We start from the raw sequence: 57,671 nt of genomic DNA on the forward strand, positions 1-57,671 counted from the left end.
CTAATGCTCCTTCGCGATGACGGGGTTTGTTCAACCCCTTCGTCTTTGCGAGGTCACGAAGTGGCCGCGGCAATCTCCTAAACACACTTACGAGTATGGCATTCGCTACTGAATTGCTTTGCGATTACGAAGTAGGGGCTAACCACTGTGTAATTGATTGAGGTGGCTTATTGATGAGCGAGTTTTCCACAGTCGGTAATACTCCTTCGCGATGACGGGGTTTGTTCAACCCCTTCGTCTTTGCGAGGTCACGAAGTGGCCGCGGCAATCTCCTAAACACACTTACGAGTATGGCTTTCGCTACTGAATTGCTTTGCGATTACAAAGTAGGGGGTAAACACTGTGTAATTGATTGAGGTGGCTTATTGAAGAGCGAGATCGCCACAGTCGCTATCGCTCCTTCGCGAGGACAGGGTTTGTACAACCCCTTCGTCTTTGCGAGGCCACGAAGTGGCCGCGGCAATCTCCTAAATACACTTACGAGTATGGCTATTGCTACTGAATTGATTTGCGATGACGTAGGAGGAGTTAATCATTGTGTTAATTGATTGAGGTGGCTTATTGAAGAGCGAGATCGCCGATGTCGCTAATGCTCCTTCGCGAGGACAGGGTTTGTTCAACCCCTTCGTCTTTGCGAGGCCGCGAAGTGGCCGCGGCAATCTCTGTTAGGAGTCTGTGCTAGGGCAAGAGGCAGGAAGAATAAGGCGACCTAATAGCTAGTAAAAGCAATTACTCAGATAACAGTGTCAGCCAGTAGCTTGTGGCTAATCGTCAAAAAAACTGATTGATATATAGACACCTCATAAAAGCAGTTATAAGCTGTCTACAAACAAAATGACAAGGATTTACATATGACCTTTAAAACAAGCTCTCTAACAGGGGTTGCGCTGTGTGTTGCTTTGGCGCTTACGGGCTGTGACTCTTCTGATAAAAACGAAGAGGTAACCGGAAGCGCTACCGTAGAGCAGTCACAAGCTCAAAGTTCTAGCCAAACTAGCACGGATGTTGCTGAGGCGACTCAAACTGAAAGTACGCAAGAGGAGAGCGTGAAAAACGATGCCGTCATAGAGCCACCTTTAGTCTTCAATATTTATAACAAAGAAGACACAGCGGGAACCTTAACCGTGGAGCAGGAAGGCCAAACCGTTAAATCTAACCTTGAACTAGGCTGGAATAATAGACGCGTTAACATCAACGAAACAGTGGTCGTTGGCGAAGATGGTTATATTATCAGTCAAAATATTGAAGGTATCTCTGCTTTTGGTGCGCCGATTGAAGAATCTTTCAGCTTAAAAGATGGTAATGCTCAGTGGAAAAGTCTTAATGAGCAAGGTAGTGGACAAGTTAAAGAGAGTAAATTTTATATTCCTAGTGACGGCACAGGCGTATCATCAAACTTCCTCGTAAAAGCTTTACTCAATGACGAAGATAATAAAATCGAATTGCTACCAAGCGGTACTGCGTCGTTAATCGAGCTAGACACTGTCACGCTAACAAAAGGCGAAGAGCAAAAAACGGTGCGCTTAATAGGGGTCGTTGGACTTGGTTTAACGCCTGATTTTGCTTGGTACGATGAAGATAATAATTTCTTTGCCTCCGATGATGGTGGATGGTTTGGGGTGATTGCGAAAGGCTGGGGGCGAAAGAACCTTGAAAAGCTTCAGGCAAGACAAAAAGAAGCAGATAATCAATACCTTAGAGACTTATCCCAGAAACTAACTCATGTTTCAGAAAAGCCGATTCTAGTTACCAACGCTAATTATGTTGATGTGGAAAGTGGCAACTTAGTCGAGAATAAAACGATTGTCGTGGTTGATGGCAAGATCGATAAAATTGTTGAGTCTGATGCGATAAAACCAAGTGATGAACACACCGTCATTGACGCAACCGGCAAAACATTAATTCCAGGCTTATGGGATATGCATGGTCACTTGAGTAAAGGCGATGGCTTGTTAAACATTCCTGCGGGCGTTACCAACGTTCGCGATATGGGCAATACTCATGACAATATTGTTGCAGTAGAGCAGTTAGCCGAAAGCGCCGAAATAATTGGTGGTGATGTATATCGGGCTGGTTTTATGGATCGCGAAAGCCCTTACGCCATGAAGATGGGAAAAACAGTTTCCTCGCTAGAAGAAGCGAAAAAAGCAGTCGATTGGTACGCTGAGCGCGGTTACATTCAGATCAAAACTTACAGCTCTATGGAGCCAGAGTGGGTTAAGCCACTGGCCGTGCATGTGCACAGTAAAGGTATGCGCTTGAGTGGTCATATTCCAGCCTTTATGACTGCGGAAGAAGCGGTTGATGCGGGCTTTGATGAGATTCAGCACATCAACATGCTGTTTTTAAACTTCTTAGGTAAAGGTGTCGATACACGTAAGCGTCTGCGCTTTTCGATGGTGGGTGAAAAAGCTCATGAGCTAGATCTTAACAGCAAAGAAGTGAATGATTTTTTAGCCAAGCTTAAGGAGAAGGGGGTTGAAGTCGACCCAACGGTGTCGACATTTAACAGTCTCTTTAGAAAAGGCGGTGTTATCGATCCTGAGATTGAAGCGGTATATGAACATCTTCCTGCCAATGTAGCACGTCAGTTTACAAAACCTGTGATGGATATTAGCGCCGAGCAGCGCCCAGCTTACGATGCGTCGATGAAGGCGATGTCAGCAATGGTGAAGAAGCTACACGATAGTGGTGTGACAGTGGTTCCTGGAACTGATGCTATAGCAGGATTCACTTTGCATCGTGAGCTAGAACTCTATGCAGATGCAGGCATCTCTAACGCTGATGTCCTAAAGCTCGCAACCCTTGGCTCCGCTGAAGTGGTCGGAAACGCTGAGAATGTGGGCTCAATCAAAGAAGGCAAACAAGCAGACTTGGTGTTTGTCGATGGCAACCCTTTAGAAGATGTCAGCAATCTGCGTAATATTTCATTAGTTATTAAGGTGCAACGAATTTATAAGCCTGATGATATATATCAAGCGATAGGCATTAAGCCGTTTGTTGATTCGATTGATTTCGAGCTTAAATAATTAGATTAACCTTCTGTTTAAACACCGGCACTCGCCGGTGTTTTTTTATGTAAGAATCATGACGATTTAATGAAAGCTATTTACATGACTAGAATTCTTATATATGATTATCCGTATATTCATATGTAACCATGCTGTGCATATCAAATTATGATTAAACCAACTGAGTTATTTAAATGCCTATCTGACGAAACGCGCCTAAAGACGCTACTGCTCATACGTCATGAAAAAGAACTGTGCGTTTGTGAGCTGACCGAGGCGCTTCAAGAGTCTCAGCCTAAAGTTTCACGTCACTTAGCGCAGCTAAAGAGTATGGGCATAGTCGCTACTAGAAGACAACATCAGTGGATTTATTATCGACTTAATCAAGAACTGTCCGATTGGGCATTGTCGGTATTAGATGTGACTGTGAATGCTCAGACAAACATGATTCAACCTTATTTAGACAACTTGACGGCGATGGAGAATCGTCCAAGTTGCTGTGATTAAACAATTTTCGTGAGGAAAAAGAGATGCCAATAAAAGTAGGTATTAATGGCTTTGGTCGTATGGGACGATTAACCCTGCGCGCGCTTTGGGGCACACCAAACATTGACGTTTGCCTTATCAATGATCCGGCGGGTGATGCTAAAACCTTTGCACATTTGCTGAATTTTGACTCGGTACATGGTCGCTGGGAATATGAAGCGGAAGAATCTAATGATGATATTGTTATCGGTGACTCTAAGATTGAATTTAACCAAAACCGATCGTTACAAGAAACAAACTGGTCAGGTTGTGATTTAGTCATCGAGGCTTCGGGTAAATTTAAATCCCAAGAATCATTACAAGAGTATTTAAACCAAGGTGTTAAACGTGTCGTGGTCACGGCGCCAGTCAAAGAAGAGGGCGTGCTGAATGTCGTCATGGGCGTTAATGATGACTTATACGACAAGTCAAAATCCCCGATTGTTACAGCAGCTTCTTGTACCACTAACTGCTTAGCGCCAGCGGTAAAGGTAATTCATGAAAACCTTGGGATTAAACATGGCAGCATGACTACCATTCATGACATCACCAATACACAGACGATTCTCGATGCAGCGCATAAAGATTTACGCCGTGCGCGAGCCTGTGGCATGAGTTTGATTCCTACGACAACTGGCTCAGCGACCGCTATTACGCATATTTTCCCTGAATTAAAAGGTCGGCTTAATGGGCACGCGATAAGGGTTCCTTTGGCTAACGCATCGATTACAGACTGTGTGTTTGAGGTCGAAAAAGAAACGAGCGCCGAAGAAGTCAACGCCTTGTTTAAAAAAGCATCCGAGGGTGAACTCAAGGATATTTTAGGCTATGAAGAGCGCCCGCTTGTATCGATCGACTATAAAACTGATCCGCGTTCGACCATTGTTGATGCGCTGTCGACTATGGTGGTCAATGGCACTCAGGTAAAGCTTTACTTGTGGTATGACAACGAGTGGGGCTACGCAAATCGTACTGCCGAGTTAGTTAAACTGGTTATAGAGAAGGGCGTGGATTAACCGATGAGCTCCTTAACAGGAATGCTAAAAAACCTATCGCCACAAGTTCGACAGTACATGGTGATTACTGGTAACTACTGGGCTTTCACTTTAACTGATGGGGCTTTGCGAATGCTGGTGGTGCTGTATTTCCACCAACTGGGTTACAGTCCTCTTCAAATCGCCATGTTGTTTTTGTTGTACGAATTTTTCGGTGTGGTGACGAATTTAATTGGCGGTTGGTTAGGCGCGAGAATTGGTTTGAATAAAACCATGAACATCGGCTTAGGGCTACAAATTTTAGCCTTAGGGCTTTTGTTAGTTCCAACCGCCATGCTCACGGTTCCTTGGGTGATGATGGCGCAAGCGATTTCTGGGGTTGCCAAAGATCTTAATAAGATGAGCGCTAAAAGCGCCATAAAAACCTTGGTTGCCAAAGATCAAACTAACCAGTTATACCGCTGGGTGGCACTTTTAACTGGCTCCAAAAACACCTTAAAAGGCGTGGGCTTTTTCCTAGGTGGTTTATTACTGGCGCTAGTGGGATTTAAAGGCGCTATTCTGGCGATGGCTCTAATGTTACTGGCGGTTTGGGGCTTTAGTTTGATTAAGCTAAAGCAAGACTTAGGGCGCAGCAAATCAAAACCAAAGTTTTCACACGTCTTCTCAAAAAGTTCGGCTATAAATTACTTATCAGCGGCACGATTATTTCTGTTCGGCGCTCGTGACGTTTGGTTTGTGGTTGCTTTACCGGTGTATTTATCGAGTCAGTTCGGTTGGTCGCATACCTATGTTGGCGCTTTTCTGGCACTTTGGATAATCGGATATGGTGTTATTCAAACCTTGGCACCGAAAATTACAGCCCGAAAATCATCTGCGCCACCAACGGGAAACACGGCTTTCGCTTGGGCGTTAATTCTTGCAGTCACGCCATTAATTATTGCAGGTGCCCTGTACTTCGACTTTTCGCCCCAGTTAGCATTGGTCAGTGGGCTGTTAATCTTCGGCATCATCTTTGCTATTAATTCATCGCTTCACAGCTTTCTCATCGTTCAGATGGCGCGCGAAGACGGCGTGTCGCTCGATGTAGGCTTTTACTATATGGCGAACGCCATGGGAAGATTGCTAGGAACTGTATTATCCGGCTGGGTTTACCAAGCGTACGGCTTAGTCTTATGCCTAATTGTCTCGGCGGTTTTTATTGTTGTGGCTGCTTTGTTGTCGCTACTGATTCCAAAACAATCATCAAGCGAGCTTTCTAGCTCTTAAGCTGATAAAAGGTTTGCACCATCAAAAAAGCCCTCAAGTCGAGGGCTTTTGAATAGTATATTTGAATTGGGTATTTGAAGAGATTATAAAGCTTACTTTTCGAGATATTGAAGCTTACCTTTTTTGCCATCCCACTCAGCGGCATCAGGGAATGGATCTTTTTGTTCAGTGATATTAGGCCACTCTTCAGAGAGTTCAGCGTTTAGTTCGATGAAGTTTTCCATGCCAGCGGGAACATCATCTTCTTCATAAATCGCTTCGGCAGGACACTCGGGTTCGCATAATGCGCAATCAATACACTCGTCAGGGTTAATTACCAAAAAGTTTGGCCCTTCATAAAAGCAGTCCACAGGACAAACTTCCACGCAGTCGGTGTATTTACATTTAATGCAGTTTTCGGTAACTACGAACGCCATGAGTCTCTCCTAAATTGCGATTCTTGCTGATAACTTGATATCAGAATATCAGTAGCAGCGTTATTTTAGCGATTCTTTTAACTTATACAATAGCTCCAACGCTTCGCGAGGCGATAAATCGTCGGGAGTTATCGATTCTAACAGTTCTAATGCTTCGTTAGAGGCTGGTTCAGGCTCTTCTACATCCAGTAAATCAAGCTGTGGCATAACATCATTGTTTTTTGAACTTGAGGTTTCATGAGTACCGTTTTGCTCAAAATAACTCAGCAGGGCTTTTGCATTATGGATAACCGCTTTAGGTAATCCCGCAAGCTGTGCCACCTGAATACCGTAGCTTTGGCTGGCTGGGCCTTCAGCGACTTGGTGTGAGAACACCAGCTTGGTAGCGCCAGTTTGTTTAGATTCGAACTCGCTTGCACCAAAATGTACATTAGCGCAGTCGGTCCACTCTTGAATCTGTTGTGTCAGCTCAAAGTAGTGAGTCGCGAACAATGTCAGCGAATTAAGCTTTTCATGAATATAGCGCATGGTAGCCGAGGCGAGGGCAAGGCCATCAAAGGTACTAGTGCCTCGTCCAATTTCGTCGAGCAAGACTAAACTGTTGGCGGTAGCGTTATTCAGAATATTAGCCGTTTCCGACATTTCCACCATAAAGGTCGAGCGGCCGCTAGCAAGATCATCCGAAGCCCCGATTCGTGTAAAAATCCGATCGATAGGCCCTAGCTCAGCTGAGTCCGCCGGTACAAAAGCCCCAGTATAAGCGAGTAAGGTAATTAACGCGGCTTGGCGCATATAGGTCGATTTACCGCCCATGTTCGGGCCTGTAATAATTAACGAGCGACGCTGTGGTGATAATTCTAAGTTGTTCGGAATAAAAGGCTCTTTGCTGTGGTATTCGACGACTGGATGACGCCCGGCTGTAATTTTAATTCCTGGCTTGTCGCTAAAAGTCGGGCGCGATAGATTTAAGTTTTCAGCGCGTTCGGCGAAACAGGCGAGCACATCGAGCTCGGCAATGGCGGCTGCTGTGTTTTGAATACTCGGCACGAACTCTTGGAGCTGTTGAATCAACTCTTCGTAAAGACGTTTTTCTAACGTTAGCGCACGAGTTTTACTGCTCAGTACCTTTTCTTCGTATTCTTTAAGCTCTGGTGTAATAAAGCGTTCCGCGTTTTTTAAGGTCTGACGGCGAATGTATTCCGCAGGCGCCATATCGCTTTGTGCGCGTGAAATTTCAATATAAAAGCCATGCACACGGTTGTAGCCAACTTTGAGTGTATTAATACCACTGCGTTCTTTTTCACGTTGCTCAAGCTGCAACATAAAGTCGCTAGCATCATTGGCGAGGTTTCTCAGTTCGTCGAGCTCTTGATGATAACCTTCGGCGATAACACCACCATCACGAATCACCATTGGCGGTTGTTCGATAATGGCTTTGCTTAGTAACTGTTGCACATCTGGTAAAGGTTCAATCGAATCGAGCAACGATAAAGACACGTTTTGCTGACTTAAATAGTCTTTAATCTCGGCAGATTTACCTAGTCCAATCTGAAGACGCTTTAAATCTCGAGGATTCGCGCTACCCAGTGCTAGGCGAGTAACGATGCGCTCGATATCAGCAATTTCGCTAAGACTTGTTTGCAGCTCGCTAAAAATTAAGTCTGTTTTAAGCGCGGAAACTGCTTCCTGTCGCTTCTCAACAGAGGCTTTTTTACTAAGCGGACTGTGCAACCAGCGCTTTAATAAACGACCACCCATCACCGTCTTGGTGCTGTTCATGACTTCAAACAAAGTATTATGCTGCTGGCCTTGGATATTTTCCGTTAACTCAAGGTTTTTTCGAGTCGCAGGATCGAGCACCAAGTGATCCGTGTCCGAAAGGCGCTGCAACATTCGAATATGGGGCAGGGCGTTAAGCTGGGTTTTCTTGGCATAATCCAATACGACGCCAGCGGCAGATACCGCTAACCGATAATCTTCACAACCGAATGACGCTAAGCTTTTAACCTTAAAGTGTTCGAGAAGCTTGGTAAGATTCTGCTCGTAATCAAACTCCCAGTCGGGTTGCCACTGAATCGAACTTTTCACTAAATGGCTAAGGTTTTGTTGATTATCCGCTAATAACAGTTCCGCTGGTTTGACGCGATGTAATTCTGCCTGTAACCCCAGTTCATTCTCGAACTCCGATAGCCAAAAGCGACCACTCGCCATGTCTAAGCAGGCGAGTCCAAAATGGTTATTCTTCTTATAAACTGAGGCAAGAATGTTCTCAGAGAGCGCATCGAGTAGGTTTTCATCATAAAGCGTACCAGGCGTCACAATTCGAACCACTTTACGCTCGACAGGCCCTTTGCTGGTCGCAGGATCGCCTACTTGCTCACAAATCGCCACCGACTCGCCGAGCTTTACGATTCGAGCTAAATACGAATCTACTGCATGAAAGGGCACGCCTGCCATTGGGATCGGCTCGCCTGCTGAAGAACCGCGCTTGGTTAGCGTAATGTCTAATAACTCTGCTGCGCGCTTGGCATCGTCATAAAACAGCTCATAAAAGTCGCCCATTCGATAAAACAGAATGTATTCTTTATGAGCCTGCTTTAAACGCCAATATTGGCGCATCATTGGAGTGTGGTGTTGCAATGCTTCTTCGTTAATAATTTCAGCTTTAGACATGCTTGAGTGATTCGTTATTAGGTTGCGTTAGTGACGGTTAGCGCCTATTCTTAGTTCTAATATTGGCTAGCGCCGGCTACAAATTTATAGCCCATAGCTTAACGGATTTGAGTCAAAAGAGGTAGACGAAGATTGCCTGAATTACAAAAAGAAACACATACATCAGAGCTGGAAACCTTATTAAAAGAACTCTCTAAGCTATTAATAAAAAAGAATTTAATGCTCGTAACTGCCGAATCTTGCACCGGTGGGCTTATTGCCGCCACCTGCACAGAAATTCCTGGTAGCTCGCAATGGTTTGATCGCGCTTACATCACCTACACCAACCAAGCGAAGCACGATATGGTCGATGTACCAATGAAGCTTATCGAACAACACGGCGCTGTTTCAAAAGAAGTCGTCGAAGCCATGGCAGCTGGTGCAGTTAAGAAAGTAGGCAGGAACAATCGAGTCGCCATCTCCGTAAGCGGTATTGCAGGCCCCGACGGCGGCACACCAGATAAACCCGTTGGCACCGTTTGGATTGGCTACGCCGATGACAAAGGCGTAAACAGTAAATTACTACAGCTTAATGGTTCAAGAGCCGAAATTCGCCAAGAAACAGTAAAGCAATCAGTAGGCTGGGCCTTGGCCCACCTCAAACAATAAATAGATAAATATTACGTCACAACGCAGGGGCTGCCTCATGGAGTACCTTTCTTTATTAAAAACCTCGAAGACGCTAACGCTCCTTCGAGGCTACGTTTGCTAAATAACCCGTCATTGCGAGGAGCAGTATTACTGCGACGCGGCAATCTCATAAAGCTTAAGGCAAATTTATCTAGTTACTATGCGTCACGACTTAGGGTTTGCCTCATGCGTACCACACGCTTACTTACGTTCGACAAACATAGTTAAAGAGATCACCATTAAACTATAGGAAATATTCTCTAAAAGCCAGCATTGGCACTATGGAAGATCATGGAGTAACCTATTGTTACCACTAAAATATTTGAAAGCGTTCAAGGTAATTTCATGGATACAATAGACGAATTTGAAAAGAAATTTTTCGTAGTAGCAGGTGAATATAAAAAGATTCATAGGCCATCAGGAAGAAATGGTTCGCGACATCATAAGACAACTAATCAAGTGCAAAAAATCGCTAACCTTGTACTTCACTGTTTAAAGTGCGAAGAACCAATAGAACCAGAGGTTAGAAACTCAATTTCTTCATACTCATTGTCGTGTTCAAGCAAAGGTTGTGATGCAAGAAGTGATATCTCTGCTGAAAATTTAAAAAAACTTGTAGAGTTAACCAAACAAAAGTACCCGTAGGCTAGGGTGACTAAGTCAGCGTCTTCAATATACTCAGCCGGTTTAGCTTAAACTTACATAACCTGTTATGCGAGGCTTTATGAAAGCCGTTTCGTTGGCTGTAGGCGATCAGCGGAAGTCCCTTTAGGGGAATACCTTTGGGGGCAATATCTTTGAGAGATTACTTCGTCGCTTTGCTCCTCGTAATGACGGTGTTTTCTGCTTAATTACAACACTTCTAAACCTCAAACGCCTTTAAAATTGCACATGGCTTATGGGCTCCTCCAGTCTCACATTGATGAAACAGGGTTTTTAGGCGGTCGCGTGCTTGTTGCATTTCTTTTATCTTTTCATCAAGTTCTTGAATTCTGGCGCTGGCGAGTTGTTGAGCTCGTTCATGGTCGTGGCTGGTGTCTAGAGCTAGTAGCTCTTTGATTTCGTTAAGCGTGAAACCTGCTTTTTGTGCTTCTTTGATAAATTTTAGGCGGCGTAAGTCTTCTTCGCTGTATTTTCTAAAGCCTTCGGTTTTTTGTGGGATTTGGATTAAGCCTTTACGCTGATAGTAGCGGACGGTTTCGACGCCGATATTCACTTCTTTGGCTAATTTGCCGATTGTTAACATGATTAAGCTCTAAGTTTTACTTAAGTTTAAGGTTCGTATTTGAAACAGAGTACTTGACTCCGTACCATAGTACAGAGTTTATAATGCGCTTATTGTTTTAATCAAGCTATACGCACAATTCATATTGAATGAAGGAGTACTTAGTTCATGAGTGCCAACGATAAGAAAACTGCAAAACTGTACCGTATGTCGACGGACAAACACACTTGTCCTTTCGGGCTTAAATCTAAAGATCTGCTGAAGCGTGAGGGTTTTGAGGTTGAGGACCACATTCTAGCGGATCGTGAGCAAACCGATGCTTTTAAAGCTAAGCATGACGTAGAAACTACGCCCCAGACCTTTATCGATGGTGAGCGCGTTGGTGGTTACGAAGACCTTCGTCGCTTTTTGGGGAAGAAGGTTAAAGATCCGAATAAGAAAACTTATCGTCCGGTTATTGTTTTATTCATTATGGCGGCTTTGACGGCGTTTGCGATGAGTTTTGCCAGCACAGGCGATGCGTTTACGATTAAAACGGCCGAGTGGTTTGTGAGCTTTGCCATGGTTTTATTAGCGATGTTGAAGCTACAAGACGTCGAAAAGTTCTCAACCATGTTTTTAAACTATGATCTCCTCGCCAAGCGTTGGGTGCCTTATGGTTACATTTATCCTTTTGCTGAAGGAGCCGCTGGTGTCCTGATGGTGGCAGGCACCTTAACTTGGCTCTCTGCGCCAGTAGCCTTGTTTATCGGTAGTATCGGTGCAGTGTCAGTGTTTAAGGCGGTGTATATCGACAAGCGCGAGTTGAAATGTGCCTGTGTCGGTGGTGGGAATAATGTGCCACTTGGTTTTATCTCCCTGACCGAAAACTTGATGATGATCGCCATGTCTATCTATATGGGCGTAAAGCACCTCGCTTAAAGTTTCATAAGCCATTGTGAGCACCATGTTTTAATGGATGTTTACTGAGTCAATGTGTTGCAGGATAGTTGCATTAAAATTACTATGTAGCACATTGATTTTGTTTTTGGTGGGGAATTATGAATTGGGGTGATATAGCGACCGCTGCGGTAACGCTGTTTTTAATTATGGATCCGTTGGGCAATGTCCCTATTTTTAACGCGATCCTGTCTAATATTGAGCCAAAGCGTCGCTCTAAAATAGTAGCAAGGGAACTGGTGATTGCGTTATTTATTTTGCTTGGTTTCCTTTTCGCAGGTAATTCTATTTTATCGTTTTTAGGGCTGACTCAATCGTCACTTAATATCGCTGGCGGTGTTCTTTTATTCATTATTTCATTGCGCATGATTTTCCCTGGCCGACGCGGCTCTGTGGATGATGTCGAGGAAGAAGAGCCGTTTATTGTACCACTCGCCATGCCAATGATTGCTGGGCCTTCGACCATTGCGGTGCTTTTACTCTTAAGTTCAAATCAGCCAGACCAAATTACCGAGTGGAGCATTGCATTATTCCTTTCATGGGTTGTAACCACTATTTTATTAGTGCTATCTCCGAGAATCTTGAGTGTTATTGGTCAGAGAGGCTCGCGAGCGCTGGAACGCTTAATGGGGATGATATTGATCATTCTTGCAACCCAGATGTTGCTAAACGGTATCCGTGATTTTATCGAAAGTTTGGCTTAGCCAAATCAGCTCTGTACGAATATTAACCAGCTTTAGCCGATCATCAATAGCTTACCGCTATAAGGGCTATTATCTTAAGGGAGATCGGGAAATCACTGGTTACTTTTCAGGGGCTTTTGTGGAATAATCAGACTAATTTTTACATTCTTATAAACATTTCAGTCAGTAGGTATTTTTGATGGATGACAACAAAAAGAAGGCGCTCGGCGCTGCTTTAGGTCAAATCGAGCGTCAATTCGGTAAAGGTTCTATTATGCGTCTTGGCGACGGTTCTGCCGCCAGAGGCATCGAAGCTATTTCAACCGGTTCATTAGGCTTAGACATTGCGCTTGGTATTGGTGGTCTGCCTAAAGGGCGTATCGCTGAAATTTATGGCCCTGAGTCATCTGGTAAAACAACGTTAGCATTACAGGCTATCGCTAGCTGTCAGGCAGCAGGCGGAACTGCTGCATTTGTTGATGCAGAGCATGCATTAGACCCAATCTACGCTGAAAAGCTTGGTGTAAACCTAGACGACCTTATCGTTTCTCAGCCAGACACAGGTGAGCAAGCATTAGAAATTACCGATATGTTAGTGCGCTCTGGCGCGGTTGATATCTTGGTAGTTGACTCAGTTGCGGCTCTAACGCCTAAAGCTGAGATTGAAGGCGAGATGGGTGATTCGCACATGGGTCTTCAAGCTCGTTTGATGTCGCAAGCATTGCGTAAGTTAACGGCTAACATTAAGCGTTCGAACACTTTGTGTATCTTCATTAACCAAATTCGTATGAAAATCGGTGTTATGTTTGGCTCGCCAGAAACGACTACTGGTGGTAACGCGCTTAAGTTCTACGCGTCAGTTCGCCTAGATATCCGTCGAATTGGTCAAATTAAGCAGGGCGACGAGATTGTTGGTAACGAAACTCGCGTTAAGGTTGTTAAAAACAAAGTGGCGCCACCGTTTAAGCAAGCTGAGTTCCAAATCCTTTATGGTGAAGGTTCTTCGCTAGAGGGCGAGATTCTTGACTGGGGTGTAAAAGAAGGCTTGGTTGAGAAGTCTGGCGCTTGGTACTCATACAACGGCAACAAAATTGGTCAGGGTAAGCAGAACGTCATTAAGTTCTTAAAAGAAAACCCTGAGATTAAAGAAGAAGTCGAAGGCACGTTAAGAAGTAAGTTATTGGTAACGGCTAAACCCGCCGACGACGAAGAAGAAGCTCCTGAAGAAGCTTAATGCTTTAATCGGTTTATCTATAACGGGTTAATCTATGGGCTTTAAAAAGCCGCCACGCGACTATAAAATAATTGCGATGGATCTATTAGCACGCCGGGAACATTCCCGGCGTGAACTTATTGATAAATTAAAACTTCGAGAGTTCGAAGGGCAAGAGGTCGAAGATTATTTAGATCGCTTAGCCGAACGAGGTCTTCAAAGCGACCAACGATTTGCTGAAAGCTTTATCAGACAGCGATCATTAAATGGTTATGGACCTTTGCGTATTCGCCAAGAATTACGCAAGAAGGGGATTGAAGATTCGGCCATTAGTCACCATTTCGACAGTATGGCGATTGATTGGTATCAAGTCGCCGTTCGCGCGTGGCGTAAAAAGTACAATCAAGCACCAGGTTCCGACTTGAAACTAAGAGCAAAGCAAACCCGATTCTTACAATATCGAGGCTTTGATTTTGAAATGATCAATCATGCTATACACGCTGGTCCCATATCGGAAAACGATGATTATAATTTTGACGATGACTTTGGGTTGTCTTAAAAATCATTGTTTAACAATGAATTAAACATGAATAGTAAAGTAAAAGGTTAATTAAAAGTGAGCACGACAACTAAGCCAATGACGACAAACGACATACGCAAAACCTTTTTAGAGTTCTTCGAACAGAAGGGCCACAAAATAGTGGATAGTGCGCCATTAATTCCGGCCAACGATCCGACTTTATTATTCACCAACGCAGGAATGGTGCCTTTTAAAGATTGCTTTTTAGGTACCGAGCAACGTTCTTACACGCGAGCTACAAGCTCACAAACCTGCGTCCGAGCAGGCGGAAAACATAACGATTTAGAAAATGTTGGTTACACCGCGCGTCATCACACTTTCTTTGAAATGTTGGGTAATTTCAGCTTTGGTGATTACTTCAAAAAAGAAGCCATTGGCTATTGTTGGGAGCTTCTAACCGAAGTCTTTAAACTGCCGAAAGAAAAGCTTTGGGTTACGGTCTACGCCGAAGACGATGAAGCATATGACATCTGGGCTAAAGACATTGGTTTCCCAGAAGACCGCATCAGCCGTATTGGAGACAATAAAGGCGAGCGTTATGCCTCTGATAACTTCTGGGCGATGGGCGATACGGGGCCATGTGGGCCTTGTTCTGAAGTATTTTATGATCACGGTGAGCACATCTGGGGTGGCCCTCCAGGAACGCCTGAAGAAGATGGCGACCGTTTTATCGAAATCTGGAACTTAGTATTCATGCAATACAACCGTCACAAAGACGGCACCATGGAGCCATTACCGAAGCCGTCGGTCGATACGGGCATGGGCTTAGAGCGTATTTCTGCAATTTTACAGGGCGTTCACAGCAATTATGAAATCGACACGTTCCAATACCTAATTAAACAAACCGCAGACTTGCTAGAAGTTAAAGATTTAGACAATAAGTCGTTGCGCGTTATTGCTGATCATATCCGTTCATGTAGCTTCTTAATCCTTGATGGCATAGTGCCGAGCAATGAAGGACGTGGTTACGTTTTGCGTCGTATTACGCGTCGCGCGATTCGTCATGGGCATCAACTTGGTGCCAAAGGTGAGTTCTTCTCGAAATTGGTTCAAGCATTGGTCGATACCATGGGCGATGCTTATCCTGCGCTTAAAGAACAACAATCAATTATTGAAGGCGTGTTAGCGAAAGAAGAAGCTGCTTTTGCCAAAACTTTAGACAAAGGTATGCAGATTTTAGAAGCTGATATGGCGAATGTTAGCGATAAGACCATATCCGGCGAAACAGTGTTCAAGCTTTATGATACCTATGGTTTTCCTCAAGATTTAACCGCAGACATCGCGCGTGAAAAAGGTTTAGAGATCGACTGGGATGGTTTCGAGAAAGCGATGGAAGAGCAGCGTCAGCGTGCGCGTGCATCGAGTAACTTTGGCGTTGATTACAATGATTCTTTGAAACTTGAAGAAGTGTCGAAGTTCACCGGTTATGACTACTTAAGCCAACAGGTTAAAGTCATCAAATTGCTTAAAGGCGACCAGGCCGTAGACACTCTAGAAGAAGGTGATAAGGGTATCGTAATCCTAGAAAAGACCCCTTTTTATGCAGAGTCTGGTGGTCAGGTTGGTGATAAAGGTTATTTATACGGCTGTGGTGCGAACTTTGTGGTCGAAGACACGCAGAACATTGGTGATGCCATCGCGCATATTGGCTATATGGATAAAGGTAGCATCAGCAGTGATTCTGAGTTAAATGCAAATGTGGATGGCGGTTTACGTCAAAGCACCATGAGGAACCACTCAGCGACGCACTTGCTTCATGCGGCACTCCGAGAGGTTTTAGGCTCGCACGTCCAGCAGAAAGGCTCTTTGAACGATCCTGAGCGGCTTCGTTTCGACTTCTCGAACCCTGAAGCGGTTTCACGAGAAGATTTAGCGACCGTGGAGCGCATGGTAAATGAAAAGATTTTTGAGAATCATCCAGTCGAAGCGGCAGTGATGTCGATGGATGAAGCTAAAGAGCAGGGTGCAATGGCCTTGTTTGGCGAGAAGTATGGTGATGAAGTTCGCGTACTGACCATGTCGCCGTTTTCAGTTGAGCTGTGTGGCGGTACTCACGTTAAACGCACTGGTGACATAGGCCCTTTAAAAATCGTTTCTGAGACAGGTATTGCGGCCGGTATTCGACGCATTGAGGCGATAACGGGCGAGCGTGCAGTAGCTTGGATGCAGCAGTCTGAAGAGAAGCTACACCACTTGGGTAAACTTTTGAAAAGTGAACCTGCTCAGTCGGTTGAGAAAGTTGAGCAGTTGCTTGATAAGTCTAAGCAACTGGAAAAGCAGATTCAGCAACTTCAAAGCAAGCTAGCGTCTAGCCAGGGAAGCGATTTAGCCTCTGATGCTGAAGATATTAATGGCGTAAAGCTATTAGTGTCGAAGCTTGAGGGTGTAGAGCCTAAAGCTCTGCGTGACTTGCAGGATCAATTAAAGAATAAGCTTGGCTCTAGTATTGTGGTACTGGGGATTGCGAGTGATGATAAAGTTAGTCTAATCGCCGGCGTGAGCAAAGACCTAACGTCTAAAGTGAAAGCTGGAGACTTGATCAAGATGGTTGCGGAGCAGGTTGGCGGTAAAGGCGGAGGCCGCCCAGACATGGCACAAGCAGGTGGTAAAGATGCAGAGGCGCTTCCTGCGGCGTTAAACTCTGTAAAACCATGGGTAATAGAGAAACTTTCTTAAGAAAGTGCGATATACTCATGATATGGAACAAAGTTTCCTTGTAACAGAAAGTATATTTGTGACAGGAGACACAAAAAGATAGTTTTGGATACAATTTATTGTTAAAATTCGCGGCTTTCGACGTAAGTGTCGACTTTTTTTTCACTAAGTTCGTATTAAGTTGTACTAGTATTTGTAGTTAGTAGATTAAATTTGTAGATAGTTGAGAGCGACTTGGATATAGTCAGGAATGCTCTCTAGGATAGAGGAGATTGGAATGTTAATTTTAACGAGACGTGTCGGCGAAACGCTGATGATTGGTGATGAAATCACTGTTACTGTATTAGGTGTTAAAGGAAATCAGGTTCGCATTGGTATCAATGCACCGAAAGAAGTCGCTGTTCACCGTGAAGAAATCTATATGCGAATCCAGCATGAGAAGCAAATGGAGAATTATCAACCAAATCAACCAGGTAATAATTCAGACGACGACTATAATTATTAAAAAAAAATGGATTGGAGTGTTGCAATTTATCCTGAATAAGGTAACATTCCGTCCGCGTCAACGGTGAGGTGGCCGAGCGGCTGAAGGCGCTCCCCTGCTAAGGGAGTATACCCTAATCCGGTATCGAGGGTTCGAATCCCTCCCTCACCGCCATTATTCTTTTTTAATGTTAATGGTAATGACAAAGAAAGTTGACGCTAAATTTTAAAACCTGCTTCTAGCAGGTTTTTTTATGCCTGGCTTAAAAGTCAGGGGGGAGGGTGAGAAGCCTTGGGTTCGAGCCGAGCAGCTTTAACTCTAAACAAGGATTGTGTAATGCCACTGATATAAAACTATACCTACTAGTTTTTGCTCAAAAAGCCTCAATATCTTAAATGCTGTTATTATTTTAATCGGTATAGTTACTTTCCAGAAAGAACCGTAATAGATTTGTAATTGATGATTTATTCACAAAAGAGTCTTCATTATATGAGTTTAACACTTTTAGAATGACTTTAGCGCGTGTAACTAAATGATTTACTTAGACAAAGTTGTTTGCAATTATACCTTCTTTGGGCGATTATTAGTCGTACAAACCTAGTCGCGGGGTTCGATGAAAAGTAACTGGTATATCAAAAATACATTTATTTTACTTTGTATTTTGTATGTCACTATCTGTATCTATATTACTGAAATATTAGTTAATGCAGTGACATCAGAGCAAAGTGAAGAAGCCAGGTCTGAGCTCTTAAATGAAGCCTCACTGGTGCGGGCTAATATTGAGTCCTCAATTTACTCTGACGTTTATATCGCTAATAGTTTGGCGACAGTTCTTACCGCCGACCAAACCTTAGGCGTTTCTAGATTCGGCTCTATAGCCAGCACCTTAAAATCGAAGGCAAATTACGTTAGAAATATTGCTGTCGCAAAGGACTATACTATTATTTTAGTCTACCCTTATGCCGGCAACGAAAAAGCGAAGGGGTTTGATTACAGAACGTCTCCGTCACAATTCCAAACAGTAGAGCAAGCTCGTGTTGAGCAGGAAGTTGTTTTAGCAGGACCCTTACCCTTAGTTCAAGGTGGAAATGGGCTTATCGCACGTTATCCAATTTTTACTGATTACCCGAGTAATGAAGAGTACTGGGGGCTCGTTAGTGTCGTTTTTGATGTTGACGAACTCTTCAAAGACTCAGGCCTTATCGAATTAAGCGAGCGTTATGATATTGCTATCAAAAGCTCGACCATTGTTAATGATGATGATGGTTTGTTTTTTGGGGAGACCAGTTTTTTTGAACAACCTGATGTTGAGTTTTCGTTCGACATTCTTGCGGGTACTTGGCGTTTAGCTGGAAAGTTAAAAGAAAGTAGTAACGCGCCTTTATTAACCCTGCCGTTAGTTATAAGGCTTGTTTGCTATCTGACATCACTTGGGCTCCTTATATCAATTATTTTGCTCTTTAGGGCGTATAGAGTGGCGACTAAAATTTCTTACCGAGACGAATTAACCGGCTTAGCGAATAGGCGCTATGCTATGGAGATTATTGAAAAGTTCATTAATCGGAGAGACCATGCCCGTTTTAGTCTAGTTTCTGTTGATTTGAATCGATTTAAATATATTAATGATCATCATGGTCACGAAGCCGGTGACTATGTATTGCAAGAAATATCGAAAACATTAGTCTCTTGTGTGAGAGGCTCTGATTTTGTTTTTAGGCTCGGAGGGGATGAATTTTTGATACTTCTTGCAGGACAATACAAAACTGAAAATCTTGATAAAATTATAAAGAAGTTGAAAAACTCTATTGATAGTCGAGTGTTTCATTTTAAAGGGCATGACTTAGAGGTTAGTTTAAGTGCAGGTTATGCTCGGTTCCCAGCGGACTCAAAAGACTTAGATGAATTGTTAAGCATCTCTGATGTGGCCATGTTTGAGGATAAGAAAGGTCATCAGCGATAAAGAGTCTTTTGTTGTGTATTCGAGCTTAAGAACCAATGTATTTGTTAGTTCAAAAAACGCACTACACGATCAATCTTTAAGCAATATCTGTTTAAAAAACAGACGCTTAGAAGTTTTTTTAATAAAATTGATAAAAAATTAAAAAAGGGCGTTGACATATCAGAGTCTGGTGGCATAATACGCCCCACTTACGAAGCGCGTGTAGCTCAGTTGGATAGAGTACCTGGCTACGAACCAGGCGGTCGGAGGTTCGAATCCTTCCACGCGCGCCATTATCCGAAAAAGGCTTCCAAGAAATTGGAAGCCTTTTTTCGTTGTGTTTTAGGAAATGTTAAGATATCCCGAGTGATATCGCCAAGTTAATCAACTCATTTCACTCGAATCCAGTAAGTTTTACCTCTTTGTGGACTTTTACACTTCCCTTTATTAGTCTGTTTTTTTAAAGGAATAACAGATAATAATTTATGAAGAAGTTTATTAACCCGTTTCTAATCCTAATTATCGCTGTATGTGCAGGGCTAGTTATCTTCAAATTGAAAGATAACGGCTCTATAAATTCGGCGACACATATTACTTGTCATACATACACAATGACCAAAGTTTCAAATGATCAGGCAACATTAACTGCCGCTCATAAAGTTAAACAGTGCGATAACTCTGACTATTTAATAAACGTAGTTTCGATATACGAAACAGAAGAGCACCGCGGGGATGTTGTTTACAAGTCTAAAAGTGAATTACCTGAAACGATTTATTTGATTTGGGAAGACTTTGATGGGTTAGTGATTTCCAAGCCAGCAAGCACTGAATTAATTAGCGCCAAAAGATATCGATCTAGCTACAATGTTGAGTATTTACCCTTACGTAAACTAAGAGTTGCTATTGGAAATGCATTAACTGATCATAGAAATAACTATCTTAATAGAACAAAGCCCAGTGATTAACTGGGCTTTTTTTACTTTTCGACTAGTGTTAAACGACTTTTAGTTTCACATTAACGCCACCGCGGGTTGCGTTTGAGTATGGGCAGACTTGGTGGGCTTTGCTAACAAGATCTTCAGCATCAGCCTTGTCCATGCCTGGTATTGACACCTGTAACTCCACGTCAATGGCAAAGCCGCCGTCAGTCGGGCCGATACCAACAACACCAGTTACTGTCGTGTCTTCTGGCAACTTTACTTTTTGCTGACCAGCAACGTGCTGCATGGCGCCAATAAAGCAGGCTGAGTAGCCGGCAGCAAACATTTGCTCAGGATTGGTGCCATCGCCACCAGCGCCACCGAGCTCTTTTGGCGTTGATAGTTTTACATCAAGCTTTCCATCATCAGATTTCGCTGAGCCTGCACGGCCGCCGGTTGCTGTAGCCTTTGCGGTGTAGGCTATTTCATTTGGCTTTTTCATACTTTGTTCTCCTTGAGCTTATAGTGATTTCATATCAATAACGAATCGGTACTTCACGTCAGAGTCCATGACTCGCTTGTATGCTGTGTTGATATCTTTCATGTCTATCATTTCGACATCAGAGACGATGTCATGTTCCGCACAAAAGTCTAGCATTTCTTGCGTTTCGGCGATTCCGCCAATAAGTGAGCCAGCGATTCGTTTACGCCCTAAAATTAAACCCGCACCATTTAAGTCTGGTAGGGGGTTTAATGCGCCTACAAGAACCATTGTGGCATCGCGTTTTAGTAAGCTGACATAAGGGTTTAAATCATGAGCCACTGGTACTGTATTTAAAATAAAGTCAAAGCTACCTGCTTGTGCCTTCATCGCATCTTCGTCTTTGGACACTAAGACCTCACTAGCACCAAGGCGCTTAGCGTCAGCACCTTTTTCGGGGGAGGTTGTAATCATAACTACTTCTGCGCCCATAGCATTAGCAAGCTTTACGCCCATGTGGCCTAGGCCACCTAGACCAACGACGCCAACTTTATCGCCTTTCTTAACGTTCCATTGACGCAGTGGGGAGTAGGTTGTAATTCCGGCGCATAGCAATGGCGCGACAGCTTTTGTATAGAGTTTCTCAGAGACATTTAGTACAAACTTTTGGTCCACGACTATTTGATTTGAGTAGCCACCATGAGTGCGACCACCTGAGATGGGATCGTCGCTTCCATAAGTCATGACAGCGCCTTTCTCACAGTATTGCTCTAGATCTTCATCGCAAGCGCTACAAGACTGGCAAGAATCAACCATACAGCCAACGCCTACCAATTGACCTTCTTTAAAGTTTGAAACGTTCGAACCGACCTTTACCACTCGGCCAACAATTTCATGACCCGGGACAACAGGGTAAACGGTGCCACCCCAGTCATTATGGGCGGTGTGAATGTCGCTATGACAAACCCCGCAGTATTCGATGGCGATTTGCACGTCGTCCGCTTGGACATCGCGACGCTCAATTTCTATCGGGCCTAAATCGGAATCTTCGGATTGTGCTGCATATGCTGCTGTTTTCATTACTGCTCCTTAATATTTGGAATACAGAGATTGCTATTCACTGAGAATAACCTTTACAGAGTGAATTTGCTGTAAATGACTGTGCAACTTAACTAAATTTTTAATTTGTTGAGATGAATCAAGGTAGAAAGTAGGGTCCAAGGCGGTCAAATTTTAGGGATTTAAACTTCTTATCGTTTAGTAGTATTTGGCTATGTTTCTGATTTAACAGCGTTTTGTACAGTGGTTTGTACGATAATCATCCAAAAAATGACTCTGCTATTTTTAATAGAGTTTGTTAAACTAGTGGCCAAAAGTGACTAAAGATAAACTTAATGGATTCCGCTAACTTTTTTGCCAACAATTTACCGCTCTTAGTGATTCTTGGAACTATCCTAGCCCTAGGGCTGGTGCTTATCATTATTGTCTTGCGTCAGAACAAAACGATAAAAACTATAGCCGAGACTCACGCTGGGGCCTATGACGCCATTAAAGCATTAGAACAAAAGCAAGCCATGGCATTTGAGTATGCTAAATCTGACTTGCATCGAATGACTGAGTTGAGCCAGCGTTCCTCTGAAAACTTTATTGAAAAATTGCAGGGCAACCAAATAAAGCTCGGTGAGTCATTCCAATCTTTCCAAAGACAATTGCAGAAGGACTTGTCAGGTTTTAAGGACAATCTACAAAAGGATATTTTTAAGCTCAAAGAACAGATTGAGCTCAATCAGAAAGAATCCCAAGCGCAGCTTCATGAGCAGTTTAGACGCGGCATCAAGGATGTGCGTGAAGAACTGACACAAAATTTAAAGTTCCATGGCGAGACTTTTGAAAAGAACATGAAAGGTCTCACTCAGTCCACTGATGAGCGTCTAAAAGAGATCAGTGGGCAGGTCGAAAAGCGTTTGGCTGATGGCTTTGAGAAAACCACAAAAACCTTCCAAGATGTTTTAAAGCGTTTAGCGTTAATTGATGATGCGCAGAAGAAAATTACGGAACTATCGAGCAACGTAGTCAGTCTGCAGGAAATATTATCGGACAAGCGTTCGCGCGGGGCTTTTGGTGAGGTACAGCTGGAATCGTTAGTGTCTAACGTGATGCCGACCAGTCACTACAAATTCCAGCATACGTTTAACAATGGCAAGATCGTGGACTGCGCCTTGTTCTTACCAGAGCCGACTGGTGTGATCGGTGTGGACGCTAAATTCCCGCTAGAAAACTACCAGAAGATGGTGGACGTGGAATTGTCGAAGCCAGAGCGTGACGCCTCGCACCGTGCCTTTGTGCAGGATATTAAAAAACACGTTAAAGATATTGCTAGCAAGTATATTATTGATGGCGAAACCGCTACTGGCGCTGTGATGTTTATTCCAGCTGAGGCTGTGTTTGCGGAAATTCATGCGCACCATCCTGAGTTGGTTGAGTTTGCTCAGCAGAACAAAGTTTGGATGGTATCGCCAACCACTATGATGGCGCTTTTGACTACGGCAAGCGCGGTTTTAAAAGACGAAGCGACGCGTAAACAAGTGCACATTATTCAGGAGCATTTAGGTAAGCTATCGGTTGAATTCGGTCGCTTTAAAGATCGCTGGGGCAAGCTCAATACCCATATTGATCGCCTAACTAAGAGCGCTAAAGATATAGATACAACTGCCGATAAGATCACACGCCGTTTCGATCAAATCGAGCAGGTTGAATTACAAGATGAAGATGATGACGATGATCCAATTGGTATTGGTCATCAATCTTAATAGATTAGGAATTATTGATGTTTAGAAATACTGTTATAGCTTTATTGTTAAGTGTTTTTAGCTTGGCGCCTAAAGCCCAAGAGCCGTTATTGCTATCGCTTAAAGGCGACTTAACCCAAGGTGGTTTAGTGATTGGTCAAGCCGTTAAAGGCTCTGAAGTGACCTTTGAAGACAAGCAATTAGAACTAACGCCTAATGGCTATTTTGTGTTCGGTTTTCATCGTGACATGCCTGAAACTGCGACCTTAACGGTCCTGAAAGGCGATCAAAAAGAAGTCCAGAAACTGTTTGTACGCAAGCGCGACTATAATATTGAGCGTATAGATGGCTTACCACCTTCAAAAGTGAACCCGATGAAGCCAGAAGTTTTAAAGCGTATTCGTAAAGAGGGCGCTTTAGTGTCAAAGGCACGCGCAAAAACCAGCAAAGACGAATTCTTTATGCAGGATTTTATCTGGCCTGCCAAAGGTCGTTTGAGTGGTTTTTACGGAAGCCAGCGCGTATTAAATGGTGAACCAAAACGACCACACTATGGTGTTGATGTGGCTGCCCCAACCGGCACTGAAGTCGTAGCGCCAGCCGATGGTATCGTGCGCCTTGCTTATGATGATATGTTTTACTCAGGCGGAACCTTAATCGTTGATCACGGTTATGGCGTTTCATCGACTTTTATCCACTTGCACTCTATTGATGTAGAAGCTGGACAAACAGTAAAGCAAGGTCAAAAGATTGCCACTATTGGGGCGACAGGTCGCGCCACAGGACCACACTTAGATTGGCGCATTAACTGGTTTGATTCGCGATTAGATCCGCAGCTATTAGTTCCTCCATTCGAACAGGATAAATAAGATAACTGTACCTATGAATACACAAGAATTTTGTAAGACTTTTAATTTATTGGACTTTGTTCGTGAAAATTTAGACGGACACAAACCCTTTACTATGGCGCTTGAAGACTTCGTGGTGACTTTTCATGATGTCGGCATTTTAGAATTTAAGCCAAAAGCAGAGTCGCAGCAATACTTGGTACTATCGGCAGGTGTGCATGGTAACGAAACTGCTCCGATGGAAATAGTGTCAGATATGGTGCATGACTTATTAAACGGTAAGCTAGAGCTTCGCTGTCACTTGCTGGTTCTAATCGGTCATCCCAAAGCGATGCTTGAGGAAAATCGTTTCATCGACTTTAATCTAAACCGTATGTTTAACGGTGAATGGAAAAAGTACTGGGAGCGACGCGATGAAATTTGCGAAGTTGAGCGCGCCAAGCGCTTGGAAGAGGCGGTTAATGACTTTTTCTCGAAAAGTTGCGCTAACGATACGCGCACTCATCTGGACTTACATACCGCCATCCGAGCTTCTAAATATCAAAAATTTGCCATTTATCCGTATTTAGATAGCCGTGAACATAACCCAGCTGTATTCAATGTGATGCAAGACTGCGGCGTTAACACTATTTTGCTTTATCACAAACCAAGTACCGTGTTCTCGTACCATTCTAGCCATAACTACAAGGCGGACAGCATTACCGTCGAATTGGGTAAAGTTAAACCTTTTGGTGAAAACGACCGTGAAGATTTTGCCGCTGCCGAGAAAACGCTCCGCCAATTGGTCGAAGCAAGCTATAACTTTGACCATACCACACGCTATAAAGCCAATGGCCAGCGTCTGTTTAAGGTCAAGCGTGAGTTATTACGCGTCAGCGATGATTCGCACCTGAATGTTGACGATGGGCTCGCTAACTTTTCAAGTTTCGAGAAAGGCTTTGAGCTTTTAAGTGATCCAGAAAAGCCATATGTCGTTGAGAGCGATGGCGAAGCAATCGTATTCCCGAACAATAATGTGCCTATTGGTCAGCGAATGGCATTGGTGGTAGAAGAGGTTTAGTAGGTGATTGAATTTTTAATCACACTTATTGTTCGTCTCTTAAAGGCTAACCTCTGTAAGACCTTATATTTACGTTCATTTTTTGCACGAGCAAAAAACGAACCAAAAAAATCGCCCCAAAAGTTAGGTCCGAAGGACTTCCCTCAAGCGTCGAATATCACTATTCGAGCCGTCAAACGAAACATCCCTGTTTCGTTTTGACTAAATTGGGCTGTCCTGCCCAATTTACTCGGTGATATTGACACTTGAGGCTAACTTTTACGGGGTAATAAGAGCTTCATATCTTTAGCGATTGGAAGTGATATTTATAGCAAGATAGAGTTTGTTTAGTTAAAAAATCCTTCTTTCAATTCCTGTATCATTCATAATCTTTACCGCTAACTCTTCGACTGAGCGCGAAGTGGTGTTAATAAACGGTATCTTTTCTTTTCTGTAAAGTGATTCAACTTCACGAGCTTCATACATACATTGCTGGAATGATGAGTATTTGCTGTCTGGGCGGCGACCGGTTCGAATTTCATGCAGTCGCATAGGGTCGATGCTGAGGCCATAAAGCTTATGTTTATTTTTGGCTAATCCTTCGTTTAACTTAATATTAGGCAGGTCTTCGTCGGTAAAAGGGTAATTGGCGGCGAAAATACCGAATTGCATCGCTAAATAAAGCGATGTTGGTGTTTTACCGCAGCGCGATGGGCCAACAAGGATGATATCTGCTTTGTCGTATTGCTTGGTGGTTGCGCCATCGTCGTTATTAAGCGCAAAGTTTACCGCGCTCATGCGAGTATCATAAGCCTGCAAATCATCGGTAGAGTGCGATTTACCAACACTGAATGAGCTTTTTACGCCAAGTTCTTTTTCTAGTGGGCCAATGTAAGTATGGAAAAAGTCGAGCAGAATGGCTTCTGAGCCGAGAATAATTTGTCGAATCTCAGGGCGTACAATGGTTTCGAAAACCAAGGGCGCAACACCGTCTCGAATGGCGGTTTGATTGATTCGGGTGACCGCCGCTAAGGCTTTCTCTTCATCGTCTACGAAGGGGATGGTGTGGTACATAAATTCCACATCATCTTCGAATTGTGCGGTCAAGGACTGCCCTAGTAGCTCTGCGGTAATACCTGTTCGATCTGAAATAAAGAAGACTGTACGTTTCATATTTGTGCAATAACCAGTAAAATGGCGACCTTTAATGACCAATGAGTGTGTGAATTTAAGCATTTACGCCTGTTTTCAGCAAGTAGCCGCTGGGATAGAGGGCGATTTTCTTTAATTTGCAGACCACAACGGGAGAAATACTTTGGATAAGTACGTACTTTGGTATGAAGAGTTAGGCATGGGTGACGTCGAGCGCGTTGGTGGTAAAAACGCGTCTTTAGGCGAGATGATTAGTAACCTAAGCAATATGGGTGTTAGTGTACCTGGCGGTTTCGCCACTACAGCTGATGCTTTTAGAGCTTTCCTTGAGCAAAGCGGCCTAAACGAAAAAATTAATAATGAGCTAGATGGATTAGACGTTGATGACGTTGAGAAGCTGGCAGAAGTTGGTGCGAAGATTCGTGGCTGGATCATGGATACGCCGTTTATCCCAGAAATGGAAATGGCCATCACCGACGCTTATAACAAACTAAAAGGCGATTCGAACGAAGAATTCGCTGTTGCTGTACGCTCTTCAGCTACCGCTGAAGATTTACCTGATGCTTCTTTCGCAGGTCAACAAGAAACTTTTCTTAACGTCCGCGGTTTAGACAATGTGATGAAGGCGCTGAAAGAAGTATTTGCGTCTTTATTTAATGACCGCGCGATTTCGTACCGTGTCCACCAAGGTTTTGAGCACAAGTTAGTGGCTTTGTCTGCGGGTGTACAGAAAATGGTACGCAGTGATATCGCTTCTAGTGGTGTTATGTTCACTATGGATACGGAGTCTGGCTTTGAAGACGTTGTCTTTATCACAGGAGCTTACGGTCTTGGTGAAACAGTGGTGCAAGGTGCTGTAAACCCTGATGAATTCTATGTTTATAAACCGACCTTAGAGCAAGGACGTCAAGCTATCGTGCGTAAAACATTGGGTGGCAAAGCCATCAAGATGGTTTATACCGATAACAATGAGCACGATAAGAGCATTGAAACGGTAAGCGTTGAACACAACGAACGCATGAACTTCTGTATTAATAATGCAGAAGTACAGGAGCTTGCCAAACAAGCCATGATCATCGAGAAGCACTATAAGCGTCCAATGGACATCGAGTGGGCTAAAGACGGTGCTGACGGTAAGTTATATATTGTTCAGGCTCGTCCTGAAACCGTTAAAAGCCGCGCCGATAAAAACGTTATCGAGCGTTATCAGTTAAAGAATAAGTCTGAACTTGTGGCGACAGGGCGTGCAATTGGCCAGCGTATTGGTAAAGGTAAGGCGCGTGTTGTTAATTCGATTGATGACATGAAAACGGTTCAGAAAGGCGACGTTTTAGTAACAGATATGACGGATCCAGATTGGGAGCCAGTCATGAAGCGCGCTGCTGCAATCGTCACCAACCGTGGTGGCCGTACTTGTCACGCAGCGATTATTGCGCGTGAGCTGGGTATTCCAGCTGTTGTGGGTTGCGGTGACGCAACTGACCGCATTAAAGACGGCGCAGAAGTTACTGTGAGCTGCTCAGAAGGCGATACCGGTAATATTTATAAAGGTTTGTTAGATTTTGAAGTCAACAAGAGCTCGGTAAAAGACATGCCTGAGCTTCCATTCAAAATCATGATGAACGTGGGTAACCCAGATCGCGCCTTTGATTTTGGTCAATTACCAAACGCAGGCGTAGGTTTAGCGCGTTTAGAGTTTATTATTAACCGCATGATTGGGGTTCACCCGAAAGCCTTGTTGAATTATGACAAGCTTGAAGATGATAACCTGAAAAAGACGATTGCGATGCAAATGTCTGGTTACGCAAATCCGAAAGAGTTTTACATCAGTAAGTTGGTAGAAGGTATTTCGACTATTGCCTGTGCCTTTGCGCCAGAAAAGGTTATCGTGCGTATGTCTGACTTCAAGTCGAATGAATATGCGAACTTGATTGGTGGTAGTCTTTACGAGCCTCACGAAGAGAACCCAATGATTGGATTCCGTGGTGCCGCGCGTTATATCTCTGAAGATTTCCGTGATTGCTTTGAGCTAGAGTGTGAAGCGATTAAGCGTGTTCGTAACAAAATGGGCTTCAACAATGTTGAAATCATGATCCCATTCGTGCGTACTCTAGGTGAAGCGAAGCGCGTCATTGAGTTACTGGAAGAAAACGGTCTTAAACGTGGAGACAACGGCTTACGGGTTATTATGATGTGTGAACTGCCTTCCAATGCCGTGCTAGCACAAGAGTTCTTGAAGTATTTTGATGGCTTCTCCATTGGCTCAAACGATTTAACGCAGCTTTCTTTAGGCTTAGATCGTGACTCAGGCATTATTTCGCACTTGTTTGATGAGCGAGACCCGACGGTAAAAGTACTGTTAGCTAATGCTATTAAGGCATGTAAAAAAGCGAATAAGTACATTGGTATATGTGGGCAGGGCCCTTCGGACCATCCAGACTTCGCAAAATGGCTAATGGAGCAGGGTATCGATAGTGTTTCTCTTAACCCTGATACCGTGCTAGAAACTTGGCTTTTCTTGGGTAAAAAGTCATAACTCCTAGCTGTTGTAGCTAGCAGTGGTAATCAAAAAAGCGGTGTCTCAAACACCGCTTTTTTTATACTTGAAGTGTCTGGGGAAAATCAAGATAGGCAACTTGCATTAACCACTGTTTTTCACACTGTGCTTGCCAACAACCTCTATTACTAGTGTTTGGAGCTGAAATTTCCTAATTCACACTTTAAGGAATTTTACTTTGTGATTGTGTAACTGCGTGGCATACTTATATGCGTGATTCAGGAAATTGATAAATAAATTAGGAGGTTAACTCGATGAAAAAATTAGCTATCGCACTTTTGGCTTCAACTTTAATGGTTGCTTGTAGTGATGAAAGTCAAGAAGACGTTAAAGAAGAAACCAACGAAGCAGTTGAGTCGATGAAAGACGCAAGCAGTGAAGCTTGGAAAGAGACAAAAGAAGCAACAGCAACTGCGGTTGATAAGACCCAGGAGTTAGCATCTGACGCTGCTGATGCCACAAAAGAAGCTGCGCAAGATGTGAAAGAAGCAACAGTTGATGCTTATGATGCAACGAAAGAAGAAGCTCAAGAAATGCTTGATGATGCCGAGCAATCTTTGGAAGAAGCAAAAGCTGAGTCTGAAAAAGCTTTGGCTGAAGCCGAAAGAGAGCTTGAAGAAGCGAAAGAAGAGCTTGAACAAGAAGCAGAAGGCGATCACTAATCGTACTCTGAAGTAACTCGAAAGCCACTTGTTAGCGCAAGTGGCTTTTTTTATGTCTGATACTGGTGAATATTATTATGGGGATAAAAGTTCGTTTGGCTGAACTTGAAGAGGTGTATCCACTTAGAAGCGAGGTACTAAGGCCGGGGCAGCCGATGTCATCCTGTCATTATCCAGAAGATGATTTTGATGGGGTGTTTCATTTGGTGGCGGAAAATGACAACACAATTGTCGGTATAGGGTCATTTTATCCAGAAGAGTGCGTTGGGATTGATTCTGCAGCTAGTTATAGACTGCGTGGTATGGCGACAGTATCTTCGATTCGTGGGCAAGGTATTGGCAGAAACTTGCTAGAAGAAGGTATAAGACAGTGCCGGCTACGTGGAGCAGAGTTATTATGGTGTAACGCTCGAACTAGTGCGGTACCATTTTATCGTAAGCTCAATTTTGATATAAAAGGAGAAGAGTTTATGATTGACAGTATCGGACCTCATTTTCTTATGGTGTACCGATACGAATCGTAACAAGACCAATATTTAAAATAAGAACTAGGAAATTTATTCATGAGCCAGTCGTTGGATACACCGTTACAATTAGAAAATACCTTAGCCGCCTTTTACCGCTGGGAAAAAGCGAAATCTGAGCAACCATTTTTGCGTCAGCCGTATGGAAATGATTGGCAGGAATACAGCTGGAAGGAAGTTGGTCAGCAAATTCGAAAGATGGCAACTTATCTCAAGCGAGAGCTACCTGCGAATAGTAAAGTAGCCATATTCTCTTATAACTGTGCGCATTGGGTTATGGCTGATTTGGCGATCATGCTCGCAGGACACGTGAGTGTGCCTATTTATCCGAGTGCGGGTTCGGATACGGTTACGACGATTCTTGAACACAGTGAGTCTAAGTTAGTATTCGTAGGAAAGCTTCCTGATTGGGGTAAAAAATCAGGCGCCATCCCAGAAGGCATGAGGGTTCTCGGTTGTCATCAAGACCACGAGGGCTTAAAGGATTGGAATGAAATCATTGCGGGTGAAGAGCCTTATCCCGAGTCGCCTGTGCCTAGTTTCGATGAGTTAGCGACTATTGTTTACACCTCAGGCACCACAGGTATTCCTAAAGGTGTATTAATTAACCATCGAGTCTTGTCAAACGGCGCAGCAGCGGCTGCAGCGTTTATTGATTTAGAAGAAGAGCGTTGCTTTTCATATTTACCATTAGCGCACTGCGCAGAAAGAGAACTCACAGAAATCATTAGTATCCACACTGGTAGCTGTATTTCTTTTACTGAATCTCTCGATCGTTTCCAAGACAATATTCAGTCCGTTAGACCTACAATTTTCTTTGGTGTACCGCGAATTTGGTTAAAGTTTCAGCAAGGAATCGAAGAGAAGGTGGGTAAAACAAAACTTAAGATTTTACTTAAGATACCATTACTTAACCGTTTGATTAAAAAGAAAATACTGACTGGTCTTGGGCTCGATCAGGCCAAGATTTGTTTGTCCGGTGCGGCTGCATTGCCGGCTGCAACATCGAAGTTTTTTAAGTCTATAGGCTTGCCTATTTGCGAAGCTTATGGTCTCACAGAAACTATGGCATTCTCTCATGCGTCATCTCCGGAATACTGGAAGTTAGGCTCAGTTGGTGTCGCCATGCCAACTGCTGAAGCTAAAATTGCTGAGTCTGGCGAAGTGTTACTCCGTAGTCCCTGCTTGATGCAGGGTTATTACAAGGAGCCACTTAAAACACAAGAGGTTATTGATGAGGAAGGTTATTTCCATACAGGCGATTTAGGACGTATTGATGAGGATGGTTTCTTATTCATTACCGGTCGTGTCAAAGATATCTTTAAAACCTCTAAAGGGAAGTATGTCACTCCAGTTCCAATAGAGGCAACATTAGAGCCTGAACTCGGCGTCGAGCACTTGTGTGTAATTGGAGATGGTTTGCCTGCACCTATCGCTATTGCCTCTATTTACAACAAGGATTTCAGTGATAAAGATGGCTATTTAGAAGAGGCTAAGCAGCTTCTAATGAAGGTTAATAATAATCTAGAAGCTCATGAGAAGTTGGCAAAGCTAATACTGGTCAACGAAGAGTGGAGTCCTGAAAACGGCTTGATAACACCAACCTTAAAAATTCGCCGACAAAGTATAGAGGCTCACTATAAGCCAAAGATTGATAAATACATGAAGTCAGAGAGTTTGGTGGTTTGGGGTTAATAAAGTGTGAGCTACTTGGCTGAAACTTATTGAAAGTTAACAGTATTTTACGTTCATTTTCTTAATTCTATTGCTTGATATGGCATACTGTAGATGGTCTATAATCAACTTGATTAAGGAGAAATGACATGGGTATTTTAACTTGGATTGTAGTTGGCTTAGTAGCCGGAGCATTAGCAAAATTAATCATGCCAGGACCTGACGGCGGTGGTTGGATTCTAACAATCGTTCTAGGTATCGTAGGTGCATTTGTTGGTGGCTTTGTGGGTGGCTTACTAGGTTTAGGTGGTGAAGCTACAGGTTTTAACATTCCTACTCTTTTAACCGCTACTGGTGGTGCGATTATCATCTTGCTACTCTATAGAACCTTCAGAAAGCCATAATCTCAATGACCATCTCTCGGTTCATCTTTTATTCAGTTGAGCCGCAGTAAACTGTCTCCTGAAACTAGCCCCCGCTTATAAAAAGCTTGGATTGGCATCAGGAGACAGATTATGAAAATTAAAAAACCTCTTATTATATCGACTTTGGCGTTCACAGCGCTGTTATTACCTCTAACTGTGAGTGCGGATCACCGTGACCACAGGCATTCCCATTATGATGATCGTCATAGCTATCGTTATGTAAAAGCTAAGGTAGTTGATGTCGAGCCTATTTTTGAAAGAGGCCGTCGCTATCAAGAGCCAATCAGAACTTGTTATTCAGAAAGATCGCGTTATGATGCAAATGACCGTCGTGGAAAAGCTCTGCTAGGAAGCGTAATTGGAGGTGTTATCGGCTATCAAGTTGGTGATAAACCTCGTCATAAACGTATAGGTGCTGTTGCCGGGGCGGTGATTGGTGCTTCTGTAGCAAAAAACAGCTCTCGTGATAGAGATGCTCACTGCGAGACTCGTTACGAAACACGCTATGAAGATCGCCGTTTAGTCGGTTATGATGTGGAATATAAGTATAAAGGTCGCTATTACAATACTTTTACTGAGTATCGACCAGGTCGTTGGATTGAAGTGCCACGTCCAAGAAAACATCGCCGTTAAGATCAAGTTTAATAGTAATAACCAGTAAGAGATTGTAATGATCAAAAAAATAACTCTTTTAGCTTTAATGATGGCAACACTATTGTTTGCACCTAATACATACGGTGCGACCAAGCAAAAAGTGTTGCCAACCCCAGAGCTTCGAGAAAAAACAGCCTGCACACCAATTGGAAAAGGTGCTGCAATGAGTATCGCCGCGCGCAGAGCTGATGGCAAAGTTTTATCAGCGAGCCTAAATATGCGTGCGCGTCCTCCAGTCTATCGCGTCAAAGTTTTAACAAAGTCGGGGCGAGTTCGTCATATTTACGTGAATGCTTGTTCCGGGCGATGATAATAATGAGTTACTGTTAAGGACGGTAACTTAAGAATTTAATTAGGGGTTAATAACAATGAAAATACTCTTGATGGAAGATGATGATGCGTTGCGTCAACAACTAGTAACCGCTCTAGAAAAGCAAAGTTATGTTGTTGAGCAAGCACCAAATGGTGAAGAGGGACTTTATTTAGGGCGTGAATTTTCTTTCGACTTGGGAATCTTTGATTTAGGCTTGCCTGATATTTCTGGTATTGAGGTTATTGAGAGTTTGCGAGCCGAAGACGTCGATTTCCCAGTGTTAATTTTAACAGCGCGTGGTCATTGGCAAGATAAGGTTGATGGATTAGCGGCTGGTGCAGATGATTATTTGGTTAAACCCTTTCAAATTGAAGAGTTACTTGCCCGAGTTAATGCGCTGTTAAGACGTGCCTCAGGTTATGCCAAACCTGAGATTGAGAAGGGGCCGATAAGTCTTAATAGTCTTAAACAAGAAGTTAAAGTTCATGGCGAAGCGATGGACTTAACCGCCTACGAATACAAAGTTCTTGAATATTTAATGCTGAATCCGGACAAAGTCGTTTCAAAAACTGAACTGACCGAGCATCTTTATGCGCAAGATTATGATCGTGACTCGAATGTTCTCGAAGTGTTCGTTGGGAGATTGCGCAAGAAAATTGATCCAGACGGTAGCTTAAAGCCCATTGAAACCTTAAGAGGCCGTGGTTATAGATTAAATAGTGATTTGGATAAATCGTAATTAACCGTTAGGAAGTGACGTGGCTGAAAAGTCTGAAAGTAAGTCCAGTGTAGATAAATCGCATTATTCGCTACAGCGACGATTGCTATTAAATACCAGTGCTGTGCTGGTATTTTTTATTGCTGCCATGAGTTTTGTGCTTTTGGACTCTTACAAAGCCGGAATCCGTCAGGCTACTTTTGAACGTCTTTACGCACAGTTTTACAGTTTGCTTTCCTATGCAGAAGAAATTGAAGCCGGAGACCTTTTTATCCCCGAAGAAATCCCAAGCGATAAACGCTTTAACCAATACAATAGTGGGCTTTCGGCGTTGGTTTATGATGAAACGGAAAGCCTTATATGGAAATCTTTATCCGCACGCTATGATCAAGAGCAACACAAGGTTCCACTTCCGTTAAGTTTGCCTGGTGAAGGAACCTTGGCTGAAATTACTATGGAAGAAACTGAGTACTTCAGATTCCATTACATTGCAGAGTGGGAGTCACCAGAAGGAGCTGTTTCCTTGTATCACTTTGTGATTCTTGAGAATAAAAGACCTTTCAATCAAGTCATTTCAGCTTATCGCAACCAACTTTGGTTTTGGCTATCGATTATGGCGTTATCATTGTTGGTCATACTGTTTGCGGTCATGCGCTGGACGTTAAGACCAATTCGCCGTGCAGTTAAAGAATTGCGTCAGATTGAAAAAGGATTGTTAAATACTCTTTCTGATCGATACCCCCAAGAATTACAAACTTTAACCGAAAGTATTAACCGCTTTATTCAAAATGAACGCCACCAAAGTAAGCGTTATAAAGAAACGTTAGGTAATCTTGCTCATAGCCTAAAAACGCCACTCGCGGTAATGCACACGGCTTTGCAAAATAAAAGCCATGATGCAGAAGAGCTTTCTAATATTTGCTCCGAGCAAATTTCGAGAATGGATCAGATTGTAGCTTATCAATTACAGAGAGCTACTAGCGGCCCACAGGTAATGATGCGCTCTATGGAAGTTGAGCCGGCAATGCAAAAAATCACAACAAGCTTATCGAAAGTCTATCATGAGAAGCGCTTAACTATAGACGTTGATATTGCGGAAGGCCTTTCAGTTGCCCTTGATGAAGGCGACTTCTATGAGGTATTCGGTAATGTTCTCGACAACGCCTGTAAATGGACAAAAACAAAAGTTCGTATACGGGGCGAAAGGGTCAATGGAATGGTTGTTATTAGCGTTGAAGATGACGGTCCTGGAATCCCTGAAAAAGTCAGGCTCGCTATCTTATCGCGAGGCAAACGTCTAGACGAAACGGTTGAGGGACAGGGAATTGGTATGTCCGTGGTTAAAGAAATTGTTGCTGCTTACCAAGGTCAGATCGATATAGATAAAAGTAAACTTGGTGGAGCATTGATGAAGTTGAGTTTCAAATAAACTGAAGCTGACAGGCTTGTTTTTATTAACTTAATTCTTACCTTTCGATACGAGAGCTAGCTCCATGCTCCACAGTATGTTATTAACCTTGGTTGTACTCCCATACTATTGCTTGTAGACCTCCAGTACAATTATCTGTAATCTAATCTTAATGTATTTACAAAATTCTTAATCTCATTAGAGGGAAGAGGGGATAACTTAGTTGCTTCGCTAGCTTGGGACTATATCTTTAATGCCTACTTTAGAACTTACAAGTGATCTTGCAACTGCAATTACAAATTCTTTGCCCATTGGCATTTGTGTAGCGACCCATGACGGAGAAATTGTATATGCGAATTGTAAAGCTGAGGATATATTCGGTTATCGCCCAGGAGGGATGACTAACCGCTGTATTGAAGAGCTTATCCCTGAAGGTTATCGAAACTCACATAAAAAACTGAGAGAAATTTACACAGCAAGCCCAACGGATACAGCAATGGCTGGGGGGCGAGTGTTACTCGGCCTTAAAAAAGATGGGGTGGAAATTCACTTGCAGATCGGTTTAACACCACTGAACAATAAGCTTATTTTAATTTCTTTAATCGAAACGACTAACAAAATAATTAAACCCTCAAATTCTAATGACCCTTTAACAGGGTTAGCTAACCGAAAATCTTTTGATGAATATAGTCAGAAGTTAAGGAAGCTTGCCATACGTGAGAAAAAATCCCTGTCAGTAGCTTTCATTGATTTAGATAATTTTAAGTCCGTAAATGATAAATATGGTCATCGGTTTGGGGATAAAGTTATATGTAAGGTTGCTCGACTTCTTAGCAAGCATATCAGGGAAAGTGATATTTTAGCGCGGTTTGGTGGCGATGAATTTGTTTTATGTCTATATGATATTGGCGATCTTAACCAATTACGCAAATTATTAAATAATCTGATTCAACAAATATCTGCGGTTAATGAAATACAAGGAAAATCTTTTAGGATAGGCGCAAGCATCGGTGCGATTATAACTCATAAGGCTGAAAACATAGAGCTTGTTGAGATAATAGAAATAACCGATAGGTTAATGTATCAGGCGAAACAAAGTGGTAAGGGAGTCTCCGTTATACATGAAATTGATAATATAAAAGATGTAGAAAACATTTAGCCCCTGACTAGTTATTCTTTACTTTTTAAGTCTCAACCCAAAAAGCGTTATGGTAATTAAAAATAGCCTGGTGTAGTATTTTTTCTTTTTTCCTTAAAAGAGGTTAGCTATAACGTATGGCAATAACTGATAATAAACAGCGTTACGGTAATGTGAGCCGTTTACTTCATTGGGGCTTGGCCTTGTTAATAATTTGGCAGTTTTTAAGTGCGTCTGCTCGTTTTTTCTTTGAAGATACTTCCATTGAGGCATTTTTCTGGCCAACGCATAAGCCTGTTGGGTTTTTAATTCTTGTGTTGATGGTGTTGCGTCTTGTTTGGGCTTTGGTGAATGTGAAGAGAAGACCGGAGTCGGTAAACCTTCTAGCAAAGCTAGGCCATGTAAGTATGTATCTCCTATTATTCGCTGTTCCTGTGGTGGCTTTGTTCCGTCAATATGGCGCAGGTAGAAGTTTTGATCCTTTTGGCATTCCTGTATTTTCTGGCTTTGAGGGTGAGAAAATTCGTTGGATGATTGACTTAGGCAGTGACTTCCACAGCACTCTCGGTTGGATTTTACTAGCGCTAATTGTGGGACATATCATGATGGCGGTTTGGCGTCAAAAGAGCGATAAAACAAGTGTTATTCCACGTATGTGGGGTAAGTAATATCTAGTAGCCTCGAGTATTTTCGGGGCTACTATCATTTCATTCCATGACAAGGCTATAGTTCCGTCATAAAATAAGGCCATGCCTGAGCCTTTGTCTGACACCCCAATAAATCGAAAAATCATCCACGTGGATATGGACTGTTTTTATGCAGCCATTGAGATGAGGGATGATCCATTATTACGCGGTGCAGCGGTTGCGGTAGGTGGATCGCCAGACAAACGTGGGGTGATTGCCACTTGTAATTATGAAGCTCGAAGCTATGGCATTCACTCCGCAATGGCTTCGGCCCACGCCAAGCGGCTATGTCCAAATCTGATTATAGTGCCGCCGAACTTTGACAAGTATCGCCATGACTCCAAGGTGATTCGCTCTATTTTTGCCAAGTATACACCGCTTATTGAGCCCCTCTCTTTAGACGAAGCCTTTTTGGATGTGACTGAATCTTCGCACTATAAGGGAAGTGCGACTTATATAGCGCAGGCAATTCGTCATGATATATATCAAGAACTTGAGTTAACGGCTTCGGCGGGCATTGCGCCGAATAAATTCTTGGCTAAAGTGGCATCTGATTGGAAAAAGCCGAATGGACAGTTTGTTATAGAGCCCTCGACAGTCGACTCCTTTATGCTCGACTTGGAGGTAAAGAAAATCCCTGGGGTTGGCAAGAAAACCGCAGAAAAGCTTCATAACATGGGTATTTATACTTGTAAGGATTTGCAAACGCTTGAGTTATTGGAACTTACGCGGAAGTTTGGTGCTTTTGGTCGAAGTTTGTATTATTTATCGCGCGGAATTGATAACCGAGCTGTGATTACGCATTACCCACGTAAGTCGCTAAGCGTTGAAAATACCTACGATAAAGATTTATACACGCTCGAGGAATGTCAATCTGAGATACCTAAGTTGCTCTCAACATTAAAACAACGTTTGGCTCGATCGAAAGTGGATGCGCCGGTGAATAAAATGTTTGTTAAATTGAAGTTTAGCGACTTTACGGCTACGACTGTCGAGAGAACAAGCTTTGGAGTGAATGATGAGTTGTTCTATGAGTTAATGGACGAAGGGTTTCACCGAAGAGAGAAATCGGTTCGGTTATTAGGGGTGGGAGTTCGCTTCCAAAACGCCGAGTCTACTCACTTTGTGCAGTTGCCTCTGGAATACTTGGACGGTGCTTTTGATGATGAAATTGATGAAGAAAGTCACTAGCCAAGCTTTTCTCATAGTGGTAAGGTTAGCCGATAATTTTAACTTATAAGCTGCATGGGGAAGATTTTTGGACATTATTGAAACAATTAAGAACGGACTGGATTATCTCGATGGATTTCTTGGTTCGGCGGATTACTTTCCGTTTCTATTAATTGGCGTCGGTTTATTTTTCACTATTTACCTAGGTTTACCGCAAGTTCGTTATTTCGGGCAAGCAGTTAGAATCGTTAAAGGTAAATACAGCAAGAGCTCAGATCCAGGCGATACGTCTCACTTCGCCGCCTTATCAACAGCGCTATCAGGCACCGTTGGTACGGGTAATATCGGTGGCGTTGCACTGGCTATCTTTATGGGTGGTCCTGCGGCGATTTTCTGGATGTGGGTTACTGCGTTTTTAGGCATGACCACGAAGTTTGTAGAGGTTACCTTATCTCACAAATACCGTGAAAAAACAGAAGACGGCACCATGGCTGGCGGCCCGATGTACTACATGGAAAAGAAACTGAATATGAAGTGGTTAGCGGTGATATTCGCGCTAGCGACGATTATTAGTTCCTTTGGTACGGGTAACATGCCTCAAATCAATAACATTGCTCAAGTAATGAACGATACTTTCTTGATCCCAAATTGGATCACTGGTGTGGTTCTTGCGATTTTGCTAGCGATGGTGATTATTGGTGGTATTAAACGTATTGCTAAAGTGGCGGAAAGAGTCGTACCTTTCATGGCGGTTCTTTACGTTATCGGTGCATTGCTGGTTATTATCTATAACTATCAAAACATCCTTCCTTCTTTCTCAGCGATTATCGGCAGTGTTTTCTCCGGCTCAGCGGCGGTTGGTGGTTTCTTAGGGGCTAGCTTTGCTTACGCCATGCAGCGTGGTGTAAACCGTGGCTTATTCTCAAACGAAGCGGGTCAAGGTTCAGCAGCTATTGCGCACTCGGCAGCAAGAGGTAAAGAGCCAGCGTCAGAAGGTATGGTGTCACTGTTAGAGCCATTTATCGATACGCTGATTATTTGTACCTTAACTGCATTAGTGATTCTTTCATCAGGAGTGTGGAAAGATAAGCACCAAAACACCTTTGATAGAAATGACATGATTTTTGTTGTTGGGGAATACTCTGACTCAAATGAGAGTGACGTCAAGCAGTTGCAAATATTCTTAGATCGAAAAACTGAGAAAGAGTCGAAAGTACAACGTTTTGATGGCAGTATTTCTATCCAAAATGGTGAAGCAATCTCAGACGGGTACACTTTGATAAATGCACGCTCTATCGCTGAGGATGTGACTTATAGTCAGCGTGAAGAGGGTAGTTTAAAATCTCAGCCTATTACAGGTGAGATCACAGTCAAAAATGGTCGCCTAGAAAACCCAGATATTGTTGTCGAGGGTAAATCATTGATTCACTCTGCGAGCCTAACAGCTGAGGCATTCACAAAAGGCTTCCTAGGTGAGAATGGTAAATACATTGTTTCTCTGGGTCTTTTACTCTTCGCGTTTACAACCGCAATCGCTTGGTCATATTACGGCGATAGAGCGGTAACCTATCTCTTTGGCTCCAAAGGTGTTCATATTTATCGCGTTTTCTACGTAGCTATGTTTGCTCTAGCTGCGGTTGTTGATACTACAGTAGTTTGGGCGTTGGCTAACGTGGCTATTGTAATGATGACGATTCCGAACTTGATAGGAATCATGTTGTTGCATAAAGATATGAAGAATACGGTCAAAGAATATTGGGCAGATTTTCGTAAGGAAAATCCTAAATAGACTTTCTAAACGTTGTATAAAAGCCCTGGCATTGTTCAGGGCTTTTTTTATGCATTGTTATTTATTCTTAATCTAGGCTAGACAAGGGTAAATTATATTTCCTATACTAAGCTGGTCAGACCATAGCCGAGCTATGCTCTATCTTCAATTTTTATAACCCGCAATAGTAGGAGAAAGTATGCAATATCAAGCCCCTGTAGATGACATGATGTTTCTTGTTAGAGACGTCTTCTCACTCACTAAACGATTAGGCCATATTGCTGACTTTTCAGACTTTGACGAGGACTTATATCACGCCATTCTAGAAGAGGCGGGGAAGTTTGCCACTGGCGTGTTGCAACCAATAAATCGATCTGGTGATGAAGAAGGGTGTCACTTTGAGGATGGGGTTGTAACTACGCCTAAAGGCTTTAAAGAAGCCTATCAAGCTTATGTCGAAGGTGGCTGGCAGTCGATTACTGCTGATCCTAATTATGGTGGCCAGGGCTTACCTAAAGCGCTACACGTTCTTATCGAAGAAATGTTCTATTCGGCAAATACTTCATTCTGCCTTTACGGCAGTTTAACTGGTGGCGCGACCCAATTGCTACAAGCTCATGCCGATGATGCGACTAAAGAAAAATACTTACCCAATTTAATCAGCGGCCAATGGTCAGGTTCTATGTGTTTAACCGAAGCACACGCTGGCTCAGATCTGGGACTGCTCAAAACCAAAGCAGAGCCGAATGATGATGGTAGCTACTCCATTGAGGGTTCTAAGATTTTTATTACTGGTGGAGAGCATGATATGTCAGAAAATATCATCCATTTAGTGTTAGCGCGCTTGCCGGATGCCCCTGAGGGACCAAAAGGCATCAGTTTATTCTTAGTACCGAAGTTTTTCGTCAACGATGATGGTTCTCTAGGCGAGCGAAACGGCATTGTTTGTGGTTCGATTGAACATAAAATGGGCATTAAAGCTTCATCCACCTGTGTCATGAATATGGATAACGCTAAAGGGTGGTTAATTGGCCCGCCACATCGCGGTCTGGCTTGTATGTTTACCATGATGAACCTCGAACGCTTATCTATCGGTATTCAAGGCATCGGCCTTGGCGAAATGTCGTATCAGCAGGCCAATACGTATGCAAACGAACGCTTGCAAGGTAAGGCGACTGACGGTGAAGCTCCGGCACCATTGATCAAGCACGGCGATGTACAGCGTATGTTGAATACTATGGAATCCTTTAATAAAGGCGGTCGTGCGCTTGGTGTTTGGTTAGGAAGTTATTTAGATGTCGCCTTCCATAGCGAAGACAAAGAAGCGGTTAAGGTTGCCGATGTGATGTCGGCCTGGTTAACACCTATCGCCAAGGCCTATTTTACCGACGCTGGCTATGAAACCTGTACCATTGGGCAGCAAGTCTTTGGTGGCCATGGTTATGTTAGAGAGTGGGGCATGGAGCAGCACGTTCGCGACTGTCGAATTGCTCAAATCTACGAAGGCACTAACGGTATTCAAGCTTTAGATTTAGTCGGTCGAAAGCTTATTGGCAGTAAAGGTGAGTTTTTAGATACCTTCTTATCGGAAATCAATAAGGATTTAGAGGGGTTGCCAGCATCAGATCGCAAAGACAAAGTCATTAAGCATTTAAGCGAGCTTAAAGAACTTTCGACGACGATCATTACTAAAAGCGCCGACAAGCCAGATATGCCACAGTTAATTGCTTGCGACTACTTGCACTATGTAGCGCTTGTGACCTACGCCTATCTTTGGTTAAAGATGGAGGTTGCTGCAAATGGCGGGCTCGATGAACAGTCAGACTTTTTCTTCAAAAGGGTATTACCGCGAACTCTAGGCCTTAAAGCGAGCATTGAAAGCGAACTTTAATTGATAAACGCTTACCGATAACACTCCAAAAGCCTCACTCACGTGGGGCTTTTTTGTGCTATCTTGTTGCGTTGGGCTTGATTTCTGAACAAGAATTAACCTAACAACTTGAATAATAGCAAAAATTACTAGGATTTATCTCGCACCACTTGAGTGATAAGTCTAAATATGGTGTTATTAGCGGCTAGGATCAGGTTATAACAAAGATCTGTTACCCACTGTATAAAAAATTCTCGCTAATGAAGCGGGTTATAAAAGAGTTGTTTAATAGTGGTTCTATGACTATAAGCGATAGTTAAGCTCAATATTTCGAGTCTTGTCTAGGTGCCGTGCATCTGTATGTTCGTCATTGATTGCAAAGATTCATTGTGGCTTTATTTTCGTTAGCTCATTGCTGCTATCTTTGGCATCAAGAGTGTTAATAGAGTGAGTAACTGATCTTACAAAATACAATTAAACGGTAGGCACAATGGCGACAAATAGTAGAGGTCAATTTAACTCTCGCTTAGGGTTTGTATTAGCTGCGGCTGGTTCGGCTGTAGGTCTTGGCAACATCTGGAAATTCCCATTCGAAGTAGGTGACGGTGGCGGTGCCGCTTTCGTAGTTATCTACTTGGCATTCTGCTTCTTGCTGTGCTTCCCGGTAATGATTTCCGAAATTGCTATTGGTCGGAAAACTCAGCTTAACGCCGTTGGTGCTTTTAAAAAACTTGGCCATAAAAACTGGGCTTGGATCGGACTGCTAGGGATTCTTGCCGGTGTATTCATTCTATCTTTCTATAACGTTGTTGCTGGTTGGGCTTTTGGTTATTTCCTTGAAATGGCGCAAGGCAACTTCGATTTCCAGTCACCTGAAAAATTTGGGGCATTTATTGCAGACTGGCATCACATTTTCCTTTATGGATTAGTCTTTATGGCGGTGACCGCTTTTATCGTGTCTCGCGGTATTAAAGGCGGGATTGAAAAAGCAGCTAAAATTTTGATGCCAAGCTTATTCGCCATGATAATTGGCTTAATGCTTTATGCGTTTACGCTTGATAACGCTATGGATGGCATTAAGTACTATCTGGTGCCAGACTTCTCAGCGATTACAGGTGAGGTCATTTACTCTGCATTAGGGCAAGCATTCTTTTCTTTATCTCTAGGTATGGGCGCATTAATTACCTACGGTTCTTACGTTTCACGCAAGCAAGACATAGTTCGCTCGGCAGCTTTAATTACCATTACTGATGTGTCCGTTGCATTCTTAGCAGGCCTCATGATTTTCCCTTTCGTGGCTTTCCTAAGTTCAGGAAACATGGATGACGTATCTGGCGGTGCTGGCTTAATTTTCATGACGCTTCCTGGCGTTTTCGAGAGCTTAGGACCGTTATTAGGTAAAATTATTGGTGCTGTTTTCTTTTTATTACTATCTTTTGCTGCTTTAACTTCAACAGTATCATTGCTGGAAGTCCCAGTTGCCTATCTGGTTGATGAGAAAAAAATTAAACGACCGGTAGCAGTTTGGGGAACAGCGAGCTTTATCTTCTTGCTAGGTATTCCTTCGTTACTTGGTCATGGTGCAGTTGATTGGTTGTCGAGCTTTATGACACTTTATAAAGACGGCCAAGAAGCTAACGCATCTTTCATGGATTTCGTGGAGCTGATAGCGAGCGATACCTTCTTACCATTAGGCGGAACCATGATTGCTATCTTTACTGCCTATGTTTGGAAGAAACACAATTTAAATGCAGAATTGATGGAAGGGCGCGCCACACAAAGCAAGTGGTTATTGAACTACATTAACTTTGCAGTAATGATTTTCTGTCCTCTAATTTTAGGGACTATTACAATAATAACTGTTTTAGAGAGATTCTTTGGAATCCAAGTCTTTTAATTCACTTTAGTTTTGGGATTATGTTTATGAAAGTAATGCAATTCTCAAAATCCTTCTTAGCAGCCTTTGTCGGGGCTGCTTTTTTGGTTGGGTGTGGCGAAGAAGAGCCAGCAACTCATCCGAAGGATTCTGAAAGCCAGGCCTTTATTTCGCAATATGAAGTAAGGGAGTATCACCCTGTTTTAATCAAAAACGCGACCATTCTTACCGCGACAGGTGAAAAAATCGAAAACGGTAGCGTTTTGTTTTCAGAGGGTGAAATTGTTGCTGTTGGTACAGATATAGAGCCGCCAAGCGATGATGACCTGGAAGTGATTGACGCCGAAGGAAAGTGGGTTACTCCTGGCCTTATCGATGTACACTCGCACCTTGGGGTTTATCCTGCACCGGGTGTTCAGTCGAGTGCTGATGGTAATGAAATGACAGCTCCAGTAACGGCTAACGTTTGGGCTGAGCATTCGGTTTGGCCACAAGATCCACAGTTTCAGCTAGCCCTAGCAGGTGGCGTTACGTCATTACAAATCTTACCGGGTTCTGCCAACTTAGTTGGTGGTCGCGGTGTGACTTTAAAGAATGTTCCAGGTCGCTCGGTCATGGAAATGAAATTCCCTGAAGCGCCATACGGTTTAAAAATGGCCTGTGGTGAAAACCCTAAGCGTGTTTATGGTAGCAAAGGTCAGGCGCCGATGACGCGCATGGGCAATGTCGCTGGATATCGTAAATCCTGGATCGCTGCTAAAGACTACATGGAAAAGTGGGATGAGTACGAGTCTGGTTTAGGTAATGGCAAGCCGCCAAAACGTGACCTGCGCTTAGAAAGCTTAGCTGGTGTACTTCGTGGTGAAATCCTTATTCAAAACCACTGTTACCGTGCTGACGAAATGTTGGTAATGATGGAAATTGCTAAAGAATTCGATTTCAAAGTAACAACTTTCCATCACGGCGTCGAAGCTTACAAGATCGCAGATAAATTAGCCGAAAATGACGTTTGTTCTGCGCTATGGTCAGATTGGTGGGGCTTTAAGCAAGAAGCTTACGACATGGTTGAATCTAACGTTGCACTGGTCGATAAAGCCGGTGCATGCGCAGTTGTTCACTCAGACTCTGCTACTGTAATTCAGCATTTGAATAAAGAAGCGGCTAAGGCTATGACTTCGGGCAATCGTCTGGGAATGGATATCAAGCCAGAGCACGCTATTAAGTGGATCACGATTAATGCTGCTAAAGCGATTGGTGTGGAAGAAAAAACCGGCTCGCTAGAAGAGGGCAAGATGGCGGATATCGTTCTTTGGGACGGTAACCCTTTCAGCGTCTACACCAAAGCTGAAAAAGTCTACGTCGATGGTGCTTTAATGTTTGATCGCAATAACGAGCACTTTCAGCCAGTTAGCGATTTCAAGCTGACCACAATTGATACTGAATCTAACTAACCAGGAGAGTTTATTATGAGCAAGTTATTAAAAAGCTTAGCCATTATGGCACTGGTTGTTGGAGCAGGCAGCCACAACCAAGCACAGGCAGAAAGCATCCTTATTAAAGGTGCTAAAGTTTACACCATGACATCGGCGGGGACTCTCGAGAACGCTGATGTACTTATTGAAGATGGCCTTATTCGTAACATTGGCGATGGTATCTCTGCCAGTGGCGCTAAAATACTAGATGGCAAAGGTAAGGTCGTTACATCAGGTATTTTTGCGCTAGAGAACCAAATCGGTTTGGTTGAGATTGGTGCGATTGAAGGCACGCGTGACTCAGGCACAGAGCTTGAAGACAGTGGCGCATCGTTCAGAGTTAGCGATGTATTTAATGCCAAGTCGACACTGATCCCAATGAACCGCGAAGGCGGTGTTACCCGTACTCTGATTAAGCCTTATAACGGTAAGTCTGTTTTTGCTGGTTATGGTGCGATCATGGATATGACAGGTGATTATGACTCGCTTATCCTGAGCGACGTTGCTATTTTTGCCACTTATGGCGAGCACGCTGCTTATTTATCCGGTGGTTCACGCGCTAGCGCACTGCAAGAATTAAAGAAATCTTTTGCTCAAGCGAAAGAATACGCTGCAAATAAAGAGGCGATTAAACGTGGTGAATATCGCCAGCTTGATTACAGCTTTGCTGATTTAGAAGCATTAAATCGCGTTCTTTCCAAAGAAATACCGCTTGTAGTTAGTGTTAATCGAGCTAACGATATTTTGACCATTCTTGAATTCGCTAAAAGTCACAATATATCGTTAGTGCTTTCAGGAGTTGCTGAAGGCTGGAAAGTTTCTGATAAAATCGCTAAAGCGGGCGTACCAGTCATTGTTGACCCAATGGATAATATTCCCAGCAGCTTCGAGTCGTTAGGTAAGCGTTACGAAAATGCCGGTCTGTTGAATAAAGCAGGTGTGAAAGTAATGTTTTCGAGCTCTACGCACAATGCTGATAACGTTCGCCAAGCAGCAGGTAACGCTGTAGCGTATGGCATGCCTTACGATAAAGCGCTTGCGGCAATGACCAGTGTTCCTGCTAAAGTTTTCGGTGGCGCCAGTAATTACGGTAAATTAATGCCTGGTTTTAAAGCTGAGTTAGTCCTGTGGACGGGAGACCCGTTTGAAGTGACGACCTATGCTGATACCGTCATTATTGATGGTAAAGTACAAGACTTGTCTTCTCGTGCTAAGCGTTTAGAACAACGCTACAAAGACATTAGCACTGATAACAACACTTTCTACCGAAAATAAGAGGTTTACATGGCTGATTCATCGACCCGCCAACCCAGTATGCTCCAAGCCCTATTACCCATAGGGCTGTTAGTAATTTTATTAGCATTTTCTGTATACCTATATGGTAGTGACTCGTCCTATGGCGCCAATCAAATTGCATTGATTATATGTGCTGCTGTTGCCTTATTAGTGGGGTTGAAGAACGGGCAGACCTGGCGAGAACTTGAAAAAGGTGTGGTCGATGGCATCAGCATTGCGCTCGGTGCTTTACTGATTCTATTAATGGTCGGAGCCTTAATTGGTTCTTGGATTCTAGCCGGTACTGTACCGACCATGATTTATTATGGTCTACAAATTCTATCGCCTGAATACTTTTATGTAGCGACTTGTGCTATTTGTGCCATTGTCGCTCTAAGTATTGGTAGCTCTTGGACCACTGCAGGAACCGTGGGTATCGGTTTAATTGGTGTATCGCAGGGCTTAGGTCTTTCGATGGAAATTACTGCTGGTGCGATTATTTCGGGCGCCTATTTTGGTGACAAGATGTCTCCTTTGTCTGATACGACAAATTTGGCACCAGCCGTCACCGGTACGGATCTGTTCACTCATATTCGACATATGATGTGGACTACAACTCCAGCCCTCATCATATCGTTGGTTATTTTCGCAGTTATTGGCTTTAACTCAGACGCTAACGAGCAGGTGCTTGTGCTAGAAGATACCCTGCAGTTATTGAACGACAACTTCAATATTTCTCTTTGGACTTTGGTGCCAATGCTAGTTGTGTTTGTCTTAGCCTTTAAGAAAGTACCTGCGATAGCAACAATATTGGTTGGTGCATTACTTGCATCAGTATTCGCCATTATTTTTCAATCCGATGTGATTGTTACTTTTGTAAATGAGCCGGAATTACAAACAGGCTTAGTTTACTTGAAGGGTGTTTGGACATCGCTCTTCTCAGGCTTTTCGGTGAGTACAGGTAATGAAGTATATGACGAGTTATTATCGCGTGGCGGTATGACGAGTATGCTAAACACGATGTTCTTGATTATTACCGCTATGAGCTTTGGTGCGGCTATGGAAGTCACTGGGCTACTACACAAATTGATTAAAACCGTTATTGGCGTAGCGAAATCTACTGGCGCTTTGATCGGCTCAGTCCTAGCGACTTGTATTGGTATGAACGTGATTACTGCTGATCAGTATATCTCGATTGTTTTACCTGGTCGTATGTACAAGGCGGAATTTAAACGTCGTGGACTTGATGCTAAAAACCTGTCCAGAACGTTAGAAGACTCAGCAACCATTACTTCGCCACTCATTCCATGGAACACTTGTGGTGCATATATGGCTGGAACATTAGGCGTTGCCACTGGCGCTTATTGGATATACTGTTACTTCAATCTAATAACGCCATTTGTATCGTTTATCTATGCTTTGTTCAACTTCAAAATTAGTCCAATTGAAGGCGATGAAGCAAGCGAATAGTCTTTTAACCATGCTGCTAAAACTCAGTTTTTTAGCAGCATGCTTCCTAGCTACCACTTCTTTCCTACCGTTTCAGCGTTTTTGGCAAGTTGATACCTTAAAACCCTTTACTGAATGGTTTCAGATTAACTGGCAAGGGCAGGTCGTTGGTTGGTCGAAATTTTCTTTTGACGAAACCCCTTCACATTACGTCATTAGCCACGAAGAGCACTTTGAGGGCCGAGTACGGGGGAAACGTATGAAGTTCTCCTATCAATACAGCTGGGAGTTCTCAAAGCAATCTCCTTACAGAATTTTGCAGGGAAATGCTGTGCTTAAAGAGCCAGGACTGATCATGACTACGCATTTTGAGAATGGTGATCAATTAACCATTACTCAACAACGCAATGAACGTCGGAATATCTATATAGAAAAGCCTATCAATTACACACTGTCTAATCTGCTAGCGCGCAGGCAGTTTATCGAGTCACAACCAAATAAGGGCAGTTCAGTCCGCTACGCTAAACTCGACCCACACTCTTTAGATATAACTCAGGCCACTTTTTCTGTGTTAGCGGTTCCAAATCATAGACATAAGCGTTATCTATTGACTAACCAAGCATCAGAGTCAGAACTACTAGGGTTAACTTACGACGTCGCTGGGAATGCTCTAAAGCGTTCAAGAGGTCGCGGTATTGAGTTAATAGCAAGTAATAAAAAACCAAGTTTTAACCCCGAAATGCAAACAGACTTGTATGCCAGTAATGGCTTAAAGGTGTTGCAACCGATTGGTGAGCTTGAGGCGATAAGAGAGCTTAAACTCTCTATGCAACCTAGCACAACTGACTGGCTCCAGGTTCATCCCAGTGCGTCATTAGAAGGGAATATCATAACCACTCAACGAGCTTCGGCCTACAAAGCTGAACTAAATTTAATCAGTGACTGGAAGTTTAGTCCGGTCAGTGAAAAGGTTAGAGCACTAATGCCTGCGGTGACAAAAGCCCAAAATAGGGCACAAACAGTCAAGCAACTGCTAACTTTTACTCACAATTACTTATATTACAAAGCGACACCGACTAACTTTAGTATTGATGAAGTTATTGATAATGGGTATGGCGATTGCACTGAGTATACTCAGTTGATGCTCGCGCTTTTGAATGTCGCCAAAATACCGGCGCGTTCAGTTGTTGGCTATATTTATTTAGGTGATCAAGAACAACAGTTTGGCGGCCATGAATGGGTTGAGGTGCTGATTGATGGACAATGGCGTGGCGTTGATCCAACTTGGAGTATGATACAGACAACAGCGGGGCACCTACCTATATCCCTTAGACGCGGAAAGTCTGCCTCAGACTTGGTTTTTGCTGTTGAACAGATACACTATAACTAATCACACATTAGACAGGTTATTTTAGGTTTTCTATGTCACATTCTCCTAGTACAAAAACTTTCTACTCGATTAATGGCAATAGCCAGAAACTTGATGGTGGAGCCATGTTTGGCAATGCGCCAAAAGCCCTGTGGCAGCGCTGGGTGGAGGTTGATGAGCTAAACCGTATTAATTTAGTGTGTCGTGCCATGTTAGTAAAAGATGGTGACAAGACCATTTTGTTTGAAGCGGGAATTGGTGCGTTTTTTGAGCCAAAATATAAGGATCGCTATGGAGTCCAAGAGTCGCATCATGTTTTACTCGATTCCCTAAAAGAAGCGGGTTTTAGTCACGAAGACATCGATATTGTGGTGCTTTCACACATGCATTTTGATCATGTCGGGGGATTGCTTACCAGGTGGCAAGAAGATAAAGCCCCTGAATTATTATTTCCCAATGCCCAGTTTGTAGTAGGTCAAGAAGCTTGGCAGAGAGCATTAAAGCCACACCCTAGGGACAGAGCTTCTTTCATACCTGGTCTGACGGATTTGCTAATTGAAACTGGCCGCTTACATATCATCAAATCCAGTAACGATGGCACGCTAGATGAGTGCGAACATCTTGGCCCAGATTATAGCTTTCATATTTCAAATGGCCACACACCTGGAATGTTAATAACCGAGGTTTCTACAAAAAGTGGGCCAGTTGTTTTTGCTGCAGATCTTATTCCTGGCGCTCCTTGGATGCATTTACCAATTACCATGGGCTACGATCGTTTTCCTGAGAATTTGATTGATGAGAAAAAACACTTGTTAGACTCTTTGAAGGAGCGTAAAGGCAAAGTGTTCTTCACCCACGACCCAGAAGTCGCTTTATCAGACGTTGGAATCAATGAAAAAGGTAAATATTTTGCTGATAATCCATTAAAGTATGTTGATAGAAAGGTATTGTAACCCATTGTTATTTTAGTGATGCTGAGTTAAAGATTAAGCGCTAGATTTTTGTCTGCAATTCTATCTACTTTTTGGGAACTATTTTCTAAAGAAGTGTTCAAAGAATATACAAGTAGCAAATATGCACAGCTTTAAACACTTGCCTGTTTGTTGACTTGGTTGTCATTGTCACTTCTCTTTGATGAGTAAATTCTCATACCGGGCCATCACAAATGGCCCGTTTTTTATGTTTAATGCTTTTAGTTTATAAACTATGCGGATAGAACCGCAGTTGTTGGTATTTTAGAGTTCGGCTTTCAACGACAATTGCTCCCATCAAATCACTCAAAACAATCGATAAAATGTTATCATGACGCTATTCCTTGTTTAGTAGAATATTTAGTCAGAAAACATCATGCACTTTACATTTGACCGTGAGTACCAATTAGAGATCCAGAAAAACAAAATTAGTGTTGTTGAATGGGGTAACCCAGAGGGCGAGCCTGTACTCTGTTTGCATGGCTGGCTTGATAACGCGGCGACATTCCACTTTCTAGCACCATTATTAACTAAAAATACTAACTACCGTCTAATCGCGATAGAGTTCCCAGGTCATGGCCAGTCAGAGCATCTCCATCCTGCAGCTGACTATCAGTTCATTTCTGGCATTTCCATCATCGACTCAGTCATTAATATTTTAAAGCTGGAGAAGCCAAAGCTATTGGCTCATTCAATGGGTGCGGCTTTATCAACTATCTATGCGGGAGTTTTCCCAGATAGGGTTGATAGCATCGTTTCAATTGATGCGCTTGGGGCTCTAGTAACTTCGCCAGAAGACACCATTAAGCAATTAGCGAAAGCGCTAGAGCAGCGACAAGCAAAGCGTGGTCGTAAACGCTATTTTAAAGACTTAGAGACCGCAGCCAAGGCGCGCGCCCAAGTTAGCGAATTACCGGTGGATATCCTCCTGCCATTAATAGAGCGGGGCGTGACGCTGTGTGAAGATGGTTATCAATGGTCGAGTGACTCTCGTTTAAAACATCTATCATGGTTGAGATTGACGGAAGCGCAGATGAAAGTCATTATGGAAACTATTACTTGCCCTGTATTAGTCATTATGGCGAAAGAAGGGCTGTATGAAGAATATCCAGAAATTGAAAAGCGCTTTGAATATTTACAGTCGGTTAAGCGTGTCGATCTCGATGGTGGGCACCATTTGCACATGCAGTTTGCAGATAGTGTTGCCGAAGAAATAATCAATTTTTGGTCGAATTGCTAATTGAATGAAACAAAGTGTCGGTAACTGGTCGGAATAGTTGCCTTGTGGCTTGGAATCATGTAATTTTCTTGTCCAACACTTAATAACAGATCCGCATATAAAGTAGGTTAGTTCATGGAAAAAGTCTGGTTAAAAAATTATCCCGAAAACGTCAAACATACGATAGATGTCGAGCAGTATGCGAATCTTAATGAAATTCTGGATGAAACTGTCGCCAATTATGGCACAAAGCCTGCGGTGACTAACCTTGGCGTCACATTAACTTATGCGGAGTTAAATCAAAAAGCGACCGATTTTGCGTCATATTTGCAAAATGACCTTGGGCTAAGCAAAGGTGATAAGTTGGCTTTGATGATGCCGAATTTACTGCAATATCCAATTGCTCTGTTTGGTGCTTTAAAAGCCGGTTTAGCGGTGGTCAATGTAAACCCTTTATATACACCGCGTGAACTCTCGCATCAACTAAACGATAGTGGTGCTAAGACACTTGTTATCCTTGCAAATTTTGCAGATACCCTTGAAGCATCTTTAAAAGATGTTCAGCTGGATAATATTATCGTGACTCAAGTTGGCGATGTTTGTCCTCAGCCAAAGCGCTTTATAGTGAATTTTGTCGTTAAGTACTTTAAGAAAATGGTGCCAAAAGCAAATCTACCGAAAACCGATACTTTTATCAGCGCTTTAGCTAAAGGTGCGGAAAAGAAGTTTAAAACGGTTGAGATTTCAAACTCAGACACTGCATTTTTGCAGTATACCGGTGGCACCACTGGAGTAGCTAAAGGCGCAGTCTTGAGCCATAAGAATATGGTAGCAAACGTTCTGCAAACCTACGCTTGGATGGGACCCTTCCTTGATGAGGGTAATGAAACCATTATTACGGCACTGCCGCTGTATCATATTTTCTCGCTTTGCGTGAACTGTCTGCTCTTTACTAAAGCTGCGGGGCATAACATTTATGTCACTAACCCTCGTGATATGAAGGATTTTTGTAATACATTGGAAAAATACCCGTTTACGGCTTTAACCGGTGTAAACACCTTATTTAACGGCCTCTTAAATCAGGAGCGTTTCCGCAAATTGGATTTTTCAAAGCTGAAAATTTCAGTCGGTGGCGGTATGGCTGTGCAGAAGGCTGTTGCAGAAAGGTGGCAAGAGTTGACGGGGACGCCTTTATTAGAAGGCTACGGCTTAACTGAAACCTCACCTGTTGTTAGTATGAATCCACTGGACTCTAAATCATACAATGGAACCATTGGTTTGCCTTTGCCTTCCACAGATGTTCAGATTCGTGATGAGGATGGTAAAGAGCTTGGCAACAATGAGCCTGGAGAGTTATGGGTTAAAGGCCCACAAGTCATGGTTCAATATCTTGGCCGACCTAATGAAACTGATGAAGTTTTACAAGACGGTTGGCTAGCCACAGGAGATATGGCGACAATCGATGAAGAGGGTTATCTACGCATCGTTGATCGGAAAAAAGACATGATTTTAGTTTCTGGTTTCAACGTCTATCCGAATGAAATTGAAGATATTGTAGCGCTACACCCAGGTGTTCTTGAAGTAGCCGCTATTGGTGAGCCTGATGATGTGAAAGGTGAAGTGGTCAAAATTGTAGTAGTTAAAAAAGACCAGTCTATTAACGAAGAAACCCTGATAGAGCATTGCCGTAAGCATTTAACAGGCTATAAAATCCCGAAAGTCGTGGAGTTTAGAGAAGAACTTCCTAAATCTAACGTTGGAAAAATATTGCGTAAGGAATTACGTAAGTAGGTTATATTGAATCGATTTGAATTAGACCACCACTCAGAATTAGTTGCTGTTGAGTTAGTAACTGATGGGTCCAGACTACACGAGTTGTCTCAGCTATGGTTAAAACACGAGGTTTTAGCCATAGACACTGAGTTTGACCGCACCAATACATTTTTTCATAACTTAGCTTTAATTCAGGTATTCGATGGTAGTGAAGTTTATCTCATCGATCCGTTGGAAGTGAAATGCCTTGATTCGTTTGGCGAAGTCTTATCTTCGGACAAGGTACTAAAGGTTTTACACAGTTGTAGCGAAGATTTAGAAGCTTTGCACAATAGTTACGGCTTCCCTATAAGAGCTGTATTCGATACACAGATTGCCGCTTCTATTGCAGGCGTTGGCTCGATGCTAGGCTATGGCAATATGGTTGATATCTTCTTGGGGCTTACTCTCGATAAAGAACACACAAAAACCGATTGGCTGAAACGTCCCTTAAGCGAAGAACAAAAGATCTATGCTGCACAAGATGTTCAATTCTTGTTGCCTTGTTTTTATCGCTTAAGAGAACGATTGTTAGAAAAAGGGCACTATGGATTCGTTATTGAAGACACTGAGTCTATTTATCAAGCTGTGGCCAACTTAGAAGACTTTGATAAGGCATATTTAAAAGTTAAGGGTGCCTTTCGACTAAATCAGCAGCAACTCAATCGGTTAAGGAAAGTGACTTCGTGGCGTGAGGCTTTAGCAAGGAAAACAAATATTCCCAAAACCTTTATTTTCAGAGATCACCACTTACTTGAGGTGTGTCAAACGCAAAACCCAACAACGGACTTACTTCTTAAGCTTGGCTGTAATCGCGGTAGTATTCGAAAATATGGCACAGAGCTTTTAAATTTGATTACTGAAGCGGATAAAGAAGATAGCTCCAATTGGCCCCAGCAGGTTCTCGCATTCCATAAACTACCTGGGTCGAAAGCAAAGCTCAAAGCTTTAAAGGAAGAGGCCAGCAACGTTGCAAAAGAGCAAGATATCCCTGAAGAAGCCTTAAGCAATAAGCGTCTGTTAGAATATGTAATCCAGACTTATCAAGATCTAGATGTACGATCGAATCAGTTCTGGAACCAATGGCGTCGCGAGTTACTTCAAGACCGTTTTGAAGAGCGCCTCGCAGAGTTTTCATAATTAATTAAAGAGTCAATATACCGTTATGATGTGCAGTGTTTATAAGAGCGCGAAAAAGCCTGATACCTATTTGTATATTCCTTATGGCAATGAGTTTGATGAGCTTCCGGAAGGTTTGCGAACAGTTTGGGGTGAACCTGAACTTGTAATGCATATTGATTTAGATAAGCGAGACAAGCTTGCGCTGGTTGATATTAGTGAGCTTAAGGCGCAGCTTGAAGAAGAGGGCTATTTCTTGCAAATGCCTCCGACTCAAGAGGAGCTAGCCAGCTTAGTCGAAGCTAATACTAAAGCCCCTATATCTCGTTAATCGCGAGTTCTGTTTTGATTAATACTAACAAAAAGTTCTGGCTAGACACGCCATTGCATGAAATGAGCCTAGAGCAGTGGGAATCTTTATGCGATGGCTGTGGCAAGTGTTGCCGTATACAGTACTTGGATGAAACAGACACAATGCTAATGCAAACGGATGTCGCATGTCGATTACTAGACATAGATAGCCTACGTTGTACGGATTACGCTAATCGATTGAGCAAGGTGCCAGACTGTGTACAAATAACACCGCAAACTCTAAAAGATTATTATTGGCTACCGAAGAGCTGCTCTTACAAAATTGTTGCGCGAGGTGAGGATCTACCAAGCTGGCATCACCTAGTTTGTGGGGATCATCAGTTAATTCATAAAGAAGGGCACAGTTTACGTGGAAAGTTGGTTAGTCAGCGTCATGTTCATGAAGAAGAAATTGAAGATCGGATTATCCAGTGGATTGCTATAACTGATTGATAATTAGCCTTTTTGTTCGTGTTTTATACATTTTTAAAAAAAAATAAATAAAAATGAAAAAAAGAGTTGACGAGATCTAAGAAGGCCAGTAATATGCGCCTCGTTGACCGATGAGGCCAACACAAAAAAGCTCTAGCAACTTAGTTTCAGTGACATGCTAGAGAAAGTGGAGCGGTAGTTCAGTTGGTTAGAATACCGGCCTGTCACGCCGGGGGTCGCGGGTTCGAGTCCCGTCCGCTCCGCCACTATTCAAAAAGCAGCCTTATGGCTGCTTTTTTTATGCCTGTAGATTTGTTGTCAGTTAATAACGGGGCGAGAACCCGCGAGCGGTGTTCGACAAAATCATCCGGAATGATTTTGAACATCGGAGCACTGCGACGATGGCCACGAAGTGGTCAATAACATGGACGTTATTGATAGTCCCGTCCGCTCCGCCACTATTTTAAAAGCAGCCTTATGGCTGCTTTTTTTATGTCTGCTATTTTTGTCTGTACTTTTTTATATCAATGTTATTTGTGGCTAAATTTTCTCTTTATTCTTTTATTGCTTATTTGTCTGATACACTTTTACTACCGCCTCAAGGCCGTGCCTTTCTATTTAAATAGCGAGTTTCATTTCTTAGATAATCGTATTCTTTTCGGCGTTGCTTTTGTTCTTTAGTCTTTGTTTATCGTAGTTACTATAAAAATAACTAATTCATTTTTATAGGAAATCGCTTAAAATCTAATATGTGAAATTTATCTGAGCGATATTTAATTGTTTTGTTGACCGGTGAAAATCTTTTGATTAGAATCCGCGCCACTTATCTACACACCTACACACATGGAGATTTATAAGGTGAAATTTAAATTACTTACAGTGGCTGCAATCCTATCGACTTCAATGTCAGTTTCAGCAAACGAATACCAATGGTTCTCAGAGTTGTCTTACAGCAATATCGACGTTAGTGGTGAGTCTTTTGACGCTTTAACGCTAGAAGGTCAATACTTCTTTGATAACAAGAAAGCTTTAGGTCCTTACAACGAATTTGAGTACATTAACAAAGTTAGCAACATTGATGCTTCATACAGCAACATTGGCTTAGGTGACTACTACGTTACACAAGCTTCTGGTGAGTTCTTTGTTAACAACTTCCTACTAGGCCTTGGTTTATCTGATGACAAGTTTGGTAATAACCCAACAGACTTCACTTTAGGTTACTTGTTCAGCGATAACTTCTTAGTTCGTGTTGACGCTGTAGATCCTGAAGAAGGTGACACGGTTTACAACATCTCAGCTGCTTACAACCACCAAATCAACGCTACTGATTACATTGGTTTCACTTTAGCGACTGATGACGACACTGACGTTGTTTCTTTGTCTTCTAAGTACTTCACGGACCTTGGCGATGACAACTACTTAGCTGCTGAGTTCTCGATCGTAGACACAGACGCGGACAACTACTGGTCTTTAGGTGCTAGCTACTACTTCAGCAAAGCAACTTCAGTATTCGCGTCTCTAGACGACAACGATTTGTATGAAATTGGTGCTAGACACTTCTTCGATCAAAACATTTCGCTATACGGCGTTTACTCATCACAAGATGACAGCGGTTTTGATATCGACACTTACACTATCGGTCTTACTGCGCAATTCTAAAATTAGTTCGAACTGTTAGTTAGTCATTTAGCCGAGGACTCTTCCTCGGCTTTTTTGTGACTTTATAAAATGCTGTCGCTTGGGATGCCCGTAATAGACTAACTCTTAATACTGGTACTCTTTAGGGGGTTATTTACGCCGCATTTATAGTATCTGCATAGCTGTATGCTCGAATGTGATTCTGACTTAGGGTTAAAGCTAGCTATTCTTAGGCATCGTTTGAAATCGTAAGTACAACTTTGAAGATATAAAAAAAGGCAGCCGAAGCTGCCTTTAGTGTTTCTATGCGTGTAATACTACTTTACTTCACACATGCAGTGAAGGTAAGCATGATTAGGGTCGTTATAGTTGTTAATCAAGTTATATACTTCTTTTAACTGCTGACCCAGAGCGTGAATCACCGGGTTTGTCTTAGCTGAAATATGGCTTGCAGACTGCATACTTGCTTGTGCTTCTGTGTTTTGCATGATTTCACGGATCATTTGCTCAGTCGGCGAAATTTCACGCTCTACAAAGCGCACTTCGTAGTCGCTGATATTAGCCAGCTTAGCAGCAGAGTCAATCGCATCATCCAAGTCACCTAGCTTATCAACCA

Annotated in this window: 50 protein-coding genes and 3 tRNA genes (1 of these 53 only partly in view); 46 read left to right on the top strand and 7 right to left on the bottom strand. The window is 42.9% G+C overall.

Annotated elements, in window-relative coordinates:
* The first annotated feature begins 851 nt into the window (after positions 1 to 851).
* The 4 genes from ABD128_RS09410 (at position 852) to arsJ (ending at position 5,800) form a co-directional block, all read left to right on the top strand.
* Positions 852 to 3,029, top strand: a complete 2,178-nt coding sequence (locus ABD128_RS09410; protein WP_343989536.1) for an amidohydrolase family protein — start codon at positions 852 to 854, stop codon at positions 3,027 to 3,029.
* Positions 3,030 to 3,179: 150 nt separating this feature from the next.
* Positions 3,180 to 3,518: a metalloregulator ArsR/SmtB family transcription factor gene (locus tag ABD128_RS09415; RefSeq protein WP_343989538.1), complete on the top strand. Its 339-nt coding sequence runs from the start codon at positions 3,180 to 3,182 to the stop codon at positions 3,516 to 3,518.
* Between the two features lie 23 nt (positions 3,519 to 3,541).
* The gene (locus ABD128_RS09420; RefSeq protein WP_343989540.1) at positions 3,542 to 4,552 is read left to right on the top strand and encodes an ArsJ-associated glyceraldehyde-3-phosphate dehydrogenase; all 1,011 of its coding nucleotides are present in this window, start codon (positions 3,542 to 3,544) and stop codon (positions 4,550 to 4,552) included.
* Between the two features lie 3 nt (positions 4,553 to 4,555).
* Positions 4,556 to 5,800 (top strand): organoarsenical effux MFS transporter ArsJ, encoded by a 1,245-nt coding sequence (gene arsJ / locus ABD128_RS09425; protein WP_343989542.1) that lies wholly within the window; start codon positions 4,556 to 4,558, stop codon positions 5,798 to 5,800.
* 92 nt (positions 5,801 to 5,892) lie between these two features.
* Here arsJ and fdxA read toward each other — a convergent pair whose 3' ends face one another.
* Positions 5,893 to 6,216, bottom strand: a complete 324-nt coding sequence (gene fdxA / locus ABD128_RS09430; RefSeq protein WP_343989544.1) for a ferredoxin FdxA — start codon at positions 6,214 to 6,216, stop codon at positions 5,893 to 5,895.
* 60 nt (positions 6,217 to 6,276) lie between these two features.
* On the bottom strand, positions 6,277 to 8,889 hold the full coding sequence (gene mutS / locus ABD128_RS09435) for a DNA mismatch repair protein MutS (protein WP_343989546.1): 2,613 nt from the start codon (positions 8,887 to 8,889) through the stop codon (positions 6,277 to 6,279).
* 132 nt (positions 8,890 to 9,021) lie between these two features.
* On the opposite strand from mutS, the gene ABD128_RS09440 reads away from it, so the two are divergent.
* Together ABD128_RS09440 and ABD128_RS09445 are read left to right on the top strand one after the other, a co-directional pair.
* Entirely contained in the window at positions 9,022 to 9,537 is a 516-nt protein-coding gene (locus tag ABD128_RS09440) for a CinA family protein (protein WP_343989548.1), read from the top strand.
* A 366-nt stretch (positions 9,538 to 9,903) separates the two neighbouring features.
* A complete protein-coding gene (locus ABD128_RS09445) occupies positions 9,904 to 10,203 on the top strand; it encodes a hypothetical protein (protein ID WP_343989550.1) in 300 nt (99 codons plus the stop codon).
* Positions 10,204 to 10,420: 217 nt separating this feature from the next.
* Here ABD128_RS09445 and ABD128_RS09450 read toward each other — a convergent pair whose 3' ends face one another.
* Positions 10,421 to 10,804: a MerR family transcriptional regulator gene (locus ABD128_RS09450; protein ID WP_343989551.1), complete on the bottom strand. Its 384-nt coding sequence runs from the start codon at positions 10,802 to 10,804 to the stop codon at positions 10,421 to 10,423.
* 147 nt (positions 10,805 to 10,951) lie between these two features.
* Here ABD128_RS09450 and ABD128_RS09455 point away from each other — a divergent pair, with 147 nt between their 5' ends.
* From ABD128_RS09455 to ABD128_RS09500, 10 genes are all read left to right on the top strand, one after another.
* The gene (locus ABD128_RS09455; protein WP_343989553.1) at positions 10,952 to 11,704 is read left to right on the top strand and encodes a glutaredoxin family protein; all 753 of its coding nucleotides are present in this window, start codon (positions 10,952 to 10,954) and stop codon (positions 11,702 to 11,704) included.
* Between the two features lie 119 nt (positions 11,705 to 11,823).
* Positions 11,824 to 12,426 carry a YhgN family NAAT transporter gene (locus ABD128_RS09460; protein ID WP_343989555.1) on the top strand — a complete coding sequence of 201 codons (603 nt, stop codon included), beginning with the start codon at positions 11,824 to 11,826 and terminating at the stop codon, positions 12,424 to 12,426.
* Positions 12,427 to 12,604: 178 nt separating this feature from the next.
* Positions 12,605 to 13,639, top strand: coding sequence for a recombinase RecA (gene recA / locus ABD128_RS09465; RefSeq protein ID WP_343989557.1), 1,035 nt, complete (start codon positions 12,605 to 12,607; stop codon positions 13,637 to 13,639).
* Between the two features lie 34 nt (positions 13,640 to 13,673).
* Positions 13,674 to 14,177, top strand: a complete 504-nt coding sequence (locus ABD128_RS09470; RefSeq protein ID WP_343989559.1) for a regulatory protein RecX — start codon at positions 13,674 to 13,676, stop codon at positions 14,175 to 14,177.
* Between the two features lie 78 nt (positions 14,178 to 14,255).
* A complete protein-coding gene (alaS, locus tag ABD128_RS09475) occupies positions 14,256 to 16,874 on the top strand; it encodes an alanine--tRNA ligase (protein WP_343990476.1) in 2,619 nt (872 codons plus the stop codon).
* 256 nt (positions 16,875 to 17,130) lie between these two features.
* The gene (csrA, locus tag ABD128_RS09480; protein WP_343989563.1) at positions 17,131 to 17,358 is read left to right on the top strand and encodes a carbon storage regulator CsrA; all 228 of its coding nucleotides are present in this window, start codon (positions 17,131 to 17,133) and stop codon (positions 17,356 to 17,358) included.
* A gap of 62 nt (positions 17,359 to 17,420) precedes the next feature.
* Positions 17,421 to 17,511 (top strand) — tRNA-Ser (locus ABD128_RS09485).
* A 439-nt stretch (positions 17,512 to 17,950) separates the two neighbouring features.
* The gene (locus tag ABD128_RS09490) at positions 17,951 to 19,297 is read left to right on the top strand and encodes a diguanylate cyclase domain-containing protein (RefSeq protein ID WP_343989565.1); all 1,347 of its coding nucleotides are present in this window, start codon (positions 17,951 to 17,953) and stop codon (positions 19,295 to 19,297) included.
* Positions 19,298 to 19,492: 195 nt separating this feature from the next.
* A tRNA-Arg gene (locus ABD128_RS09495) sits at positions 19,493 to 19,569 on the top strand.
* Between the two features lie 318 nt (positions 19,570 to 19,887).
* Positions 19,888 to 20,241 (top strand): hypothetical protein, encoded by a 354-nt coding sequence (locus ABD128_RS09500; protein ID WP_343989567.1) that lies wholly within the window; start codon positions 19,888 to 19,890, stop codon positions 20,239 to 20,241.
* Positions 20,242 to 20,269: 28 nt separating this feature from the next.
* Here ABD128_RS09500 and ABD128_RS09505 read toward each other — a convergent pair whose 3' ends face one another.
* Both ABD128_RS09505 and ABD128_RS09510 read right to left on the bottom strand, forming a co-directional pair.
* Positions 20,270 to 20,698, bottom strand: a complete 429-nt coding sequence (locus ABD128_RS09505; protein ID WP_343989569.1) for an organic hydroperoxide resistance protein — start codon at positions 20,696 to 20,698, stop codon at positions 20,270 to 20,272.
* A gap of 18 nt (positions 20,699 to 20,716) precedes the next feature.
* Positions 20,717 to 21,757, bottom strand: a complete 1,041-nt coding sequence (locus ABD128_RS09510) for an NAD(P)-dependent alcohol dehydrogenase (protein WP_343989571.1) — start codon at positions 21,755 to 21,757, stop codon at positions 20,717 to 20,719.
* Between the two features lie 314 nt (positions 21,758 to 22,071).
* Between ABD128_RS09510 and ABD128_RS09515 the strand changes: the two genes are divergently transcribed.
* From ABD128_RS09515 to astE, 3 genes are read left to right on the top strand one after another with little or no spacing between them, the layout of a single operon-like run.
* Positions 22,072 to 23,487 carry a DNA recombination protein RmuC gene (locus tag ABD128_RS09515; RefSeq protein WP_343989573.1) on the top strand — a complete coding sequence of 472 codons (1,416 nt, stop codon included), beginning with the start codon at positions 22,072 to 22,074 and terminating at the stop codon, positions 23,485 to 23,487.
* A 17-nt stretch (positions 23,488 to 23,504) separates the two neighbouring features.
* On the top strand, positions 23,505 to 24,335 hold the full coding sequence (locus ABD128_RS09520; protein WP_343989575.1) for a M23 family metallopeptidase: 831 nt from the start codon (positions 23,505 to 23,507) through the stop codon (positions 24,333 to 24,335).
* Between the two features lie 13 nt (positions 24,336 to 24,348).
* Positions 24,349 to 25,374 carry a succinylglutamate desuccinylase gene (gene astE, locus ABD128_RS09525; RefSeq protein WP_343989577.1) on the top strand — a complete coding sequence of 342 codons (1,026 nt, stop codon included), beginning with the start codon at positions 24,349 to 24,351 and terminating at the stop codon, positions 25,372 to 25,374.
* Positions 25,375 to 25,704: 330 nt separating this feature from the next.
* Here the strand turns inward: astE and ppsR are convergent, their stop codons facing one another.
* The gene (gene ppsR / locus ABD128_RS09530; protein ID WP_343989579.1) at positions 25,705 to 26,526 is read right to left on the bottom strand and encodes a posphoenolpyruvate synthetase regulatory kinase/phosphorylase PpsR; all 822 of its coding nucleotides are present in this window, start codon (positions 26,524 to 26,526) and stop codon (positions 25,705 to 25,707) included.
* A gap of 142 nt (positions 26,527 to 26,668) precedes the next feature.
* On the opposite strand from ppsR, the gene ppsA reads away from it, so the two are divergent.
* The 27 genes from ppsA to ABD128_RS09665 all read left to right on the top strand — a co-directional run bounded on the left by ppsA (position 26,669) and on the right by ABD128_RS09665 (position 57,076).
* Positions 26,669 to 29,041, top strand: coding sequence for a phosphoenolpyruvate synthase (gene ppsA / locus ABD128_RS09535; RefSeq protein WP_343989581.1), 2,373 nt, complete (start codon positions 26,669 to 26,671; stop codon positions 29,039 to 29,041).
* A 275-nt stretch (positions 29,042 to 29,316) separates the two neighbouring features.
* The gene (locus tag ABD128_RS09540) at positions 29,317 to 29,724 is read left to right on the top strand and encodes a hypothetical protein (RefSeq protein WP_343989583.1); all 408 of its coding nucleotides are present in this window, start codon (positions 29,317 to 29,319) and stop codon (positions 29,722 to 29,724) included.
* A gap of 77 nt (positions 29,725 to 29,801) precedes the next feature.
* Positions 29,802 to 30,248: a GNAT family N-acetyltransferase gene (locus tag ABD128_RS09545; protein ID WP_343989585.1), complete on the top strand. Its 447-nt coding sequence runs from the start codon at positions 29,802 to 29,804 to the stop codon at positions 30,246 to 30,248.
* 39 nt (positions 30,249 to 30,287) lie between these two features.
* Positions 30,288 to 31,943 (top strand): AMP-binding protein, encoded by a 1,656-nt coding sequence (locus tag ABD128_RS09550; protein ID WP_343989587.1) that lies wholly within the window; start codon positions 30,288 to 30,290, stop codon positions 31,941 to 31,943.
* Between the two features lie 128 nt (positions 31,944 to 32,071).
* Entirely contained in the window at positions 32,072 to 32,326 is a 255-nt protein-coding gene (locus tag ABD128_RS09555) for a GlsB/YeaQ/YmgE family stress response membrane protein (protein WP_110201734.1), read from the top strand.
* 111 nt (positions 32,327 to 32,437) lie between these two features.
* Positions 32,438 to 32,980, top strand: coding sequence for a glycine zipper 2TM domain-containing protein (locus tag ABD128_RS09560; protein WP_343989590.1), 543 nt, complete (start codon positions 32,438 to 32,440; stop codon positions 32,978 to 32,980).
* 37 nt (positions 32,981 to 33,017) lie between these two features.
* Complete coding sequence (locus ABD128_RS09565) at positions 33,018 to 33,311, top strand: PepSY domain-containing protein (RefSeq protein ID WP_343989592.1); 294 nt, start codon at positions 33,018 to 33,020, stop codon at positions 33,309 to 33,311.
* 58 nt (positions 33,312 to 33,369) lie between these two features.
* Complete coding sequence (locus ABD128_RS09570) at positions 33,370 to 34,053, top strand: response regulator transcription factor (RefSeq protein WP_343989594.1); 684 nt, start codon at positions 33,370 to 33,372, stop codon at positions 34,051 to 34,053.
* Positions 34,054 to 34,072: 19 nt separating this feature from the next.
* Positions 34,073 to 35,461: an ATP-binding protein gene (locus ABD128_RS09575; RefSeq protein WP_343989596.1), complete on the top strand. Its 1,389-nt coding sequence runs from the start codon at positions 34,073 to 34,075 to the stop codon at positions 35,459 to 35,461.
* Between the two features lie 232 nt (positions 35,462 to 35,693).
* On the top strand, positions 35,694 to 36,599 hold the full coding sequence (locus ABD128_RS09580) for a sensor domain-containing diguanylate cyclase (RefSeq protein ID WP_343989598.1): 906 nt from the start codon (positions 35,694 to 35,696) through the stop codon (positions 36,597 to 36,599).
* 116 nt (positions 36,600 to 36,715) lie between these two features.
* A complete protein-coding gene (locus ABD128_RS09585; RefSeq protein WP_343989600.1) occupies positions 36,716 to 37,246 on the top strand; it encodes a cytochrome b in 531 nt (176 codons plus the stop codon).
* An 81-nt stretch (positions 37,247 to 37,327) separates the two neighbouring features.
* Complete coding sequence (gene dinB, locus ABD128_RS09590; RefSeq protein ID WP_343989602.1) at positions 37,328 to 38,455, top strand: DNA polymerase IV; 1,128 nt, start codon at positions 37,328 to 37,330, stop codon at positions 38,453 to 38,455.
* A 76-nt stretch (positions 38,456 to 38,531) separates the two neighbouring features.
* Positions 38,532 to 40,223: an alanine/glycine:cation symporter family protein gene (locus ABD128_RS09595; protein ID WP_343990479.1), complete on the top strand. Its 1,692-nt coding sequence runs from the start codon at positions 38,532 to 38,534 to the stop codon at positions 40,221 to 40,223.
* Positions 40,224 to 40,401: 178 nt separating this feature from the next.
* Complete coding sequence (locus tag ABD128_RS09600) at positions 40,402 to 42,093, top strand: acyl-CoA dehydrogenase family protein (protein ID WP_343989604.1); 1,692 nt, start codon at positions 40,402 to 40,404, stop codon at positions 42,091 to 42,093.
* Positions 42,094 to 42,562: 469 nt separating this feature from the next.
* Positions 42,563 to 43,969, top strand: coding sequence for a sodium-dependent transporter (locus tag ABD128_RS09605; protein ID WP_343989606.1), 1,407 nt, complete (start codon positions 42,563 to 42,565; stop codon positions 43,967 to 43,969).
* Positions 43,970 to 43,995: 26 nt separating this feature from the next.
* Positions 43,996 to 45,399, top strand: coding sequence for an amidohydrolase (locus ABD128_RS09610; RefSeq protein ID WP_343989608.1), 1,404 nt, complete (start codon positions 43,996 to 43,998; stop codon positions 45,397 to 45,399).
* 15 nt (positions 45,400 to 45,414) lie between these two features.
* The gene (locus tag ABD128_RS09615; RefSeq protein ID WP_343989610.1) at positions 45,415 to 46,695 is read left to right on the top strand and encodes an amidohydrolase family protein; all 1,281 of its coding nucleotides are present in this window, start codon (positions 45,415 to 45,417) and stop codon (positions 46,693 to 46,695) included.
* Positions 46,696 to 46,704: 9 nt separating this feature from the next.
* Positions 46,705 to 48,165 (top strand): Na+/H+ antiporter NhaC, encoded by a 1,461-nt coding sequence (gene nhaC, locus ABD128_RS09620; RefSeq protein WP_343989612.1) that lies wholly within the window; start codon positions 46,705 to 46,707, stop codon positions 48,163 to 48,165.
* Entirely contained in the window at positions 48,149 to 49,534 is a 1,386-nt protein-coding gene (locus ABD128_RS09625; RefSeq protein ID WP_343989614.1) for a transglutaminase-like domain-containing protein, read from the top strand. Before nhaC ends, ABD128_RS09625 begins: the two co-directional genes overlap by 17 nt.
* 32 nt (positions 49,535 to 49,566) lie before the next feature.
* The gene (locus tag ABD128_RS09630; RefSeq protein ID WP_343989616.1) at positions 49,567 to 50,466 is read left to right on the top strand and encodes an MBL fold metallo-hydrolase; all 900 of its coding nucleotides are present in this window, start codon (positions 49,567 to 49,569) and stop codon (positions 50,464 to 50,466) included.
* Between the two features lie 394 nt (positions 50,467 to 50,860).
* Entirely contained in the window at positions 50,861 to 51,724 is an 864-nt protein-coding gene (locus ABD128_RS09635) for an alpha/beta fold hydrolase (RefSeq protein ID WP_343989618.1), read from the top strand.
* 114 nt (positions 51,725 to 51,838) lie between these two features.
* Positions 51,839 to 53,494, top strand: coding sequence for an AMP-binding protein (locus ABD128_RS09640; RefSeq protein ID WP_343989620.1), 1,656 nt, complete (start codon positions 51,839 to 51,841; stop codon positions 53,492 to 53,494).
* A 6-nt stretch (positions 53,495 to 53,500) separates the two neighbouring features.
* Positions 53,501 to 54,655: a ribonuclease D gene (gene rnd / locus ABD128_RS09645; protein WP_343989622.1), complete on the top strand. Its 1,155-nt coding sequence runs from the start codon at positions 53,501 to 53,503 to the stop codon at positions 54,653 to 54,655.
* Positions 54,656 to 54,680: 25 nt separating this feature from the next.
* Positions 54,681 to 54,965, top strand: coding sequence for a YcgL domain-containing protein (locus ABD128_RS09650; RefSeq protein ID WP_343989624.1), 285 nt, complete (start codon positions 54,681 to 54,683; stop codon positions 54,963 to 54,965).
* 14 nt (positions 54,966 to 54,979) lie between these two features.
* Positions 54,980 to 55,438: a YcgN family cysteine cluster protein gene (locus ABD128_RS09655; RefSeq protein WP_343989626.1), complete on the top strand. Its 459-nt coding sequence runs from the start codon at positions 54,980 to 54,982 to the stop codon at positions 55,436 to 55,438.
* Between the two features lie 168 nt (positions 55,439 to 55,606).
* Positions 55,607 to 55,683: transfer RNA gene (locus tag ABD128_RS09660), tRNA-Asp, on the top strand.
* A gap of 592 nt (positions 55,684 to 56,275) precedes the next feature.
* Entirely contained in the window at positions 56,276 to 57,076 is an 801-nt protein-coding gene (locus tag ABD128_RS09665) for a putative porin (protein WP_343989629.1), read from the top strand.
* Between the two features lie 296 nt (positions 57,077 to 57,372).
* Here ABD128_RS09665 and sppA read toward each other — a convergent pair whose 3' ends face one another.
* Positions 57,373 to 57,671, bottom strand: the 3' portion of a protein-coding gene (gene sppA / locus ABD128_RS09670) for a signal peptide peptidase SppA (RefSeq protein ID WP_343989631.1). 1,573 nt of this gene lie beyond the right edge of the window; the window shows 299 of its 1,872 coding nt (coding positions 1,574–1,872); the start codon falls outside the window, past its right edge; the stop codon is at positions 57,373 to 57,375.

The organism is Kangiella japonica, from assembly GCF_039523535.1.
GTDB lineage: Bacteria > Pseudomonadota > Gammaproteobacteria > Enterobacterales > Kangiellaceae > Kangiella > Kangiella japonica.

What these genes read in the sequence shown, in the direction of transcription:
- ABD128_RS09445 (WP_343989550.1), top strand. Translation starts at nt 9,904, where the DNA reads ATGGATACAATAGACGAATTTGAAAAGAAATTTTTCGTAGTAGCAGGT.
- ABD128_RS09460 (WP_343989555.1), top strand. Translation starts at nt 11,824, where the DNA reads ATGAATTGGGGTGATATAGCGACCGCTGCGGTAACGCTGTTTTTAATT.
- ABD128_RS09515 (WP_343989573.1), top strand. Translation starts at nt 22,072, where the DNA reads ATGGATTCCGCTAACTTTTTTGCCAACAATTTACCGCTCTTAGTGATT.
- ABD128_RS09545 (WP_343989585.1), top strand. Translation starts at nt 29,802, where the DNA reads ATGGGGATAAAAGTTCGTTTGGCTGAACTTGAAGAGGTGTATCCACTT.
- ABD128_RS09450 (WP_343989551.1), bottom strand. Translation starts at nt 10,804, where the DNA reads ATGTTAACAATCGGCAAATTAGCCAAAGAAGTGAATATCGGCGTCGAA.
- ABD128_RS09630 (WP_343989616.1), top strand. Translation starts at nt 49,567, where the DNA reads ATGTCACATTCTCCTAGTACAAAAACTTTCTACTCGATTAATGGCAAT.
- alaS (WP_343990476.1), top strand. Translation starts at nt 14,256, where the DNA reads ATGACGACAAACGACATACGCAAAACCTTTTTAGAGTTCTTCGAACAG.
- ABD128_RS09520 (WP_343989575.1), top strand. Translation starts at nt 23,505, where the DNA reads ATGTTTAGAAATACTGTTATAGCTTTATTGTTAAGTGTTTTTAGCTTG.
- ABD128_RS09610 (WP_343989608.1), top strand. Translation starts at nt 43,996, where the DNA reads ATGAAAGTAATGCAATTCTCAAAATCCTTCTTAGCAGCCTTTGTCGGG.
- ppsR (WP_343989579.1), bottom strand. Translation starts at nt 26,526, where the DNA reads ATGAAACGTACAGTCTTCTTTATTTCAGATCGAACAGGTATTACCGCA.
- ABD128_RS09580 (WP_343989598.1), top strand. Translation starts at nt 35,694, where the DNA reads ATGCCTACTTTAGAACTTACAAGTGATCTTGCAACTGCAATTACAAAT.
- ABD128_RS09510 (WP_343989571.1), bottom strand. Translation starts at nt 21,757, where the DNA reads ATGAAAACAGCAGCATATGCAGCACAATCCGAAGATTCCGATTTAGGC.
- ABD128_RS09420 (WP_343989540.1), top strand. Translation starts at nt 3,542, where the DNA reads ATGCCAATAAAAGTAGGTATTAATGGCTTTGGTCGTATGGGACGATTA.
- ABD128_RS09505 (WP_343989569.1), bottom strand. Translation starts at nt 20,698, where the DNA reads ATGAAAAAGCCAAATGAAATAGCCTACACCGCAAAGGCTACAGCAACC.
- ABD128_RS09555 (WP_110201734.1), top strand. Translation starts at nt 32,072, where the DNA reads ATGGGTATTTTAACTTGGATTGTAGTTGGCTTAGTAGCCGGAGCATTA.
- ABD128_RS09635 (WP_343989618.1), top strand. Translation starts at nt 50,861, where the DNA reads ATGCACTTTACATTTGACCGTGAGTACCAATTAGAGATCCAGAAAAAC.
- fdxA (WP_343989544.1), bottom strand. Translation starts at nt 6,216, where the DNA reads ATGGCGTTCGTAGTTACCGAAAACTGCATTAAATGTAAATACACCGAC.
- ABD128_RS09585 (WP_343989600.1), top strand. Translation starts at nt 36,716, where the DNA reads ATGGCAATAACTGATAATAAACAGCGTTACGGTAATGTGAGCCGTTTA.
- ABD128_RS09540 (WP_343989583.1), top strand. Translation starts at nt 29,317, where the DNA reads ATGAAAAAATTAGCTATCGCACTTTTGGCTTCAACTTTAATGGTTGCT.
- ABD128_RS09470 (WP_343989559.1), top strand. Translation starts at nt 13,674, where the DNA reads ATGGGCTTTAAAAAGCCGCCACGCGACTATAAAATAATTGCGATGGAT.
- ABD128_RS09600 (WP_343989604.1), top strand. Translation starts at nt 40,402, where the DNA reads ATGCAATATCAAGCCCCTGTAGATGACATGATGTTTCTTGTTAGAGAC.
- ABD128_RS09605 (WP_343989606.1), top strand. Translation starts at nt 42,563, where the DNA reads ATGGCGACAAATAGTAGAGGTCAATTTAACTCTCGCTTAGGGTTTGTA.
- recA (WP_343989557.1), top strand. Translation starts at nt 12,605, where the DNA reads ATGGATGACAACAAAAAGAAGGCGCTCGGCGCTGCTTTAGGTCAAATC.
- ABD128_RS09650 (WP_343989624.1), top strand. Translation starts at nt 54,681, where the DNA reads ATGATGTGCAGTGTTTATAAGAGCGCGAAAAAGCCTGATACCTATTTG.
- arsJ (WP_343989542.1), top strand. Translation starts at nt 4,556, where the DNA reads ATGAGCTCCTTAACAGGAATGCTAAAAAACCTATCGCCACAAGTTCGA.
- dinB (WP_343989602.1), top strand. Translation starts at nt 37,328, where the DNA reads ATGCCTGAGCCTTTGTCTGACACCCCAATAAATCGAAAAATCATCCAC.
- ABD128_RS09640 (WP_343989620.1), top strand. Translation starts at nt 51,839, where the DNA reads ATGGAAAAAGTCTGGTTAAAAAATTATCCCGAAAACGTCAAACATACG.
- ABD128_RS09565 (WP_343989592.1), top strand. Translation starts at nt 33,018, where the DNA reads ATGATCAAAAAAATAACTCTTTTAGCTTTAATGATGGCAACACTATTG.
- mutS (WP_343989546.1), bottom strand. Translation starts at nt 8,889, where the DNA reads ATGTCTAAAGCTGAAATTATTAACGAAGAAGCATTGCAACACCACACT.
- ABD128_RS09615 (WP_343989610.1), top strand. Translation starts at nt 45,415, where the DNA reads ATGAGCAAGTTATTAAAAAGCTTAGCCATTATGGCACTGGTTGTTGGA.
- ABD128_RS09415 (WP_343989538.1), top strand. Translation starts at nt 3,180, where the DNA reads ATGATTAAACCAACTGAGTTATTTAAATGCCTATCTGACGAAACGCGC.
- ABD128_RS09570 (WP_343989594.1), top strand. Translation starts at nt 33,370, where the DNA reads ATGAAAATACTCTTGATGGAAGATGATGATGCGTTGCGTCAACAACTA.
- ABD128_RS09410 (WP_343989536.1), top strand. Translation starts at nt 852, where the DNA reads ATGACCTTTAAAACAAGCTCTCTAACAGGGGTTGCGCTGTGTGTTGCT.
- ABD128_RS09560 (WP_343989590.1), top strand. Translation starts at nt 32,438, where the DNA reads ATGAAAATTAAAAAACCTCTTATTATATCGACTTTGGCGTTCACAGCG.
- ABD128_RS09550 (WP_343989587.1), top strand. Translation starts at nt 30,288, where the DNA reads ATGAGCCAGTCGTTGGATACACCGTTACAATTAGAAAATACCTTAGCC.
- ABD128_RS09490 (WP_343989565.1), top strand. Translation starts at nt 17,951, where the DNA reads ATGAAAAGTAACTGGTATATCAAAAATACATTTATTTTACTTTGTATT.
- ABD128_RS09500 (WP_343989567.1), top strand. Translation starts at nt 19,888, where the DNA reads ATGACCAAAGTTTCAAATGATCAGGCAACATTAACTGCCGCTCATAAA.
- csrA (WP_343989563.1), top strand. Translation starts at nt 17,131, where the DNA reads ATGTTAATTTTAACGAGACGTGTCGGCGAAACGCTGATGATTGGTGAT.
- astE (WP_343989577.1), top strand. Translation starts at nt 24,349, where the DNA reads ATGAATACACAAGAATTTTGTAAGACTTTTAATTTATTGGACTTTGTT.
- nhaC (WP_343989612.1), top strand. Translation starts at nt 46,705, where the DNA reads ATGGCTGATTCATCGACCCGCCAACCCAGTATGCTCCAAGCCCTATTA.
- ABD128_RS09625 (WP_343989614.1), top strand. Translation starts at nt 48,149, where the DNA reads ATGAAGCAAGCGAATAGTCTTTTAACCATGCTGCTAAAACTCAGTTTT.
- ABD128_RS09455 (WP_343989553.1), top strand. Translation starts at nt 10,952, where the DNA reads ATGAGTGCCAACGATAAGAAAACTGCAAAACTGTACCGTATGTCGACG.